At 72.1% G+C, this 57,671-nt stretch carries 46 protein-coding genes (1 of these 46 cut by a window edge); 23 read left to right on the top strand and 23 right to left on the bottom strand.

Annotated features, from left to right (window positions below):
- Nucleotides 1-320, top strand: partial view of a class I SAM-dependent methyltransferase gene (locus AB0F82_RS03965; protein ID WP_362624388.1) — the end only. It extends 466 nt beyond the left edge of the window; only the last 320 of its 786 coding nucleotides appear in the window; its start codon lies beyond the left edge, outside the window; its stop codon occupies nt 318-320.
- Nucleotides 321-344: 24 nt separating this feature from the next.
- On the opposite strand, the gene AB0F82_RS03960 is transcribed toward AB0F82_RS03965, so the two are convergent.
- On the bottom strand, nt 345-1,334 hold the full coding sequence (locus AB0F82_RS03960; RefSeq protein WP_362623693.1) for an NAD-dependent epimerase/dehydratase family protein: 990 nt from the start codon (nt 1,332-1,334) through the stop codon (nt 345-347).
- A gap of 79 nt (nt 1,335-1,413) precedes the next feature.
- Nucleotides 1,414-1,920 (bottom strand): GNAT family N-acetyltransferase, encoded by a 507-nt coding sequence (locus AB0F82_RS03955; RefSeq protein WP_362623691.1) that lies wholly within the window; start codon nt 1,918-1,920, stop codon nt 1,414-1,416.
- Between the two features lie 168 nt (nt 1,921-2,088).
- On the opposite strand from AB0F82_RS03955, the gene AB0F82_RS03950 reads away from it, so the two are divergent.
- Nucleotides 2,089-3,531, top strand: a complete 1,443-nt coding sequence (locus AB0F82_RS03950; protein ID WP_362623688.1) for a L,D-transpeptidase — start codon at nt 2,089-2,091, stop codon at nt 3,529-3,531.
- A gap of 94 nt (nt 3,532-3,625) precedes the next feature.
- Nucleotides 3,626-4,324, top strand: a complete 699-nt coding sequence (locus AB0F82_RS03945) for an HAD family hydrolase (protein WP_362623685.1) — start codon at nt 3,626-3,628, stop codon at nt 4,322-4,324.
- On the opposite strand, the gene AB0F82_RS03940 is transcribed toward AB0F82_RS03945, so the two are convergent.
- Nucleotides 4,296-4,733, bottom strand: coding sequence for a hypothetical protein (locus AB0F82_RS03940; protein WP_362623683.1), 438 nt, complete (start codon nt 4,731-4,733; stop codon nt 4,296-4,298). The two genes, AB0F82_RS03945 and AB0F82_RS03940, sit on opposite strands and share 29 nt — an antisense overlap.
- A 269-nt stretch (nt 4,734-5,002) precedes the next feature.
- Between AB0F82_RS03940 and AB0F82_RS03935 the strand changes: the two genes are divergently transcribed.
- The gene (locus AB0F82_RS03935) at nt 5,003-5,800 is read left to right on the top strand and encodes a 3-hydroxybutyrate dehydrogenase (RefSeq protein WP_362623680.1); all 798 of its coding nucleotides are present in this window, start codon (nt 5,003-5,005) and stop codon (nt 5,798-5,800) included.
- A 211-nt stretch (nt 5,801-6,011) separates the two neighbouring features.
- Nucleotides 6,012-7,346 (top strand): serine hydrolase domain-containing protein, encoded by a 1,335-nt coding sequence (locus tag AB0F82_RS03930; RefSeq protein ID WP_362623677.1) that lies wholly within the window; start codon nt 6,012-6,014, stop codon nt 7,344-7,346.
- Nucleotides 7,347-7,423: 77 nt separating this feature from the next.
- On the opposite strand, the gene AB0F82_RS03925 is transcribed toward AB0F82_RS03930, so the two are convergent.
- Complete coding sequence (locus tag AB0F82_RS03925; RefSeq protein ID WP_362623674.1) at nt 7,424-7,804, bottom strand: VOC family protein; 381 nt, start codon at nt 7,802-7,804, stop codon at nt 7,424-7,426.
- A 199-nt stretch (nt 7,805-8,003) separates the two neighbouring features.
- Nucleotides 8,004-8,177, bottom strand: a complete 174-nt coding sequence (locus tag AB0F82_RS03920; RefSeq protein WP_362623672.1) for a hypothetical protein — start codon at nt 8,175-8,177, stop codon at nt 8,004-8,006.
- Nucleotides 8,178-8,337: 160 nt separating this feature from the next.
- On the opposite strand from AB0F82_RS03920, the gene AB0F82_RS03915 reads away from it, so the two are divergent.
- The 5 genes from AB0F82_RS03915 to AB0F82_RS03895 all read left to right on the top strand — a co-directional run bounded on the left by AB0F82_RS03915 (nt 8,338) and on the right by AB0F82_RS03895 (nt 13,028).
- On the top strand, nt 8,338-9,195 hold the full coding sequence (locus AB0F82_RS03915; protein WP_362623670.1) for a 2OG-Fe(II) oxygenase: 858 nt from the start codon (nt 8,338-8,340) through the stop codon (nt 9,193-9,195).
- Nucleotides 9,196-9,254: 59 nt separating this feature from the next.
- Nucleotides 9,255-9,395 (top strand): hypothetical protein, encoded by a 141-nt coding sequence (locus tag AB0F82_RS03910; RefSeq protein ID WP_362623668.1) that lies wholly within the window; start codon nt 9,255-9,257, stop codon nt 9,393-9,395.
- Nucleotides 9,396-9,491: 96 nt separating this feature from the next.
- Complete coding sequence (locus tag AB0F82_RS03905) at nt 9,492-9,902, top strand: hypothetical protein (protein WP_362623665.1); 411 nt, start codon at nt 9,492-9,494, stop codon at nt 9,900-9,902.
- Nucleotides 9,903-10,124: 222 nt separating this feature from the next.
- Complete coding sequence (locus tag AB0F82_RS03900) at nt 10,125-10,472, top strand: hypothetical protein (protein ID WP_362623662.1); 348 nt, start codon at nt 10,125-10,127, stop codon at nt 10,470-10,472.
- Between the two features lie 123 nt (nt 10,473-10,595).
- Entirely contained in the window at nt 10,596-13,028 is a 2,433-nt protein-coding gene (locus tag AB0F82_RS03895; protein WP_436842030.1) for a SpoIIE family protein phosphatase, read from the top strand.
- A 518-nt stretch (nt 13,029-13,546) separates the two neighbouring features.
- Here the strand turns inward: AB0F82_RS03895 and AB0F82_RS03890 are convergent.
- On the bottom strand, nt 13,547-14,005 hold the full coding sequence (locus AB0F82_RS03890; protein ID WP_362624386.1) for a VOC family protein: 459 nt from the start codon (nt 14,003-14,005) through the stop codon (nt 13,547-13,549).
- 181 nt (nt 14,006-14,186) lie between these two features.
- On the opposite strand from AB0F82_RS03890, the gene AB0F82_RS03885 reads away from it, so the two are divergent.
- On the top strand, nt 14,187-14,525 hold the full coding sequence (locus AB0F82_RS03885; RefSeq protein WP_362623657.1) for a lysine transporter LysE: 339 nt from the start codon (nt 14,187-14,189) through the stop codon (nt 14,523-14,525).
- 29 nt (nt 14,526-14,554) lie between these two features.
- Here the strand turns inward: AB0F82_RS03885 and AB0F82_RS03880 are convergent, their stop codons facing one another.
- Nucleotides 14,555-15,454: an NAD-dependent protein deacetylase gene (locus AB0F82_RS03880; RefSeq protein WP_362623654.1), complete on the bottom strand. Its 900-nt coding sequence runs from the start codon at nt 15,452-15,454 to the stop codon at nt 14,555-14,557.
- A gap of 184 nt (nt 15,455-15,638) precedes the next feature.
- On the opposite strand from AB0F82_RS03880, the gene AB0F82_RS03875 reads away from it, so the two are divergent.
- A complete protein-coding gene (locus AB0F82_RS03875) occupies nt 15,639-17,252 on the top strand; it encodes a phospholipase (RefSeq protein WP_362623652.1) in 1,614 nt (537 codons plus the stop codon).
- 102 nt (nt 17,253-17,354) lie between these two features.
- On the opposite strand, the gene AB0F82_RS03870 is transcribed toward AB0F82_RS03875, so the two are convergent.
- Nucleotides 17,355-17,711, bottom strand: coding sequence for an ArsR/SmtB family transcription factor (locus AB0F82_RS03870; RefSeq protein ID WP_030817872.1), 357 nt, complete (start codon nt 17,709-17,711; stop codon nt 17,355-17,357).
- 201 nt (nt 17,712-17,912) lie between these two features.
- The gene (locus AB0F82_RS03865; RefSeq protein WP_030848047.1) at nt 17,913-18,287 is read right to left on the bottom strand and encodes a hypothetical protein; all 375 of its coding nucleotides are present in this window, start codon (nt 18,285-18,287) and stop codon (nt 17,913-17,915) included.
- A 522-nt stretch (nt 18,288-18,809) separates the two neighbouring features.
- Between AB0F82_RS03865 and AB0F82_RS03860 the strand changes: the two genes are divergently transcribed.
- Both AB0F82_RS03860 and AB0F82_RS03855 read left to right on the top strand, forming a co-directional pair.
- Nucleotides 18,810-20,672 (top strand): hypothetical protein, encoded by a 1,863-nt coding sequence (locus tag AB0F82_RS03860; RefSeq protein WP_362623648.1) that lies wholly within the window; start codon nt 18,810-18,812, stop codon nt 20,670-20,672.
- 423 nt (nt 20,673-21,095) lie between these two features.
- Nucleotides 21,096-21,305 (top strand): hypothetical protein, encoded by a 210-nt coding sequence (locus tag AB0F82_RS03855; RefSeq protein WP_362623645.1) that lies wholly within the window; start codon nt 21,096-21,098, stop codon nt 21,303-21,305.
- Between the two features lie 59 nt (nt 21,306-21,364).
- Here the strand turns inward: AB0F82_RS03855 and AB0F82_RS03850 are convergent, their stop codons facing one another.
- Nucleotides 21,365-21,772 (bottom strand): hypothetical protein, encoded by a 408-nt coding sequence (locus tag AB0F82_RS03850; RefSeq protein WP_362623642.1) that lies wholly within the window; start codon nt 21,770-21,772, stop codon nt 21,365-21,367.
- A gap of 168 nt (nt 21,773-21,940) precedes the next feature.
- Here AB0F82_RS03850 and sigJ point away from each other — a divergent pair, with 168 nt between their 5' ends.
- Nucleotides 21,941-22,885 carry an RNA polymerase sigma factor SigJ gene (sigJ, locus tag AB0F82_RS03845; RefSeq protein ID WP_362623639.1) on the top strand — a complete coding sequence of 315 codons (945 nt, stop codon included), beginning with the start codon at nt 21,941-21,943 and terminating at the stop codon, nt 22,883-22,885.
- Nucleotides 22,886-22,971: 86 nt separating this feature from the next.
- On the opposite strand, the gene AB0F82_RS03840 is transcribed toward sigJ, so the two are convergent.
- The 4 genes from AB0F82_RS03840 to AB0F82_RS03825 all read right to left on the bottom strand — a co-directional run bounded on the left by AB0F82_RS03840 (nt 22,972) and on the right by AB0F82_RS03825 (nt 25,402).
- A complete protein-coding gene (locus AB0F82_RS03840) occupies nt 22,972-23,412 on the bottom strand; it encodes an STAS domain-containing protein (protein ID WP_362623636.1) in 441 nt (146 codons plus the stop codon).
- Nucleotides 23,413-24,150: 738 nt separating this feature from the next.
- Nucleotides 24,151-24,438 carry a hypothetical protein gene (locus AB0F82_RS03835; RefSeq protein ID WP_362623633.1) on the bottom strand — a complete coding sequence of 96 codons (288 nt, stop codon included), beginning with the start codon at nt 24,436-24,438 and terminating at the stop codon, nt 24,151-24,153.
- Between the two features lie 200 nt (nt 24,439-24,638).
- Nucleotides 24,639-24,845, bottom strand: coding sequence for a hypothetical protein (locus AB0F82_RS03830; RefSeq protein WP_362623630.1), 207 nt, complete (start codon nt 24,843-24,845; stop codon nt 24,639-24,641).
- A 416-nt stretch (nt 24,846-25,261) separates the two neighbouring features.
- On the bottom strand, nt 25,262-25,402 hold the full coding sequence (locus AB0F82_RS03825) for a hypothetical protein (RefSeq protein WP_362623627.1): 141 nt from the start codon (nt 25,400-25,402) through the stop codon (nt 25,262-25,264).
- On the opposite strand from AB0F82_RS03825, the gene AB0F82_RS03820 reads away from it, so the two are divergent.
- On the top strand, nt 25,401-26,516 hold the full coding sequence (locus AB0F82_RS03820) for an AI-2E family transporter (protein WP_362623625.1): 1,116 nt from the start codon (nt 25,401-25,403) through the stop codon (nt 26,514-26,516). The two genes, AB0F82_RS03825 and AB0F82_RS03820, sit on opposite strands and share 2 nt — an antisense overlap.
- Before the next feature lie 199 nt (nt 26,517-26,715).
- Here the strand turns inward: AB0F82_RS03820 and AB0F82_RS03815 are convergent, their stop codons facing one another.
- Nucleotides 26,716-27,369, bottom strand: a complete 654-nt coding sequence (locus AB0F82_RS03815) for a lipoprotein (RefSeq protein ID WP_362623622.1) — start codon at nt 27,367-27,369, stop codon at nt 26,716-26,718.
- Nucleotides 27,370-27,541: 172 nt separating this feature from the next.
- Here AB0F82_RS03815 and AB0F82_RS03810 point away from each other — a divergent pair, with 172 nt between their 5' ends.
- Nucleotides 27,542-28,450 (top strand): endonuclease/exonuclease/phosphatase family protein, encoded by a 909-nt coding sequence (locus tag AB0F82_RS03810; RefSeq protein ID WP_362623619.1) that lies wholly within the window; start codon nt 27,542-27,544, stop codon nt 28,448-28,450.
- A gap of 69 nt (nt 28,451-28,519) precedes the next feature.
- Here AB0F82_RS03810 and AB0F82_RS03805 read toward each other — a convergent pair whose 3' ends face one another.
- Nucleotides 28,520-28,735, bottom strand: coding sequence for a DUF6243 family protein (locus tag AB0F82_RS03805; RefSeq protein ID WP_362623616.1), 216 nt, complete (start codon nt 28,733-28,735; stop codon nt 28,520-28,522).
- Between the two features lie 433 nt (nt 28,736-29,168).
- Between AB0F82_RS03805 and AB0F82_RS03800 the strand changes: the two genes are divergently transcribed.
- Nucleotides 29,169-29,861 (top strand): N-acetylmuramoyl-L-alanine amidase, encoded by a 693-nt coding sequence (locus AB0F82_RS03800; RefSeq protein ID WP_362624384.1) that lies wholly within the window; start codon nt 29,169-29,171, stop codon nt 29,859-29,861.
- Between the two features lie 16 nt (nt 29,862-29,877).
- Here AB0F82_RS03800 and AB0F82_RS03795 read toward each other — a convergent pair whose 3' ends face one another.
- The 5 genes from AB0F82_RS03795 to AB0F82_RS03775 form a co-directional block, all read right to left on the bottom strand.
- Nucleotides 29,878-31,350: a M1 family metallopeptidase gene (locus AB0F82_RS03795; protein WP_436842029.1), complete on the bottom strand. Its 1,473-nt coding sequence runs from the start codon at nt 31,348-31,350 to the stop codon at nt 29,878-29,880.
- A gap of 773 nt (nt 31,351-32,123) precedes the next feature.
- A complete protein-coding gene (locus tag AB0F82_RS03790; RefSeq protein WP_362623611.1) occupies nt 32,124-32,711 on the bottom strand; it encodes a hypothetical protein in 588 nt (195 codons plus the stop codon).
- Between the two features lie 290 nt (nt 32,712-33,001).
- Nucleotides 33,002-34,360 (bottom strand): lysine N(6)-hydroxylase/L-ornithine N(5)-oxygenase family protein, encoded by a 1,359-nt coding sequence (locus tag AB0F82_RS03785; protein WP_362623608.1) that lies wholly within the window; start codon nt 34,358-34,360, stop codon nt 33,002-33,004.
- Nucleotides 34,361-34,926: 566 nt separating this feature from the next.
- On the bottom strand, nt 34,927-41,973 hold the full coding sequence (locus tag AB0F82_RS03780) for an amino acid adenylation domain-containing protein (protein ID WP_362623606.1): 7,047 nt from the start codon (nt 41,971-41,973) through the stop codon (nt 34,927-34,929).
- Nucleotides 41,970-49,889: an amino acid adenylation domain-containing protein gene (locus AB0F82_RS03775; RefSeq protein ID WP_362623603.1), complete on the bottom strand. Its 7,920-nt coding sequence runs from the start codon at nt 49,887-49,889 to the stop codon at nt 41,970-41,972. The genes AB0F82_RS03780 and AB0F82_RS03775 overlap by 4 nt, the downstream gene beginning before the upstream one ends.
- A gap of 136 nt (nt 49,890-50,025) precedes the next feature.
- Between AB0F82_RS03775 and AB0F82_RS03770 the strand changes: the two genes are divergently transcribed.
- The 5 genes from AB0F82_RS03770 (at nt 50,026) to AB0F82_RS03750 (ending at nt 55,552) form a co-directional block, all read left to right on the top strand.
- Nucleotides 50,026-51,381 carry an MFS transporter gene (locus tag AB0F82_RS03770; RefSeq protein ID WP_362624382.1) on the top strand — a complete coding sequence of 452 codons (1,356 nt, stop codon included), beginning with the start codon at nt 50,026-50,028 and terminating at the stop codon, nt 51,379-51,381.
- Nucleotides 51,382-51,436: 55 nt separating this feature from the next.
- Entirely contained in the window at nt 51,437-52,480 is a 1,044-nt protein-coding gene (locus AB0F82_RS03765) for a FecCD family ABC transporter permease (RefSeq protein WP_362624380.1), read from the top strand.
- 2 nt (nt 52,481-52,482) lie between these two features.
- On the top strand, nt 52,483-53,571 hold the full coding sequence (locus AB0F82_RS03760; RefSeq protein ID WP_362623600.1) for a FecCD family ABC transporter permease: 1,089 nt from the start codon (nt 52,483-52,485) through the stop codon (nt 53,569-53,571).
- A gap of 1 nt (nt 53,572) precedes the next feature.
- On the top strand, nt 53,573-54,409 hold the full coding sequence (locus AB0F82_RS03755; RefSeq protein WP_362623597.1) for an ABC transporter ATP-binding protein: 837 nt from the start codon (nt 53,573-53,575) through the stop codon (nt 54,407-54,409).
- Nucleotides 54,410-54,487: 78 nt separating this feature from the next.
- Nucleotides 54,488-55,552 carry an ABC transporter substrate-binding protein gene (locus tag AB0F82_RS03750; RefSeq protein ID WP_362623595.1) on the top strand — a complete coding sequence of 355 codons (1,065 nt, stop codon included), beginning with the start codon at nt 54,488-54,490 and terminating at the stop codon, nt 55,550-55,552.
- A 78-nt stretch (nt 55,553-55,630) separates the two neighbouring features.
- Here the strand turns inward: AB0F82_RS03750 and AB0F82_RS03745 are convergent, their stop codons facing one another.
- Nucleotides 55,631-55,834 (bottom strand): MbtH family protein, encoded by a 204-nt coding sequence (locus AB0F82_RS03745; protein WP_362623592.1) that lies wholly within the window; start codon nt 55,832-55,834, stop codon nt 55,631-55,633.
- Between the two features lie 30 nt (nt 55,835-55,864).
- Nucleotides 55,865-57,511 carry a (2,3-dihydroxybenzoyl)adenylate synthase gene (locus tag AB0F82_RS03740; RefSeq protein WP_436842028.1) on the bottom strand — a complete coding sequence of 549 codons (1,647 nt, stop codon included), beginning with the start codon at nt 57,509-57,511 and terminating at the stop codon, nt 55,865-55,867.
- Between the last annotated feature and the right edge of the window lie 160 nt (nt 57,512-57,671).

Raw genomic sequence — 57,671 nt, 5'->3', positions numbered from 1 at the left:
AGGTGCGCGACCGTTTCCTCGGATCCGAGGCGCGTCCGGCGGACGTGGGGGCCGACTGGGACGATCTCGTCGAGCGTCTCGCGAAGTCGCCGCTCTCCCGCGTCGAGACCCATCGCTGGGAGCAGCCCCTGCGCCACACCGTGGACGAGGTGATCGGCCTCCAGCTCTCCCTCCCCGCCACCAGCCCGGCCGTACTGGGCGACCGCATGGCCGCCTTCGGGACACAGCTGCGCCGGGCCCTGCTCGACCACGACCCCCGGGGCACGTACGACCGGACGCTGCGCATCGGGGCCGCCGTCGCGACGAGGCCGCGGCGCTGACCGGGCCCGGCCGCGCAGGGGACTTCAGCCGCCGAGGGCGGCGAGCAGTTCGCGTTCCCGGGCGGGGCTCAGGCCGGCCCGGCGGGAGCGGTCCAGGCCCTCGGCGCGCTCCCACTCCAGCAGGTCCGCGAGCATCTCCGCACGCGGCCGGTGCCGCAGCCCGGCCGCGCGCGCCGCGGCTCCGCTGCGGGCGCAGAAGCCCTCCCAGCCCGGCTCCGGCATCCACATGGCCATCGACTCCGGGCCCATGAACGGCCCGACCCCCTGGTCCAGGACCCATGTCGGGTCCGCCGGCACCACCTCCCCGGTGTGGCCGGCCACGCGCCGCGACAGGTCGACCCACTCGTCGAACGGCACGACGGGCCCCACGGCGTCGTAGGTCCCGACGGTGCCCTCGCGCGCGAGGTCCAGCAGCCAGCCCGCGAGATCCCGTACGTCCACCACCTGCGTCGGCAGGCCGGGGGAGTGCGGTACGAGCATGGGCTGGTCCACCGGGCGGGCGGCACGGGCCACCCAGTACCCCGAGCGTCCGGAGTGGTCTCCCGGGCCGCCGATCAGGCCGGCCCGCGCGACGGCGAGACGGTCCCCGACGGCGGCGCGCACGGCCGCTTCACAGGCGACCTTGGCCTCCCCGTACTGCTCCCGCCCCACGTACTGCTCCTGCGTGGGCGCCAGGAGCGCCGCCGACTCGTCGGCGCCGACCGTGCGGTGATCGGCGTAGGCGCTGACCGACGAGACGTACGTCCAGTGCCGGGTCCGCTCCGCCAGCGCCACGAGCGCGTCGCGGACGAACGCAGGCTGCCAGGACACCTCCACCACCGAGTCCCAGTCGCGGTCGAGGAGCCCGGCGTAGGCGGCCCCGTCCTTCCGGTCCGCCGCCACCAGGCGTGCGCCGGGGGCGACTTCGCCACTCTCACCGCGCGCCAGGCACGTCACCGCGTGCCCGCGCTCCACCGCCTGCCGGGTGATCTCACGGCCCAGCCACGCGGTTCCGCCCAGTATCAGAAGATCCATCGCCCCACCCCAGCACACGGCCGACGCGAACGCGACCCCGGTTCGCGGTCGGCGAAGGGCGCGGGGATCCGCTCCGGGCTCAGAGGTCGCGCCGCATGCACACGCGCGGCCACCGGTCCAGGCCGTGGGCCGCCTCGCGGGCGCGGATCTCCCGCAGGCCTCGGGTGAGCGCGTCCTCGCCGAGCGGGCGGAAGCCGCAACGGGCGTAGTACGGGGCGTTCCACGGCACCTCGGTGAAGGTGGTGAGCGTCAGCGCGGGCACGCCCTCGCGCACGGCGACCTCCGCCAGGTGCTCCAGCAGCGACCGGCCGACACCCCGGCGCGCGTGGTCGGGATGCACGGACACCTGCTCCACGTGGAGGTTGCCCTCGACGCGCTCGGCGATCAGATAGGCGACCGGGGCGTCGGCGCCGTCCACCGCCACCCAGGCGAGCCCGGCCTCCCGATAGGGGGCGAGCTCGTCGAGCGTCAGGGGCTCGTCGGCGGCGATCTCCGGCATGCCGATGTCCCGGAAGCAGCGCCCGGCCGCCCTCTCGATGTCCTGGAGGACCGTCAGTTCGTCCGGATGCACCGCGCGTACAGGCATGACGGCATTGTCCGCCGCGGAGCCGTCCGGGGGCACGCGAGTTTCCGCGGCCCCGACCGCCGCGCTCTGTGCTCCGTCCGAGTCACTTCGGGTGCCCGTTCGGCCCCAGCCCCGAGCCGCATGATCATCATGTTGACGATCCATCGGTTTGATACGGCTATGCCACGAATGCGACGGACACGACCGACCAAGGCGTGGGGCGCCCTGGCCGCGGTGACGGGGGCCATGCTGGTCGTCGCCGCAGCACCGGGCCGGGTGCCCGACGAGACCTCCGCGGACGCGAAAGCCGCGGGGCCCCCGCGGGAAGCGGCGGTCACCCTGCTGGTGGGCAGAGTGCTGGAAGGGGCACACGGGGCGGGCGAAGGGCGGTGCGCGGCCCGGGTGTTCCGGCCCGGGCTGTGCAGCGGCTGGCAGGAGCAGCGGGTACGGGCCACCGCGGGCGGGGTGGGATCCGTACTCAAGGAGCCGGTCCTCGCCGACGCCGCTCGCGACGCCCAGGCTCAGGTACTGGCCACCGACTCCGGCGGGCCCCTGGAGATCACCCTCACCGAACCGGGCCGCATCACGGACGTGACCGTCCGCGACGGGCACGGCCGCCACCTGGCCGGTGCGCTCGGCCCGCACAGCGACCGCTGGCTGAACACCGAGTCGCTGCGCGCGGGGGAGACCTACACCGTCCAGGTCGGTGCGCAGGACGCGGCCGGCACCCCGGTCGGCGTGACCATGGCCTTTCGGACCGAGCCACCCGCGGACGGGGGCCGGCTGACCGTCGAGTTCGGGCCGGGCCCCGGCACGTACGGGGTCGGCGAGATCGTGACGGCAGCCCTCAGCAAGCCCGTTCCGGCCGACGACCCCGTGGCGCGGGCCCGGCTGGAGCAGGCGCTGGAGGTCACCTCGGAGCCGCACGTCGAGGGCGCCTGGCACTGGGTCGACGATGCGAACCTGCACTTCCGGCCCCGTACCTACTGGCCCGCGCACACGGTGGTGCGCGTCCGCAGCGGACTCGACGGGGTCGAGGTCGGCGACCACGCCTACGGAGGCCCCTCGAAGGACCTGGAGTTCACCATCGGGGACCGCATCGAGGCCGTCACCGACTCCGCCACCCACCGCATGACCGTACGCCGCAACGGACGCGTCATCAGGACGATCCCGGTCACCACCGGCAAGGAGGGCTTCAGGACCCGCAGCGGCATCAAGGTCGTGCTGCGCAAGGAGTCCAAGGTCCGCATGCGCGGCGACACCGTCGGCATCCAGCGCGGCACCAAGGAGTTCTACGACCTGCCCGTCTCCTACGCGACGCGGGTCACCTGGAGCGGCGAGTACATCCACGCGGCGCCCTGGTCGGTGGAGTCGCAGGGCGAGGAGAACGTCAGCCACGGCTGCACGGGCATGAGCACCGAGAACGCCGCCTGGTTCTTCAAGACGGTCCGCGAGGGGGACATCGTGGAGGTGGTCAACAGCGGCGGAGCGAAGATGGCACCCTTCGACAACGGCTTCGGCGACTGGAACGTGGACTGGCGGAGCTGGCTGGCCGGTAGCGCCCTGGCCGACGTGGACGCGGCGCCGCAGGGCTCACCGCTCACCCCGTCCCGCCTGCACCCGACCACCTGAGCCCGGGTATCGGGGCCCTGAGGTACGCCGGGCCGCTCCCCGGGGGTGATCCACCCGAACGCCAACCGCACACGGTCCGGCTTACGATCAGCGCATGATCACAGGAGTGATGTTCGATTTCTCCGGGACGCTGCTGCGCATCGAGTCGACCGAGGACTGGCTCGGCGCCGGCCTGGCGGCGACCGGTGTCCGGCTGTCCGACGAGGAGTTCCGCGCGACGGCGGGGCGGCTGACGGAGTACGGCGCCCTGCCGGGCGGTTGCGCACCCCGGCGGATGCCCCCGCACCTCGAAGCGCTGTGGGCGGAACGGGACGTGAGCGCCGGTCAACACCGGGCGGCCTACGGCGGCCTGGCGCTGGCGGCCGGCCTGCCGGAGCCCGAGCCGGAGCTGGCCCAGGCGCTCTACGACCGCCACATGAGCCCCGCCGCCTGGCGGCCCTACCCGGACACCGGCCCGACGCTGCGCGAACTGCGGCGGCGGGGCATCCCCGTGGCCGTCGTGAGCAACATCGGATGGGACCTGCGGCCGATCTTCCGCACGCACGGCCTGGACGAGCTGGTCGACGCCTACGTGCTCTCCTACGAACTGGGCGTCCAGAAGCCCGATCCGCGGATCTTCCGGACCGCCTGCGAACGGCTCGGCCTGCCGCCCGCCGAGGTGCTGATGGTCGGGGACGACCGCCGCGCGGACGGCGGCGCCGCAGCGCTCGGCTGCCCGGTGCACTTCGTCGACCACCTGCCGGTCGACCGGCGGCCGAACGGCCTCACCCCCCTCCTGGACCTGCTGGGATAGCCCCCGGGTCGTCGTCGACGTTCCACCGGTCCGGCAGCGGCCCGTCGCAGAACACGCACGCGACGTCCTGCTCGCGCACGATGCCGAGCTCCCGGCAGCGGGGACACCTGCGGAACACCACGCGTGCGAACCAACCCGGTTGCCCGGGCCCGGCCGCGTCCGGCGCGTCCGCGACCGCCTCCCACGAGCGGACGTCGGGGCAGTAGCCGGTCGACTGGTTGCTGACCTCGCCGACCGCCCACGCCCCGCCCGCCCGGGAGAACCCCGCCCCCCCGGCGGCCAGGACCGCCGCACCGCCCGCACACACGACGTGCTCACCGCGCCGCGGTGCGAGCCGGAGCAGGCCGGCGGTGTCGACGACGAACGTGAACGGCTCGGCGAGATCCGCGCCGGCAGCGTCGACACCCACTCCTCGAAGTCCGCCGCCGACCGGACGCCGCGGCCCCGGCTCCCGGGGGCGGACCAGTGACAGCGGTCCGGCCGGCCCCGCGTACCGGTAGGCCCCGTGGGAGCGCCCTCGTACACCCGTGGGGGACACCGTGGACGAAGTGCCCGGACGCAGGCGCTGTGCCTTCCTCGGCCCCATGGTCGGCCGGTGGCGGCCGCCACACCCCGCCGGCGGACTGTGGTGCGCCCGCACATGGGACCGGACCCGGGTCGTCGCCGATGATTCCCGCCATGACGAGCGCCTTCCCTCCCGTGTTCCACGGGCCAGCAGCCGCATCAGCCGTCGTCGACCTGGCGGGTCGTACCGCCATGGTGACCGGGGCAGGCAGCGGCATCGGACGGGCCTGCGCCACCGCGCTCGCCGCGGCCGGGGCCCACGTGCACGTCGTGGACATCGACGCCGCGGCGGCCGGTACCGTCGCCGAGGCGATCGGCGGCCGGGCCCACGTCGCCGACCTGGCGCGGGCCGCCCCGATCGGCGAACTCCCCGCCGATGTCGACATCCTGGTCAACAACGCCGGACTCCAGCACGTCGCGCCCCTGGCCGAATTCCCCCCGGACCGCTTCGAACTCATCCAGCGGGTGATGGTCCACGCCCCCTTCCTGCTGCTCCGCCGGATCCTGCCGCACATGTACACCCGGGGCTGGGGCCGCGTCGTCAACATTTCCAGCGTGCACGGGCTGCGCGCCAGCGCCTTCAAGGCCGGCTACGTGACCGCGAAGCACGCCCTCGAAGGACTGAGCAAGGTCACGGCCGTCGAAGGCGCGCCGCACGGGGTCACCAGCAACTGCGTCAACCCCGGCTACGTCCGCACGCCGCTGGTGGAGCGGCAGATCGAGGCCCAGGCGGCCGCCCACGGGATCGACGCGGACCGGGTCGTCAGCGAGGTGCTGCTCGGCCGCTCCGCCGTCAAACGGCTGATCGAACCGGAGGAGGTGGCCGCCGCCGTCCTCTGGCTCTGCGGCCCCCACACCGGCTACCTCACCGGCGCCTCGATCCCCCTGGACGGCGGCTGGACCGCGACATGAGCGGCGCGCGGCCGGCCGCGACGTGACAAATGTAATGGGCCGTCAAGGTGTCGCTCCTTCTGGAGGTTGACGCCTGGTTGGTCCTGGCGGAGGAAGTTCCGCGGCGGCCGGTCGCGAAGAATCGAGGGGTACCGATCACCGGATCACCGGATCACGGGATCACCGGATCACCGGATCACCGGCCCCAACGGGCCGCCGACGAGGAGCCGCCATGAGCCACCCCCGTCCCGTCGACCGACCCTTGCGGCGACTGCGCCGCGCGGCCTCGGCGACCGCCGCGGCCGCGGCCCTGCTGGCGGGCCTCGCTCCCGCCGCGAGCGCCGCGGGTCCGGGTGCACCGGCAGCCGAGGCACCGGCCGCCGGCCGCCGCCTCGACCGGGCCGAGCTCCAGGCCAGGCTCGACGCGGTCCGGGACGCGGGCGTGTACGGCGTCTTCGCCGCGGCCCGCCACGGCCGTGAGCGCTTCGACGCCGCCTCCGGCACCGCGGACCTCACCACCGGGCGCCCGGTCCGCTCCGACCTCCGCCACCGGGTCGGCAGCGTCACCAAGACGTTCACCGCCGTCGCCGTGCTCCAGCAGAACGCCAAGGGCCGCATCGAGCTGGACCGGCCGGTCGGCGACTACGTGCCCGACCTCCTGCCCGGCGAGCGCGGCCGCAAGGTGAGCGTGCGCATGCTCCTCAACCACACCAGCGGCATCGAGGACTACATCGCTGACGCCTTCCCCTCGCTCCGGCAGGGCACCACCACCAGCCTGGACGACCACCGCTTCCGCACGATCCGGCCCACCGAGCTGATCGGTTACGGGGTGGCCCGGCCACAGCGGTTCGAACCCGGCACCGACTGGAGCTACTCCAACACCAACTACATCCTGCTGGGCGAGATCGTGCGCAAGGTGACCGGCCGGGACCCCGAGCGGCTCATCGCCGAGGACGTCATCCGGCGGGCCGGCCTGCGGGACACCTACTTCCCCGGCACCGACCCGTACATCCGCGGTGCCCACCCCCGCATGTACGAGAGCTTCTACGGGCTCATCGACCCGCCGCGCGACTACAGCGTCTACAACATGACCTGGGGCGGCACCGCGGGAGCCCTCGTCTCCACCCCGCAGGACCTGAACACCTTCTACCGGGCCCTGCTGGCCGGCGACCTGCTGCCGCGCCGCCAGCTGGACCGGATGCGCACCACCTACGACGTCAAGGACGAAACGGGAGCGGTGGTCCTGCGCTACGGCCTCGGCATCTTCTCCCTCGAAACGCCCTGCGGCCCGGCCTGGGGCCACGACGGCGGCGTCTGGGGCGCCGGCACGATAGCCCTGTCCAGCCCGGACGGCAGCCGACAGTTCGCCCTCGGACACAACCTTACGAAATACCAGCGCGTCAACGAGGCGGGCACCGCATTCGACCCGCACCCGGCCGACGCCGCCATGCGCGACTACCGCGACCAGGCCCTGTGCGGCAGGACGGCGCCGCGGCCTCCGACCAAGGATTCCATCGAGGGCCCGGCAGCCCTGTCACCGGCCCTTCCGGCACTCCGCGCCCGCTGAACCAGGTCGTGCCGGCCAGGCCGTCTCTTGCGGTCGTGCCGGGCAGCGCGGGCCCGGCACGATCCGCAAGAGACGCCTCAGGCCCCGCCCACCTCGAGCACGGAGAGGACGTTCCCGGCCGGGTCCTTGAACCAGGCGATCGGGGGCCCGCCTTCGTCCCGGGAGATCCCCTTCTCGTTCTGCCCGAAGCCGTCGTAGCGCTCGAAGGCCACACCGCGCGCGCCGAGGTCGTCGACGGCCCGGTCGATGTCGGCCACCGGGAAGTTGAGCACGGTGAAGGTCGCCGGGGTGTGGTTGTCCTTGGGGTACACCAGCACGTCGGCGCCCCCGCCGAGGTGCAGCGACAGCATCCCGTTCTCCTCCGAGACCCGCAGGCCGAGGGTGGAGCCGTAGAAGTCCTTCGCGGCGTCGATGCTGTCGACCGAAAAACCGCTGAATGCCTTGCTGTCTCCGAGCATGGTCTCTCCCTCCGCCTGTCCCGGCCCGGCCGAACGCGGCCCGCACGCTCCATCGTCCCCCCGCAAGCCGCCCCCCGCACGGCCGCCGAGGGGCCGGCAAGATCCGGAAGGCATGCCCCAGGGAGTGTCGTCGAAGCAGCGTCGGCCGCCCGAAGGGCGGGGCAGGCCCCACCGGCCCGGCGGGACTTGACGAGACGACCTAGGGGCGGGCGGGCAGGTGGCGGCGCTTCGGGCAGGCGTGGGCCGCGCTGAGGAGGAGCTGGATCTGTTCGCCGACCTGGGACGCCTCCCGCACGGGCGCCGGAAAGGGCAGGCGGAGGTCGCGCTGGATGGAAGGGTGGTGTGACCAGCCCTCGGGACCGGTCGATGTCACGGGTGCGCCGACGAAACGCCCACGGGACCACCGCGGGACCTCGCGCGCAGGGGGCGGGCCCGCCCGCGCCCGTAGCGCATGGCGCCGGGCCGGTGTTCCACCGTGCGCCCCCCATGTGCCCCTTCGGCGGCTCCCGCCACCGCGCGTACGGTTCCTGGCCATGAGCGGATACGCGATGGAATCGGCCACCCCGGCGGAAATCGGCATCCAGTCCCTGCCTCCCTCAGATCAGTGGTCCACGGCCCCTGTGGTACCGGCGCCGGTGTGCCGCTTCGAGAACTTCCTCGGCGCCGAACGCGCCGGCACCCTGCTGTCGTACGCGATCTCCCGGGAGGCCGACTTCAACGCGGGGACGGTCCTCGACCCCCTCTCGGGCCAGGTCTCCCACAAGGGCCGCAGCTCCCTCGTCCTCCCCGTCACCAGCTCCGTGTTCAGCGCGCACCTGGCGGACTGCCTGCCCCTCGTCCAGGAGATCCTCGGCCACCGGGCGGCGCTCACGCAGACCCTGACGGTCCTGACGTCGCACGGCGAAGGAGGCCACTACGGCATCCACACCGACGCCTCACGGGTCCGCGACGTCGGTTCGGCCCTCTCCGCGGTGTACTACCTCCACCGCGAGCCGCGCGGGTTCGGCGGCGGCCAGCTCCGGCTCTACGACACCCTGCTCGTCGACGGCGGCGCCCGGCCGGCGGAGTCCTACCGCACCATCGAGCCCGAGCACGACACCATCGTCTTCTTCCCGGCCGGCGCCTTCCACGAGGTCATCCCGTCGACCTGCCCCAGCGGGCACTTCGCCGACCACCGCTTCACCCTCACCACATGGATCAGCGGCACCGGGCCCGCAGTCGCGGGGGCCGACGAGAGGTTCCGCATCTGGCCCTGGCTGGCCCACGCCGCCGAACGCACCCGCCCGCTCGCGGACGTGGAGCACGACCACGACGGCGCCAGCCCCATCGCCCTGCCGGCCGCGGACCCGGCCTCCCGCCTCACGCTCCCCGCGCCCCGCGGGACGACGTAGAGGGCGACCCGGCCGGAGCCCGCACCTTCAACATCCTCTTCGACGGCCAGTCGGGCGAGGTGGCCCAGATCAACGCCGGATACCTGGACCAGAACACCACGCTGGTGACGCTCAGCGTCGGTGGCAACGACGCACGCTTCGCCGATGTCATCGGCAAGTGCATCGACATCCCGATTCCCGCGCTGACCACCTGCCCGTAAGCCGAGCTGGACAACATCGATCCCACCAACGGGGAGAAGAGCGGCGGTAGGACGGGGAATCTGAAGGACTGGGCGCCGAAGTGGCTGCACGACTCGGTGCGGCCGCAGATCGTCAAGACGCTCAATGCCGTCCACACCAGGGCGCCGTACGCGAAGGTGGTCCTCATGGGCTGTCCGCGCCTGGTGGAGAAGGACCACGGCTGCCTTCCCGGCGCCTATGAGAACGGCGAGAATGACTGGGTCCGCACCGTGGCGGACACTCTCGCGACCGAGATGAAGGGAGCCACGCAGGACGTCGGCTCGTGGGCGGTGTTCTCCGACCCGCGGAGCACATTCGACACCAAGGCGATCTGCGGTAATCCCGAGACCGTCCACGGCATCGTGATGACGGGCCGGGAGAAGGCGGACGAGGACGCACCGAAGCCGTCGATGCAGTCCTTCCACCCCAAGCCCGCGGGAGCCCGCGTCTACGCGGACACCCTGGAGCAGACGCTTTCCGGCAAGTGACGGACCACTGATCCGGAGGCCTGAGTACGCGCACTCAGGCCCCCGGCCACCGACGACGCAAAGCTGTGGCCATGATCCCCGCGCATCCCGTGAACCCCCTCCCGCACCCGGACGACCGGCGGCCCGCCCTGCCCGGGGCGGCCGCGGCCGCCGCCACCGGCGCGGTCTCGCCTTCGCCGCCGTGCGGTTCTTCGCCTGGCTCGAGCGCCACGACGAGCAGGCGTGCGCGACGACGGACGGCCTCTGCTGGACCTGTGGGACTGGGCCGCCGTCCCCCTCACCCTCACCCTCACCCTCACCCTCACCCTCACGGCCGCCCTGATCACCCTGATGGCCGTCTACAAACGGCTGGAGATCGCGCCCCGGGTCGCGGTCGTCCTGCCGACCGTCCTGCTGGCGCCGCTGCCGCTCGCCGCCGCGGACGATGCCGCCGGCTGGTGGGCCGCCACCCTCGTGGGCGCGGCCTGGGCCGGTTCGCTCGCACTGGCCGCGTGGGACCGCCACCGGACCCCGGCCCTCGCGGCCTCGGCCGCCCTCCTCCTCGCCTCGCTCGTCGCGCTGTACCGCTGACCCGCTGGGCTCCGTACTCGCCGCCCCGTCGCCCCCCGAGTCGCCCGAAGGGTGCAGGGCGCGACAGCATGGAGGGAGACCCGGCGCTCGACGGGACGGCCTCGGGAGGAGGCGACACGGCCAGTGACCAGGCATCGCTTTGCGTTCTGCGGGGCTCAGCTCGCCGCCGTCTACGTGGCCGCCGACCAGGACAGGGAACTCCATCTGGCCGAGCTGACCGGAAACCGCGGGGTCCTCTACGGACTGCCGGCCATCCTCGCCGTGGCCGGCCACTCACCCGCCGCCAACGCCTTCCGCTCCGGCCGCCCGTTGTGGCTGACGCCGAAGGAACTCGCCGCGTTCATCGAGGAGGACCCCCACCACTTCCCCACCCGGGTCCGCAACGGCGCCCCGAGCTCCCCGGCCAGGATCTCACTGGGCGCCCTGCCCCTGGGACACGGCGACCAGGAGCTCGGATGCCTCGTCGTCGCCGGCGACGTCGGCGAGGGCTTCAGCGCCGACGACCGCAGCCTCCTGGAGCTGTACGCCGACCAGGTGGCCGCCGGACTCGAATCGGTCGCGGCCCGCTTCGCCGGACGCAGGGCCCCCCAGGCACACCTGGTCCAGTCACTCGTCCCCGACCAGGGCGGCGCCTTCATCCTGGACCTGGACACCGGCCGCATGGAGGCCCACGCGCACGTGCTGGAACTGCTCGGCCTGTCTCCCGAGCAGTTCGACGGGCAGGTGGAGAGCCTGCTCGCCTGCGCCGTCCCCGACGACATGCCGGCCCTGATGGCCGTCGTGGAGCCCGACCGGCTGGCCGCCAACGGACAGCAGCTGGCGTTCCGTATCCGCCGCCCGAACGGCGAGCTGCGCTGGCTGGGGCTGCGCTGCCGGGTGGAGGTGGACCCCGACGGCACACCGCGGCGCGTCCTCGGCGTGGTCGCCGACGCCTCTTACCTGCGGCCCAGCGCCGACGAGGTCTCCCTCGTCCAGCGCCTGTCGGCGACCCTCGCGGGAGCCGCGACCATCCGGGAGGTCAGCCGGCTGGCGGTCGCCGCCCTGCGCGAGCCGCTCGGCGCCTCCCGGGTCGCGGTCGGGGAACTGGAGCCCGAGCGCCTCATCGTCACCGCCCTCGACCCCCCGGAGCCGGACGCCTGGCCCGAGGTCTGGCGCGCGGAATGGCGCTCCGAGTGGCCCGACGTGTCCCTCGGCGACCTGCCCACCCTGCAGAGCGCGCTCCGCGCCGGTCACATGAGCCTGTGGCCGCCGGGCGCGGCACTTGAGCCCGGCCTCCTGGGCGTCGGCCCCGGCGGCCTCGCGGTGCTCCCGCTGCCCGCCGAAGGCAGGATGATCGGGGTGTGCCTCGTGGGCTGGGACGAGGAGCACCGGTTCGCACCGGAGGAGCGGTCACTGCTCACCGCGACCGCCGGACTGGTGGGGCAGGCCCTCGTACGCGCCCACGCACTGGACGCGCGCCACGAACTCGCCACCATGCTCCAGCGCAGCCTGCTGCCCCGCAAGCTCCCGGAGCTGCCGGGCGGCGTCGCCGTCGCCCGCTACCTGCCCGCGACCGCGGGGCTCGAGGTCGGCGGCGACTGGTACGACGTCATCCCGCTCGGCGACGGTCACGTGGCGTTCGTCATCGGGGACGTACAGGGGCACAGCGCCGGAGCCGCCACCATCATGGGCCAGATGCGCACGGCGGTCAGGGCCTACGCGGTGGAGGGCCACCCGCCCGACGTGGTGGTCGCCCGCGCCAACCGCCTGCTCGTCGGCATGGAGACCGACCTCTTCGCCACGTGCACGTACGTGGACCTCGACATGGAGGAGGGCATCGCCAGGGTCGTGAGGGCCGGCCACCTGCCGCCGGTGGTGCGCCACCCCGACGGGGTCACCGAGGAGATGGCGGTCGAGGGCGGGCCGCCCTTGGGCGTGCTCGCCGAAGCCGAGTTCCCGATGACCGAGACGGGGCTGCTTCCCGGAACCCTGCTCGTCCTGCTGACGGACGGCCTGGTCGAGTCCGCCCGGCTGCCCCTGGAGGAGGGCATGCGGCGGGTGTGCGAGAGCCTCGTCGAGGCCGACCCGGCCGACGCAGGAGGCGTCGCCGACGAGCTGGTCATGGGCGTGGGCCGGCGCGACGACGACGTGGCGCTCCTGCTGCTGCGCTACGACGGCACCCGAGGCCGGCCCAAGCGGAGCCACTGGACGGTGTGGCGGCTGCCCAAGGCGGTATTGCATGCGCGCCGCTTCACGGCGCGCATGCTGCGGTCCTGGGGAGTGGTGGAGGAACTCGACACGGCCTTGCTGATCGTGTCCGAACTGGTCACCAACGCCATCGCGCACACGCAGGGCGAGGTGGGAATGGACCTGACCCTGTCGACGGACCGGCTGCGCATCGCCGTGAACGACGCGTCGCCGCGCAGCCCCGTCAAACCGGTGTCGGTGAGCTGGGAGTCGACGGGCGGCCGCGGCCTGCTCATCGTCGAGGCGACGGCAATGGCCTGGGGCTCGGTCCCCCTCAGCGGCGGCAAACAGGTCTGGGCCGAAATCCCCTGGCACGCCCCGACCGGCTGACGCGGGTCACTGTGAGGGGGAGCGGTGACGAGGCGCCCGTTCAGCACCACGTCCCGCCACGTGCAGCAGCCACCGGTCCACAGCCCCAACTGCGCCGCGCACTCCGCACACGCCAGATCGGGTCCGTCGCCCCGCTCGGCCCACAGCAGTCGCGCCAGCGGGTGTCGGTCTTCGCGTCACCGCCAGGTCGGTCGGGCCGGCTGCGAGATGGCGAGCCTGGATCTCGATCGCCCCGGCGGAGGGCAGGAGCAGGGCGGCCGGCGGACCATCGGGCTGTCGGCCCTGCTCGCCCTGGGGTGCGGTACGCACGGGCTTCGATGACCTGCGTACGGCGGTCTTCGCCGCAGCCGAGCCGTGCGATCGCACGGCCCCCGTTCGGGCCGACGTCACCGTCTGAGGGGTCTGCCGCAGCTGCCACAGTGCCGGCAGGCCGCCTACGCCGGGGCGAACCGGGGTACGGCCCCCAACGGGTCGGTCATGGCGGGCCATTGTGCGGCAGCCGGCTTCGCCGGGGGCGGTCACCCGGGTCGGGGATGGCTGACGGCGACGAGTTCGACCTCGAAGCCGTCGGCGTTCACCAGGTACGCGGCGTAACTCCCCGGGCCGCCCGCGTACGGGTGGCGATCGGGGAACAGCAGACTCCAGCCGTGCTGGCGGGCCTCTGCCGCCAGGGCCTCCACCGTCTCCTGGTCCTCCACGTGGAAGGCCAGGTGGTTCAGCCCGGGCCGGCACCGGTCATGTCGGTCGGCCGTGAGCGCCGGGGACTGCTCGAACACCAGATACGTCGCTCCGAGCCGCCAGCTCCGTCCGCCGCTCCAGCTCTGGAACGGCGTGTGGCCGAGGGCCTCCAGCAGCCAGCCGAAGGAGGCGACGGCCCTGCCGAGGTCGGGCACCCAGATCTCGACATGGTGCAGCATCCCGCCGACAGGCCGAGCCGTGCCGGACGCCGGCCGCGGCTCGGGGCCGGCTGACGGCATGTCGGACATCGCCCTCCCTCCTCCCTCAGGCACCGGTGACGCAACTCCCCATGATGGCGCATGTCCCCATGACCTGGCCCGGACCTCCTCGGCACGGTGCCCGGCAACCTTCCGGGCCCTTCACGGGTCCTACGTGCCGGGGCCGCGCGCAGGGCCGCGGCAGACACACGACGGGGGAGCCGTGGGCGTCCGCAGGGTGGCGAAGGGAGTCAGCGACTTCCTGGTGGAGACGGTGGGCGAAGTGGTGGCCGAGGTGCTCCTGAGCCTGCTCGCCTGCGCCGTGCTCGGCGCGCTGGTTCTGATCGCCCACCTGAGCTGGTCCTTCAGCCCTCGCGTGACCCTCGCGGGCGCCGGACTCCTGAGCCTGGCCCTCGCCCACGGCGCCTGGACTGCCTTCCGCGCCCCGGCGAAGGGCCGCGGCCGTCGAGGGCTCGCGGCCGTGACCTCGTTCGGCTTCCTCCTGACCGCCGCGACCGCCGCCTACCTGTTGTTCTACGCCACCGGCTGCGACTGCCCGTGAACGCCGCAGAAGCGACGCGGCGCCGAACGTCAGGGTGACGTTCCGGCGTCCACCGGGATGCCCAGGCGGGCGGCCAGGGTGGTGAGGGCTGTGCCCAGGGGGAGGGTGAGGCGGGTGACGGCGTGGCGGTCGCCCCGGGTGGGGTCCCGGTTGACGATCAGTACCGGCTTGCCGGCCTGCGCCGCCTGGCGTACGAACCGCAAGCCGGACATCACCGTCAGTGAAGAGCCCAGGACCAGCAGCGAGGTCGCACCGTCGACCAGTTCGCGGCAGCGCTCGACCCGCCCCGGGGGGACCGTCTCGCCGAAGAACACCACGTCCGGCTTGAGGAAGCCCCCGCACTGCGCGCACGGCACCACGGAGAAGTCCCCGACCTGTTCGTCGGTGAGGTCGGCGTCACCGTCCGGGTTCAGGCGGGCGGCCAGCGGCTCGAAGCCGGCGTTCACCTGCTCCAGCCGTCGCGCGAGGTCACGGCGCGAGCCGGAAGCGCCGCAGGACAGGCACACGACCCGGTCCAGGCTTCCGTGGAGTTCCACCACGTCGTCGCTGCCGGCGGCCTGGTGCAGGCCGTCGACGTTCTGCGTGATCACCCCGGAGAGCAGCCCGTGCCGCCCGAACGCCGTGACGGCCCGGTGTCCGGCGTTGGGCCCGGCCCGGCCGAAGGTGCGCCATCCGAGGTGGCTGCGCGCCCAGTACCGGCGCCGGGCCTGCGCGCTTCCCGTGAACTCCTGGTAGGTCATCGGCGTGTGCCTGCGCAGGCTCCCGCCCTCACCCCGGTAGTCGGGGATGCCCGACTCCGTGGAGATGCCCGCCCCGCTGAGCACCAGCACACCGCCGGCGCCCAGTGCCTCGGCCACCGGCTCCGGATCCGTGCTGCCGGGCCGCAGGTCCTCGGTGGGCGTCCAGCTCAGGGTGGGGCGCATGCGCATGCAACCAGGGTACGGAAACCGGCCGGACACCGGCTCAGTGCCCGCTGCCGCCCCGGTGGCCGGAACTCGCCCGAGGTGGGTGGACAGGAGGCTACGGGCTGGTAACTTGCGCGAGTTGATCAAGGTCCTAGGCGCGGCCGACCCGCGCTCACGGCCCGAGCCACCCCCCAGTCAAGGAACCACATTGGCACGCACCGTCCGTACGGCGGCCCTCGTCTCCACCCCGGCCCTCGCGCTCGGCTTCTCCCTCCTCGGCGCCACCGCCACCGCCCCCGCGTACGCCGCGGAAGCGCCCACACCGCACCTGGACTCCGTCGAGCAGACCCTGCGTCAGGTCTCGCCGGGCCTGGAGGGCTCGGTCTGGGAACGCACCTCCGGCAACCGGCTCGGCTCCTCCACCCCCGGCGGCGCCGACTGGCTCCTCCAGACCCCCGGCTGCTGGGGCGACGCCGCGTGCACCGATCGGCCCGGATCGCGCCGCCTCCTGGAGAAGATGCGCCAGGACATCGCCGGCGCCTGGCAGACGGTGGACATATCGACGCTGGCGCCTTTCCCCAACGGCGGCTACCAGGACGCGATCGTCGCGGGCCTGAAGGAGTCCGCCCAGAAGGGCAACCGGCTCAAGGTCCGCATCATGGTGGGTGCCGCGCCCATCTACCACTCCACGGTGATCCCCTCGTCCTACCGCGACGAGCTGCTCGCGAAGCTCGGGCCGGCCGCCGCGGCCAACGTCACCCTCAACGTGGCCTCCATGACCACCTCGAAGACCTCCTTCTCCTGGAACCACTCCAAGCTGGTCGTGGTGGACGGCGGTTCGGTGATCACCGGGGGCATCAACAGCTGGAAGGACGACTACCTCGACACCACCCACCCGGTCAGCGACGTCGACCTCGCGCTGTCGGGGCCCGCCGCCGGCTCCGCGGGCCGCTACCTGGACTCCCTGTGGGACTGGACCTGCCGCAACAAGGGCAACTGGAGCTCGGTCTGGTTCGCCGCCTCGCCCGGCGCGGACTGCATGCCCTCCCTGCCCCGGCCCGCCGCTCCGGAGGGCGGCGGCAGCGTACCCGCGCTCGCCGTCGGCGGCCTCGGCGTCGGCATCCGCCAGAACGACCCCGCCTCGTCCTTCCGCCCCGTCCTGCCGGCGGCCGGCGACACCAGGTGCGGGATCGGGGTGCCCGACAAGACCAACGCCGACCGGGACTACGACACCGTCAACCCGGAGGAGAGCGCCCTGCGCGCCCTCGTCTCCAGTGCGGCCTCGCACATCGAGATTTCCCAGCAGGACGTGCACGCCACCTGCCCGCCCCTGCCCCGCTACGACGTACGCCTCTACGACGCCCTCGCCGCGAAGCTCGTCTCCGGCGTGAAGGTCCGCATCGTGGTGAGCGACCCGGCGAACCGCGGCACGATCGGCAGCGGCGGCTACTCGCAGATCAAGTCGCTCTCCGAGGTGAGCGACGCCCTCCGCGGCCGGGTGGCGGCCCTGACCGGTGACGGCGGCCGGGCTCGGACGGCCCTCTGCGAGAACCTTCAGCTGGCCACGTTCCGGGCCTCCGACCAGCCGACCTGGGCGGACGGCAAGCCCTACGCCCAGCACCACAAGCTGGTCTCGGTGGACGGGTCGGCCTTCTACATCGGCTCCAAGAACCTGTACCCGTCGTGGCTGCAGGACTTCGGCTACGTCGTCGAGAGCCCGACCGCGGCCGCACAGCTCAAGAGCGACCTGCTGGACCCGCAGTGGCGCTACTCCCAGACCACCGCGACGTACGACTACGCCCGCGGCCTCTGCCAGAGCTGACGCGGGCCACGGCTGACGCCTGCAACGGCCGACGCCTGCCAGAGCTGACATCCCGCGCCGCCCGGGCCCCTTCGAGGTGCCCCGGCGGTGTGTCCGGCCGGCCTACAGCGGGGGACCCGTGTGGACCGACGTGTCGGCATCGCGGAGTTCGGCGAGCAGCTCGCTCTGTCCGACCAGCAGCTCGGTGAGGATGCGCCGTGCGGCCCGCAGGAGTTCCGCCACGTCGCCGCCGGCGAGGGCGTAACTGACCGTCGAGCCGTCGCGTATGGAGATCACGATGCCGGATCGGCGCAGCACCGCGAGTTGTTGCGAGAGGTTGGACGGTTCGATCTCGATCTCGTTCAGCAGCTCGCGCACGGGTACGGGGCCGTTCTGGAGGAGTTCGAGCACACGGATGCGGACGGGGTGTCCGAGCATCCGGAAGAACTCCGCCTTGGCCTGGTACAGCGGGACCTGCATGTGGCAACGCTCCTACCCCGGGTTCTGACCAATGGACGGGGACGGCGCCCGTTTCCGCCGTGCCCGCCCCCGGTGACCATGACCAGCCATTGTCCTGTACCCCGGCCCCGCCCCACTCTTCGGTGACCACATTCGGATGTGCCGAGTTGAAGATTTCTTCAACTCGTGGGCAAAAAAAAGAGTCGGGGTACAGGAAGGCGACTAGAGTTCCAGGTCCGCTTCGATGCGCTTGAGCTGGTGCCGGGCCATCGCCAGGTTCGACTTGGCCTTGTCCAGGACGATGTACAGGAACAGGCCGTTGCCCCCGCGCCCCTTGAGCAGCCGGATGAGGTGGTACTGGCTGCCGAGGGTGATCAGTACGTCCTCGATGTCCTCCTTGATGCCCAGCATCTCCATGGTGCGGGCCTTCGCCCGGATCACATCGGTGTTCCCGGCGGCGGCGACCGTCAGGTCGAGGTCCTTGCCGCCCCCCAGGGTGCCCAGGGCCATGCCACTCGTGTAGTCGACCAGCGCGGCTCCCACGCTCCCCTCGATCGAGGTCATCGCCTCTTTGAGGGATGTCTCCACATTCACCATCGTTGCAGCCTCCTCGTTTCTTCACGGCCCTGACCGGCTTCCCATCTCCGGCCGGGGTTGGACGGGGGGACGCTACGCGCCGGACGCCGGGGACGTGGCGAACATCAGGTATTCCGGCAGGATATGGACCTCCATCCGCTAGGGTGCGAGCCCACGGTCACCCGACTGCCCGAAAATGCCGGGCAGTCGGCGCCGTACCAGGAGGCCCTCGCGAGCCGGACGCGAGGCCGCGGGAGCGGGTCCGCGCAGCTCAGCGCCGACCCGCCCGGCGACGGCGAGCTTCGGCGGCACCAACTGCCGCAACAGAAACGCTGGTAGCTGGGTTTGGCCGACATGTGCCGGTTGGCTCCATGCCCTTGCGGGGATGTCACCGCGGTCGCCCACCGCGTCGGCCACCACAGTCCGTCGCAGTGCAGCCGTGATGTCAGGCGGCAGTTCGGCACATCTCCCAGCAGGTACGCCACCGTGTTGTCAGTGGTGATCGGTACGGTCGGCACACTTGATCACCGAGGAGCGCCCACCATGAGATCTCCGGCCGAACTGGACCACGTCCGGTGGCACGACCTGACCCACGCCTACGGCCCGGCCGCGGACGTCCCCGACCTGATCAGGGCGCTCTACGCGGACGACGGCGACACGGCCGAAGAGGCGATCCACGAGCTCTACGGAAACATCCACCACCAGGGCACCGTCTACCCGGCCTCCGCACCCGCCGTCCCCTTCCTCGCCCACGCCGTGCTCCACGCCCCCGGCAGACGCGACGAGTTGCTGATGCTGCTCGCCGTCCTCGCCGACCACGACCCGGAGGACACCGAGTCGCCGCACTGGCCCGGCAGTTCGGTCGCCGCGATCTGCGCCGAGCTGGCCCGGGTGCTCCCGGACCTGCTGCCCTGCCTGGGCGACCCCGCGCGGGCGGTGCGCAGAGCGGCGCTCCGCGTGGTCGCCACCGTGGCCCGGCTGCTGCCGGCCGAGGTGCGGGCCACGGCGGAACACCGGGTCGACGAGCTGTACGCCACCGATCCCGTCGCGGTGGTACGGGCGGACGCCCTCGTCGCCCTGAGCCGGTTCGGCCGCGAGGTCGAGGCGTACGACAGCCCGTTCACCGAGGTCAGGCTGGCCGCTGCCATGCTCGCCGCCGAGCGGTCCGGGCCGCCGTACGAGAAGCGGCTGGTGGACGTCCTCGCCGAGGACGGGGCCGAACCCGATCCGGGGGGTGACGATTTCCCCTGGACGGGCACCTGGTCGTCCGACGAGCACCTCACCCGCCTGCTCACTCGCGACGTGGACGCCGGCCTCACCGCGGCCGCCCGCTGGATCGCGGCCGGGGACCTCGGTTCGCGCGGATCCTGGCTCGGCCGGGACATCCTGGAGACCTGGCGCGACCGGGAGCCCCAGGTACTGGGCCTGTTGCTCGCCGCCCTGCCGCACCAGCGGGACACCCGCGGATCCGCCCGGTGCCTCACCACCATCAGCGAGTGGGTCGAGCGCCTGCCCGAACCCGGCGCCGACCTGAGGGACACGCTGCACCACTACGCCCACACGGAGGAGGAGACCGCCGCACCCGCGCTCCTCGCCCTGGTGCGCTCGCGCGACCCCCGCGCCCTGGAACTGGTGCTGCGCAACCCCGGACCGCAGACGCTCAGAGCGGCCGCCACGTCCTTCCCCGAGGCCGCCGACCGGCTGGTTCCCCTCGTACGCCGCACGCTGGCCGACGGGGCCACCGGCAACGAGGCCATCGCACTGATCGATGCCCTGACGCGGTCCGGTACCGCCGCGCGCCAGGCACAGCCGGAGCTCCTCGACTGCCTCCGCACCCGTCGCGCGGCCGTCGTGGCCGCCCGCCGGATCGGCCGGGGCGGCGTCGCGACGCCGGAGACCACCTCCCTGCTGCACGAGGCCGCGCAGAGCACCGACCCCTCGCTCAGCGCCGCGGCGGCCCTGGCCCTCCACCAGCTGACCGGTGACGCCGATCCTGCACTGCGCGTCTTCGAGGGCCTGCTGTCGGGGCAGGGCCCGGTCCACTGGCACCTCAGCAGCCTCCAGGCGCTCGGCAGCGCCGCCGCTCCGCTGCTGCCGCTCATCGAGCCGCTGCTGACGGCCAGGTACGAGTGGACCCGGATGGCGGCCGCCGAGGCCCACCACAAGGTCACCGGCTCCCCGCAGCGTGCCGTCCCGATCCTCGCCGCACTGATCGGAGCCACCCCGGTCGGGCTGTGCGCTCTCAGGGCCCTCGCCGCGATCGGCCAGGTCCCCGAGGAACTGCGGCCCACCCTCCGCTCCTTCGCCTTCTCGCCGCTGCGCCTGCTCCCGGCGATCCCCTTCGCCGACGTCCACCCCGACGAGGAACTGCGCACCCTGGCCCGGAGCCTGCTCTCGCTCACGTGAGCCTCCCCACGCGCCACGGCCCGCGGCGGACGACGTGCGATCAGCGCGCGCTGGAGGTGGGATGGAGGTGTGCTGCGCGTCAGCCCCTCACCAGCCGGAGGCGAGTCCTGTGACCAGGTGTCCCCAAGCCGTCAGGCTGCGGACGGGAACGCCGAGTGCCCTCGGTACCGTGTGCCTCCTGCTGGCCTTCGCCCCCGCAGCCACGGCTACGGCTACGTCGAGGTCCACGGCTACGTTCACGTCCACGGCCACCGCCACCGCCCGGGGCGGCTCCGGAGACCTCGCCGCCCCCGCCCCGCCCTGTGATCCCTACGCGAAGGACGCCCGCCCTCGCATCACTTACCGTGTTTAATCATTGGGATATTGGAAACGCTGAGTAGCCACAAGGTGTAAAGGTCAAGGCGAAAGGCGGGATTCATGTCCGTGAGCATTGCAGTCATCCTCGTCGTGGTGGCGGCGGTCATCGCTGTGATCGCGCTCGTCCCGGCGGTGGCACCCGCGCAACCCGACCAGACCGCAGGCCGATCCGGTGACGAGGATCCGCGCAGGACCGGCCCGGGGCGGCCTACCGCTCGCCGGCTGCGCAACATCCCACCGCAGCAGACCCGGGAACACCGGCGCAGCTTCGGCTGATCCGTGGCCCCTTCGGCCTGCCCGGCCTGCCCGGTCCGCTCCGGCCGGGCAGGCCGCGCTCACGGGGTGGCGCGAAAGGCGTTGCGGACAGCCGGGGTTGACAGCGACTGGTGCAGTGCCAGCACGCTCAGGGCGAACATCACGACGCCCAACGGAACGTGGAGTCCCGGCATGTGCGCGATGCCGAGGACCACTTGCAGCGAGGCGAGTGCGAGGAAGCCGGACGCGTGCAGGACAGGACGCGGCGATCCGCCGCCCGGCCGCCATGCCAGTACCGCCGCGAGCACGTGCAGCATCGACGCGCCGTACATCACCCGCGCCCCGACATCGTGCAGCACCTCGCCGTAGGACGTGGACAGCAACAGCCCGGCGGTGGCCGCCTGGAAGAGCAGGGCCAAGGACTGCAAGCCGATCGCGATCTGCTGGAACGTGAACCTGCCGGGTGCTGTCGTTGTCTGCACGGCCATGATGCGGTGTCTCCTTCTGCCTTTCGGCTGTGAATCATTGGTGTCCCGACGATCCGACGACGCAGGCCCGCGAAATGTGAGGCGGTGCCCGGCCTCACCATTCGGTGACCTGTCTCGTCGGAGCGGTCGAGAGAAGCCGATGAGACCAGCGAGGGAGCAGGCGCGACCATGAGCACCCCATCAGAGCCCCGGCACGACGAGTCCACACCGGACCTGGACGTGATCGTCGGCGAACGGCGCCAACTGATCGATCTCGGCTACCGCCTGCTCGGTTCACTGGCCGAGGCCGAGGACGTCGTGCAGGAGACGTACACCCGTTGGTACGCGATGTCGCGGGAGCAGCAGGAGGCCATCGAGTCGCCCGGAGCCTGGCTGACGAAGGTGGCCGGCCGCATCTGCCTGGACGTGCTCGGTTCGGCGCGGGCGCGGCGCGAGCGCTACGTCGGCGCGTGGATACCCGAACCGCTGCCCGACCGCGGGGAGTGGCTCGCCGGCGGGGCAGCGGGCGGCGGCCGCGCGCCGGGGGACCCCGCGGACCAGGTCACCCTCGACGAGTCGGTGAACATGGCCTTCCTCGTCGTCCTGGAGGCCATGACACCGGCCGAACGCGTCGCGTTCATCCTGCACGACGTCTTCCGCTACCCCTTCGCCGACGTCGCGGAGATCGTCGGCCGTACGCCCGCGGCCTGTCGGCAACTGGCGTCATCGGCCCGGCGGCGCATCAGCGCCGGACGCACACCGGCGGCCCCGGTCGCCGGGCAGGCCGCTTTGGTACGGCATTTCAAGGAGGCGTGGGAGTCCCGGGACATCAAGGCCCTCGTCGGCCTCCTCGACCCCGACGCCGTCATGACCGCCGACGGCGGCGGCATGGTCGGTACGGTCCTGCGCCCCGTTGAGGGCGCCGAGAGCATCGCCCAGTACCTGATCCACATCGCCGACAAGGCCCGAGGGCTGGAGCTGGTGGAGCGCACAGTCAACGGCCGGCCCGGTCTCGTCGCCCAACACACCGGCGTACCGGTGACGGTGGCCGCGTTCGACATCAACGGTGGCCGCGTCATCCGCATCTGGGCGGTCCGCAACCCGGAGAAGCTCCGGGCGTGGACGGAGGGCTGAGCGCAGGATCGCCTGGCCTGTGCCTGGGCCTGCGCCCGGGTGGTGGGGCTCACGGGTTGCCGCGGACCCCACCGCCCGGCCGTCGCCTACCCCGTGGGTCCCAGGCGCGGGGGAGTCTGCTGGGCGTGGATCAAGGGCCTGTGGGGAAGCGGTGACGCAGCGGCTGCCGCGCGCAGGAGGCGCTCCACGGCGCGGGACCGATGGGTGAGCCTGAGGCGGCGTCCCTGGCGGGGCCAGCAGTCCAGGGCGGCCAGGAAACCGGAGTCGCAGAAGGTGACCCGCGAGCAGTCCAGCACCAGGCCGGTGATGCCGTTGTCGGCCGCCGAGGCCAGGAACGTCCGGAGCGGAGCGGCGCTGAAGTGGTCGATCTCGCCTGCGAGGTGGACGACCAGGGTGGCGCCGAGGGTGGTGCAGCAGCGGATCAGTATGACGCCGGGCGCGGTGTCCGCGTCCGAGTCGTGCACGATGGGCGGCGCCTCGGTCGCGAGAGGGGCGCGCAGTATCGGGGCGGTGCTTGAGGTATTCACATCCTCATCAACGCCTCCCGCAGGGTGTCGGGAAACGCGCGGCACGCCCCATTCACCCCATGTGACCAGCCCATATCCCCGGAAGGGGGAAAGGTGCCACTCGGATGAGGCAGTGGGTGGCCGGAGGGACCGGGGGAGCGGCCCGCCCGCCGGCCCGCCCGCCGCCGAAACCCTGTAAGTCAGACCCGCAAGGTCAGCCAGGGGTCCTCGCGGCAGTCCTGCTGGAAGGCGGATCGTTCGCCCCACCGGCGACCCGGGCCGCCACGCCCGGTGACGGCGTCGCGGAACCGGCGCCGGGCCGACCGGCGCCCCGCCGGGGGCCGGGGCGTGCGGCCGGGCCGGGCCTGCCCCCCGAACGGACCCGGTCCTGCCGATCGACTCCGCCGGCGCGGTACCGTCCGTCGGATCGGGGGTCTCCGCCCTCTCGGCCGCGTCCATCGGCTCCTCCCTCTCACTCCTCTCCGCCCGGGTCCCGGCTCAGTACGGGCTCGCTGCTGTCCGCACGGTCCCGCTGGGCGGTTCTCTCCTGGCGCTCGCGCGACGGATTCCTGACGGCAGGACTCCTCGCCGCCGCCCCCGCGGCCACCGCCGCCCTCCACGCCACGCGCCGCCACGCACCGCCGCGACCGGCCCGCCGGCGCGGCCCACAGCGCACCGCGGTCCGCCGCGACGCAGGCGAAGGGGCCCCGAGAGTGCATCCTCGGGCCCCCTTCGGGCGGGCGCAGCGGTGTATCCCGGCTACTTCGCCTTGAGCAGCTGGTCGACCCGCGGCACGGAGAGACCGGTCAGTTCCGCGACCTGCTTGAGGGTGCGGCCCTGCTTCAACTCGCCCACGGCGGCGCTGCGTATGAGCTTGGCCTGCTTGGCGCCGGTGAGCAGTGCGTCGGTGACCAGCCGGGCGCCGCGTTCACGGATGAGCGGGGACTCGATCTCGGCGAGGCGCGTACGGACCGCCTGCATGTACTGGTCCGTCAGGGCACGCAGGTCGTCGTACACCTGCTCGTCATTCGTGCTGGTATCGGTCATGCGGGTCAGCGTACTTGCAAGTAGTTCGTAGCCGAGCTGCTTCCAGCCCCTCTCGAAGTCCGTTGTGCGACAACCCTGTTCACGCCTCGGCGTCGCCCGCCACCTGGGTCGCAGACCGTTGGCCGACGGCCGTCACGCGCTGCGGACCCGACGCCGCATGAGCGCCCGGCCCCCGGACGAGGCGGAGGGGGACTGCCCCGTCAGGTGATCTTGTGGCTGGTTCCGTCGGGCAGGGTGCAGGATTCACCGCCGTACGGGACCGACTTGATCGTCCCGCCCGCGTCCGTGCACTCCTGCCTGGTGATGGTGGGAGACGCGGCGGCCTGAGCGCTGACGGCACCGACGGCGCCCGCTCCGGCGAGGGTTGCTGCGGCCAGGACGAGGCCCAGCGTTCTGCGGACACGCATGGCTTCCTCCTCACGGGCGCCTTGCACGGCCCTGTGGCAGGACAGCCCTCAGGCCGAAAGTGCCCTACTACTCAGCATGGGCGCTGCCCGGGAGGGCCGCGAGGCGGGCCGGACACCCGCTCGGGGGCTGATCCTCCGCGACGTCGTGCATCGGAGCGGGATATGCACGGCCTCGCGAGGCGTGGAGCCTGCGCCCAACGTGGCACGGGTACGTGGCGGGGGTGCTCTGCGCGGCTACCTGAACGGGCGGTCGCCGGGGCCGGCCATGCAATGGGTGCCGCCGTGGCGGTTCACCCCATCACGGATCAGGCTGATGGAGTTGGCGCACTGCCGGCTGTCCTCGTCCTTCACGCACTCCGGTGAACGCCCCCGTAGCCCGCGATGATGCCATCAACGGCCCCGTCGCCCTTCTTCGCCTACGCGCCGTCGAGGCCGCCGCCGTCGTCGTGCACCGTGACGAGTTGCCGCTCGGTCACCACGGCAACGTGGACGCTCCACAGGTTGACCGGGCCGCCCCCTGTCCGGATGCCGAGCGGGTGTGAATAGGGTGACGTCATGTCTGCCATTCTGAGTTCCGCGAAGGCCGCTGCCGCGCTCCGCACCTCGGCACGGGTTTCCGCCGAATTGCTGGTGGTCGCGGTCATGGCGGCGGCGACCCTGTGGGTTCTGAGCCGGATGTGGTCGGTCGTCTGGCCCCTCATAATCGCCCTGTTCCTCACCACGCTGACCTGGCCCCTGGCCGCATTCCTGCGTCGGCGGGGCTGGCCGCCCGCGCTGGCGGCCTCCGTGGTGACCGTGCTGTCCCTGCTGGCGGCCGCGGGCATCGTGGCACTGATCGCCGTCCCCGTGGCCTCCCAGTCGGGCGAACTGGTCGACGGCGTCACCGAGGGCATCCGACGACTGCGGGAGTGGGCGGCCGGGCCGCCGCTGAACATTGGCGACGACCAGATCACCGGTGCCTCCGACGCCGCGATGGACCGCCTCCAGAACAGCGTCGGCAGCGCGGTCTCCACCGTCGCCACGGGGGTGAGCACCGTCTTCAACGGCCTGATCACCGCCGTCCTGGCGCTCTTCCTGATGTTCTTCTTCCTCAAGGACGGCCCCCGCTTCCTGCCCTGGCTCACCCGTCAACTCCCGGGCCGCCTCGCCACTGACATTCCGGTCGTGGCCGCACGCAGCTGGCAGACCCTCGGTTCGTTCGTCCGGTCCCAGGCCTTCGTCGGGCTCCTCGACGCCGTGTTCATCGGTGTTGGCCTGTGGATCGTGGGCGTGCCCCTGGTGCTGCCGTTGGCCGTTCTGACGTTCGTCTCCGCGTTCGTGCCGATTGTGGGAGCTCTGTTCGCCGGCCTGGTGGCGGTGCTCATCGCGCTGGTGTCGAACGGTCTGACAGACGCGCTGATCGTCTTGGCCATCATCGTCGCGGTGCAGCAGCTCGAAGGAAACGTGTTCCAACCCATGATCCAGAGCCGCAGCCTCGGTCTCCACGCGGCAGTGGTGCTGCTGGCAGTCACCTTGGGCGGCAGCCTGGCCGGCGTCGTGGGCAGCCTGCTGGCCGTACCGGTGGCCGCACTCATCGCCGTCGTCTGGAACTACCTGCGCGACCAGCTCAGCGAACCACCGCACGAGCCGGAAGCCGGTGAAGGGCTTCCCGCGGCGCCCGCCGCTTCATAGGACCGCGTCAGGCGACCAGCTGGTAGATGCTCCGGGCCGTCAGACCGCAGATGCCGTCCCCTCGCGTTCGTCGTGACCACCGGGCAGGCCCCGGACAGGCAGGCCCCGGACAGCCCGCAGTCCTTCCCGTGCTCAAAAGGGTGCGGGTCCGTCTGCCGGTCGGCCGTCCGCACCGAGTGATCACGACATCGCACAAGCCCTAGTCGGCGGCCTTCAGGGACTGCTGCGCCAGTCGAAAGGCAGGCAGCATCTGCTCGTGCTCGTCGCTGTCCAGCCCGCCCAGTTGGATGACGACCGCCCTGCCGCCCGGAGTTACCGCGGCGAAGGCGCTCTCCTTCTTGGGCTCGTCCAAAGGAGCCGTCTCGTACGAGGCCTGGACGGCGGGCAGCGCGGCGCTGCCGGCCTTCAGGTCGGTGTAGACCGGCGCGCCCTGGACCTTCTCACCGGCCATGAACGCTTCGAGCACCTTGAGGGCGTCTCCGGGGGCGGCCGGCTTGTCGGCGACCCAGACGCGCAAGAAGCCGATGTTCCCGGTCGGCTTGGCGTCGATCTCGCAGGCGAGGGACGTCCCGCCCTGCTCGAAGAGGGCGGCGAACTGGTCGTCCTCGGCATGCGTGACGGCCTTCGGCTGCCAGCCCTTGGCCAGGTCGAAGGAGACGGGCAGGGGGCACGGGGTTCCGTCGCCGCCGACGGAACCGGCGGCCATGGCGGCGCCCGCCGTTCCCGCACTCGCGCCCGCGCTCGCCGCCGGCTTCGGATCCTGCGCACCGCCCGCGGCTGTAGCCTTCTGCTGTTCCGACGGCCCGCAAGCCGTCACTCCCACCACCAGGGCAGCCACCCCGATTGCACGCATCGCTGCTCGCGCCGGTCCGCTCCGCATAGCCCGTATCCCCCACCCGTAGCGCCTGACAGCACAAGAACGGACAACGTAGCAGGTCACGGCCCCACGGTTGCCAGTCGAGGTGCGGGCCGACGGCGAACGGCCACGGGGTAATCCGACCGCACCGCGAGGCGGTCCCTCGGCAATGGCCGGAGGGCAGCGTGTGATGATGTGCGTCCACTCCGGGGAGGCGATCGTGCTGAGCAGGGGCGCGCGGTGGGCCGCGGCCGCGATGGCAGCGGTCTGCATCGTGATGCTCCAAGGCCCCCGCGCACCGGGGGGTGGGCTCCCCCTCGCCGGACCGCTGCCGTCCGACGCTGCCGAGGCGGTCGTACCGGAGCGGGTCGGCACGTGGAACATCTGCAACCCGTGCGGGCGCGAGCACGACTTCGGTCGGGCGACGGAGATCGCCACGTACGCGCCGCAGGTCATCGCCCTGCAGGAGGCGTGCGTACGTGACGTCGAGCGGATCCGCAGGTACCTGGAGGAGGCCTACGGACTGGTCTACCGGGTCGAGTACGGGACGGTCCTGCGGAACTGGAACCGCTGCGGGGGGCTGCCGTGGCGGCCGGGCGGCTACGGCCAGGCGATCCTCTCGGCGGCGCCGATGACGGACCGGCAGAGCGTCGAATACCCCGTCGGCGGCTCCGAGGACCGCGGTTACCTGGCCGTCACCACGCTGGTGGGCGGACGGCCCGTCCGCGTCTTCAACACCCACCTCGCCGAGCGCCGGCAGGGCGAGGTGCGGGCCGGGCAGACGGAGGTGCTCGCCGCGGAAGTCGCCCGCCACGACCGGGCGATCGTCATCGGTGACTTCAACGCCGCGCCGCACGCGCCCGAACTCGCCCCGATGTGGGCCCTGGCCACGGACACGGACCCCGGATGCCGCCCGTCGACCACCGATGCCGACGCTGAGGCCTGCACGGCGACCACCGACTGGGACAGCAAGTTCGACTACGTGTTCCTGCGCGGCATCACCCCGGGCACGCACCACGTCCGCCCCAGCCCGCACTCGGACCACCACCTGCTGTACACCGACCTGAACCGGGGCTAGGTCGTCACCGGTCGGTGTGCCACGTCCCGGCCGATCGCGCGCGGAGACCGTTTCCGGCGGGGCGGGCGATCAGCTCTGCGCGGTGTCGTCGCTCGTCTGCTCGGCGTCCTCGGCCGCGCGCGCCTTCTCGCGCATCTTGCGCACCAGCTCCGCCTTCTGGTCGGCGGCGCCCTGGCGGTCGCGGTTGCGGTGCGGACCGTTGTTCTGCCGTTCGGCGCGCGACTGCCTCTTGCGCTGGCCGCCGCCCTGGCCCACCGGGTTGTTGATGTTCTTGCTGTCGGTCACGGGTTCTCCCGGTGGTGATGTGAAGTGATATGCGGATTCATCGGTGGGGGACGGGCGCGGTGGCGTCGACGGACGTCAGCGGGGGTCCGTCACGCTCTCACTCGTGAATCGGCGGCTGGAAGAACTGGAAGAACATGACAAAGACGTTACCCCGTTCCGTGAGCCCCGCGCACCAGGCCTTTCGCTACCCCGGCGTCGGCCGGGCCTTCGCGGGGCGCCCGGAGCCGGGTGCCTTCCGGTTCGGAGCAGTGCGGGCCGGCAGGGACGGGCCGGTCGGGGCGGAGGTGTGCGCCGAGTGGTGGAGGACCGGCTTGCCGGGGTGCGGGCACTGGTGAAGCATCGGATTCCGTGATGTTCCGCCTACGCATCGTGATGCCGCGGTGCGCGGTGCGTCGTCCTCTGCCCTGCCTGCTCGACTTCACGAGGAGTGGCCATGCAAGACAGCACGCTTAGCCGTCGACGGCTGTTGTGGGGTGCTGCCGGCGCGGCGGGCACGGCTCTGGCCGCTGTCGGGCTGCCGCAGCTGATGAGGCCTGAGGGGAAGGCCAAGGCTGCGCTGCCGAGCCCCGGGCGCAAGGCCCCCGCCGCCGCAGGGCCGCCTGCGGCACCGCGGAGGGACCCCTCGGTGGACTACGCCCCCGCTGTCTGGGTCGAAGCCTGCGAGTCCAACTACACGGCCTCCGACCGTCCCGAGTCGTATCCCATCGATTACGTCGTCATTCACCTGACAACGGACATCTTGCCGATCATGTTCGCCAAGTTCAAGGACGCCACCGAGCGGGTTTCCGCGCACTACATGATCAGCGCAACCGGCACGCGGATCACCCAGTGCGTGCGCGAGCGCGACGTGGCCTGGCACTCCGGCAGCGTCTGGTACAACCACCGGAGCATCGGCATCGAGCACGAAGGCTGGACCGATCAGCCCGTTTACACCGACAGGATGTACGAGACATCCGCCGTGCTCACGGCCACGATCTGCGCGAAGTACGACGTGCCGGTCGACCGGGACCACATTCTGGGCCACGTCGAGGTCCCGATGTCCACCCACGACGACCCCGGGACCGCGTGGGACTGGGACAAGTACATGAAGCTCGTCGAGACCGCCCGCCGGCGCATCAGGACCTGACGCCGCGTGGACCCCGTCACCTCGGCTTGCCGTCGCCGTAGAGCCACGAGTCCCAGACCGAGTCGAGGTTCCGGCCCGCCCTGGCCTCCACGTAGGTGGTGAAGTCGTGCGTGGAGGCGTGGCCGTGGCGGTGGCGCAGGGTCCAGCCCCGCACCAGGGCGCGGAAGCCCTCGTCGCCCACGGCCTGGCGGATCTTGTGGATCACCATCGCGCCGCGCACGTACACCGGCTGACCGGAGATGTCCGAAGCGGTCGGCGGCTCGGCAGGGGGGAAGTCCCACTCGTCGTCGTCCGCGGCCTTGGCGTGGTTGCGGTCGAAGTGGTCCTGGGCGCTGGCCCCACCGTGATCCTCGGTCCACAGCCACTCCGCATAGGTCGCGAAGCCCTCGTTGAGCCACATGTCCCGCCAGGTTCGCGGGGTGACGGAGTTGCCGAACCACTGGTGGGCCGTTTCGTGCACCACGTTGGTGGTGTGGAAGATGCCGGCCGGAACGGTCGGCCTGGTCTGGGTCTCCAGGGCGTAGGGCACATCGGCCGCCTGATCGACGATCACCCCGGCGGCGGAGAAGGGGTAGGGACCGAACCTCCCCTCGGCCCATTCCATGATCTCGGGGAACCGGCCGAGGACCGCTCCGTCCTCGTCCACGCCCGCGGTCGTGTCCATCGCCGACACGATCGGGACGCCGGATCGGGTCCGGGAGGTCTTGATGTCGTAGCTGCCGATGGCCACGGTCGCCACATGGCTGGCCATGGGCTCGGCCTGGTGCCAGTGGAAGGTGGTGCGGTCGCCGCTGGTGCGCTGGGCGCGAAGCTGCCCGTTGGAGATCGCCTGCACCCCCTTGGGGACCGTGACGGTGATGTCGTACGAGGCCTTGTCCGAGGGGTGGTGGTTGCCCGGGAACCAGGACATCGAGCCCGTCGGCTCACCGAACGCGACTGCCCCGTTGTCCGTCCTCAACCAGCCTTCGCGCCACCCGTGGTCATGGGTGATCGACTCCGGCGTGCCCGCGTAGCGCACGACGCTGCGGAAGGCGGCGCCCTTGCGGAGGTGATTGCGCGGCTGCAGGGTCAGCTCCTGCCCGTCCCGCCGGACCCGCGCCGTGCGGCCGTCGACGGTGGCGTCCAGCACCTCCATGCCGAGGAGGTCGAGATTGAAGGCGCTGAGCTCCGCCGTGGCCTTCGCGGTGATCTCGGCAGTGCCCTCGAGGCGGCCGCCGGCGGGGTCGTAGGCCAGGGTCAGGGCGTAGTGGGTGACGTCGTAGCCGCCGTTGCCGAGCTTCGGGAAGTACGGGTCGCCGGAGCCTGCGGAACCGGGGTGGCCGCCCCGGAACACGGTGCCGGGCGCCCCCGTCCGCGTGGTGTCCGCGCCCGTACGGGCACCCGCCCCGCCGCCGCGGCCGTCGGACTCCGAGCACGCGGGAAGTGCGGCGAGCAGGCCCGCGACCGCGAAGGCGGCCAGACGTCCGGAAGTCTTCACGCAGCCGATCATGACCCAGCCCGCGGGCGCCCCATCCTCGCCACGCCGTGCCCTGGCCCCTCTGGCGGGCACGGCCCCGGATGCCGCAGGCCAGGTTGCGCCGACGGAGCGCCGACCCGGCTCTCGGACGAGACCCCGCGATGGGTGGCGAGGGCGGCCGCAGCCGGCAGTGCTCCCGGCCACGCGTACCCTTGACGGTTGCGGTGCCTGTGGGCGTGCCGTTGCTGAGCACCGACCGGAGTCGCGTCGCACGGTCGGCGGACCGGTCGGGAGCGGGGCGTGGACAGGTGCGCAGGCCCGGGCGGCAGGCCGCGCTGCGCGCGGGGGAGAGCGAGGCACGGGCACGCCGCCGACCGGCGCGGGATCCGGGGGGCCAACCGCTGCGGGTGTGCGTGAGTGGCGCTCCAGGGTCGTACGGCGGCGTCCGTCCAGCCGCTCCCGCAGGGGGACGCCTGCGGATCCGCGCGCGAGCTCGCAACCCTGCGCGCACACGCCCGGCACATGGAGGTCATAGCGGGGCGGGGCGGCCGCCGGCGCGGCGTGGGGCCCCGCTCGGAGGCGGCACGTCTTCGAGCGGGGTGATTTCTCCGGTCCCGCTCCAAGGGCCGGCCCGTAAGCCCCGATGGATCAGCGCAGCTTCCGACAACGCGGCGAGGTGCCGTAGCTGTCGTCGCGCGCCCGCCGGGGATTGCGGAACAGCCCTCAGGTCGTGTCGTCGAAGTCCCGCCTGGCCGGCGGGGCCGGCCCCGCCCTTCGGGCGGCCGACGCTCCTTTGACGACACTCCCTAGTGCCGTCCTGGGTCTGCCCGCTCCGCCCGAGAATCCTCCGGGGGAGCCGCCGATGGTTCATCGCGCAGGACGAGGCGGTATCTCGTGTGGTGGTTGGCCTGTTCAGCCGGCCGCCTGCGACGTGGCACAGCCGGTGTCACCCTGCTGGGTCGGGCACTCTGTGCGGCCCGCATCAGTGCTTCGAACGGGGGCCTGCTGCGCCACAGTTCCCGGAAACCCCGGGTCGGGATGCCGGCCGCCCTCGCCGCGTCCAGCCAGCCCTCCCCTCGGCTGATCGCTGTCACCACGACCCTGATCATCGCGGGGGTGATCGGCCCGTCCGGGCGGTATCCATGGGCCGCAGCCAGTTGCGTCGCCGATGTCATGGCCTCGGCGAAGGCGCGGTCGGTCTCCAGCCAGCTCCGGAGCAGGCGCGTGGATACACCGGCCCATGTGGCGACCCCGCTCGGTGGCAGGCCGTGCGCGGCTGCCTGGAGGGCTTCCGCCATGCGCGACATGGTTTCCTGCCGCTCGTTCGGCAGCCCGGCCAGGGGCTCGCGGAAGCTCTGTTCCATCTCGCTCCGGGCATTCAGCCACTCGATCACACGGGCCGGGTCGCTGCGTTGCTCCCCTGTGACCGCGGGTCTCTCCTGTTCGTACACCACTTACCCCTGCTCAGTTGTCACCTTGCCGGCAAGGATCCGTCCGCCGGGCGGCGTTCGTGCGCAACCGGCCCGGTTCAACAGATCGAGAAGAGAGGGAAGGGCGGAGCGCCGTCCGACCCGCCTCACCAGGAGGAGGCGGGTCGGACGGCGCGTGCCCTCATGTCGCGTTGACTACGGTGAGTGGTGGCGCTGCCACGCCACCACTCCTCAGCGGGTGATGTCCGGGCGGGTCAGCTGCGGACGGTGTCGACCTCCCGGCCGCGGTCGGCACGCAGCGCCTGCGCCGTGCGGCGAAGGAGCAGCGAGTCGCACATCTCGCCGGAACGAACGGCGAGGGTGGACAGCAGGGAGGAGGTGATGCCGTGGGTGTGCTCGGTGCCGCCCTGGAGATAGATGCCCACCTCTACGTGGTCGGCCGTCAGCACTCGATGGTCGCGGTCGACGCGGAGCCGGCCGCGCTCGTCGGTGAGGCAGTCCGCGGCGAGTTCGCCGAGCAGGCCCCGCGGGTCGACGGGCCGGTAGCCGGTGGCCATGACCACGGCGTCGCAGTCGAGTACCCGTTCCTCGCCGGTGGCCAGCGAGGTCACGGTGGCCCGAGCTCCGTCGATGAGGTGTTCGACGGCGTCCACTTTCGTGGTGTTGAGGATGCGCAGACGTTCGTTGCCGGAGACCCGCTCCTGGTAGTGGGTGCGGTACAGCTGCTCGATGAGGTCGCCGTCCACGACCGAGTAGTTGGTGTTGCGGTGGTAGTCGTGCAGAGCGTCCTTCAGGCTTGCCGGTGCGGCGAAGAAGTCGTCGACGGCCGAGGGATCGAAGATCCGGTTGGCGAACGGGCTGTCGTCGGCGGGGCTGTAGCCGTAGCGCGTGAAGACCGCGTTGACCTCGGCGTCGGGGAAGGTGCGGTGCAGGAAGTCGGCCGCTTCGGCGGCGGACTGTCCGGCACCTACGACTACGAAGCGGCGGTGGCGCAGTTCCTTCAACTCCGGTGCCCGGAAGAGGAGATCCCGGGTGTGCCAGACGTGGCTGCCGGTCGTCACCCCTTCCGGCAGGCGCGGGGTGAGGCCCGTGCCGACCGCGACGTTGAGCGTACGGACGACCTCGCGTCCAGCTCCGTCCGCCACCCCTTCGGAGACCACGTCGACCGCCTCCACCCGGCCGTCGGCCGTACGCACCGGCCGGATCCCGGTGACGCGACGGCCGTAGTCCACGCTGTCGGGGAACGCCGCGGCGCACCACTCGAAGTAGTCGTGGAACTCGATCCGGGTGGGGTAGAAGGTCTTCTGGTTGATGAAATCGGCGAGCCGGTTCCGTTCCTGGAGGTACATCAGGAAGGAGAACCGGCTGCTGGGGTCGCGCATGGTGACGAGGTCCTTGAGGAAGGAGACCTGCATGGTCGCCCCGTCCAGCAGCATGCCGCGGTGCCAGCCGAAGCGTTCCTGCTGTTCGATGAATCGAGCCCGGAGCGCACGCGGGGTGTCACGCCGGTTGTGATCGGCGACTGCGATGGCCAGCGCGAGATTGGAGGGGCCGAAGCCTATGCCGACCAGGTCCTGTACGACCTGGCCGCTGTCCTCTCGGCGTCCCGACATGCTGGTCCTTCCGTTGATCCAAGAGTCTGTGCCCAAGGTGCAGGGCGCGCAGTACACCTAATTAGTAAGGTTAGGCAGCCCTAACCGTCCCCTTAGTTTCCGGCGGTGTCAAGTGGCGGAGATCGTCAGTTCTTGACACTCCCTCAGGGAAATGACGTTGCATCGGGCCGGCCGCTCGACGTGTCAACGCCGTTGCCGCGCACGGCAGTCGGGCAGTCCGAGGTGGCCCGGCGCCTTCTGGGCCCAACAGCGACCACGACGACGCGCTTCAGCTGCGCAAGAGTGATCCGGCGGCCGGCCGTGCGCACGCCACGGCGTGCATGACGACGAGTACCCCGACAGCGCGACCCGTGCCGTGGTCCGGTGCAGACGGCCCACCGCGACCACCGCCACGGCAGCCATGAGCACCGCCAGAACCCCGGCCGAGCATCGCGTCGGCGGGGGAGCGGCAATGCCGAGCGCGAGGCAACGGCGTCACGGTGCGGACGTCCCTCCCCCACCCGTGGATGCGGCACCGAGGGGGGAGGTCGCCGACCTCCGGGGCGGCGACCTCCCCCAGCAGGGCGCTACTCGCTCAGTCCGGCCCGCTCCCGCAGCACCCCGGCGATCTGCCTCAGCGCCGCGGGGTCCAGCACGCCGTCGTGGTCCTCGGCGACCGTGTGGATCTCGACGCCTCCCTCGGTGTACGGAGCCCACGCCTCGGCCGGGTAGGGAGCGTCCGAGGCCCGGAAGTGCAGCAGCTCCCCGCGATACCGGCGCGGGGTGAACCCGGCGAGCAGGCGGTCCGACTCGGCGTAGTTGGAGCGCAGCACGGCCTCCGTGCGGTCGGGAAGCCCCAGCCCCTCGACCGCGGCGGCGACCGCCTCGGCAGCCGCGTCCTGCGCTACGGGGGAATCCGGCCCCTCGAAGCCGGGGTACGCGTCCAACAGGGCCAGCAGGGAAACCTCTTCGCCGCGTTCCTGCAGGCGGCACGCCAGAGCATGGGCAACGACGCCGCCGAGGGACCAGCCGAGCAGGCGGTAGGGACCGTGCGGCTGCATCCGGGTCAGCTCCGCCAGGTACAGCTCGACGAGCTGCTCCAAGGACTCCAGAGCGGCTCCGCCCGCGAGGTTGGGTGCCTGAAGGGCGTACACCGCGCCGTCGTCCGGAAGGTGCGTGAGCAGGCCCGCGTACCGCCATCCCAGCCCGGTCGCGGGTGCCGGGCACCACAGCGGGGCGGGGGAAGCGGCAGCCCGGCCGCCTTCCGGATCCGGTACCGGTTCCGGCCGGAGGGTGAAGACGACATCGAATCCGGTGGATCCGCCCTCGCTCGAGCGGAGGTGGCCGGCCAGCGCGGCCGGCGTCGTGTGACGGAACAGGTCGGCCACCGCGATCTGCCGCCCCGTCGCCGTCTGGAGCCGGTCCCGGAGCCGCACGAGCAGCATCGAGTGGCCGCCGAGGGCGAAGAAGTCGTCGTCCGGACCGGCCTCGGCCGCCCCCAGCAGGTCGGCGTAAGCCCCGCACACCAGGGCCTCGATGAGATCCCGGGGCCCGCGGCCCGCCCGCGTCTCGGCCGCCGGCGGAGCGGGCAGGGCCCGCCGGTCGAGCTTGCCGTGGTCGGTGAGCGGCAGCGCCTCCAGCTCGACGAAGACCGCCGGCACCATGTAGTCCGGCAGCATGCTGATGAGCTGCTCGCGCAGCGCCGTCGGGTCGAAGGCGGCGCCCGCGGCCGGGACGACGTACCCCACCACGTGCTTGCCGCGGCCGGCATCCTCCCGGACATCCACCGCGGCCTGGAGGACGGACGGGTGGGAGGCGAGGGCGGCGGTGATCTCGCCGAGCTCGATGCGGAAGCCGCGGATCTTCACCTGGTCGTCGGTGCGGCCGAGGTAGTCGATCTTGCCGTCCGGCATCCAGCGCACGAGGTCGCCGGTCCGGTACATGCGGGTGCCGGCCGGGCCGAAGGGGTCGGCCACGAACCGCTCGGCGGTCAGCGACCGCCGGTCCAGGTAACCCCGGGCCAGGCCGGCGCCGGCCAGGTACAGCTCGCCGATCACCCCGGCGGGCACCGGCTGCAGGCGGCCGTCGAGGACGTAGGCCGCCGTGTTCGCGGTCGGCCGGCCCACCAGCGGGCGCTCGCCGTCCGACACCCGTGCCGCGAGGGCGTCCACGGTGCACTCGGTGGGGCCGTACAGGTTGAAGCCCGCCGTCCTGGCGAGTCCGCGCATGTCCCGCCAGAGAGGGGACGGCACGGCCTCGCCACCGACGCCGAGGGCGAGCAGCGGACTGTCGCCCTCCCGGATCAGGCCCGCGCCGGCCAGCTGCATGGCGTGCGAGGGCGTGACCTCGAGGAAGTCGATGCTGCCGTCACGGATGAAGCCGACGAGCAGGTCGGGGTCACGCAGCGTGTCCTCGGTGACGATGTGCAGGGCGTGGCCGTCCAGCATCCACAGCTGGGGCTGCCAGGAGGCGTCGAAGGCGAACGACCAGCCATGGGCCACCCGCAGGCGTCGGCCGCCCGCCGTCGCCACGGTCGGGCGGTAGAGAAGTTCGCGGTGGCTGTAGAACAGGTTGGCGATGCTGCGGTGTTCCACGACGACGCCCTTGGGCAGCCCCGTCGAGCCCGACGTGTAGATGACGTACGCCGGGTGTCCCGGTCGCGGGTGCGGGAGCGTGTCCACGGCGGGAGTGGGGGCGGTGTCGGCCAGCTGCTCCTGCACCTGCGGCGCGTCGAGAACCAGGGACTCGGTGGGGCCGGCCTCGGCGGTCAGCGCCGCCAGAGCGGCCGTGGTGATGAGCAGTCGGGGCTGGGAGTCGCTGAGGATGTGAGCGATGCGGCCGGCGGGATAGCCGGGGTCGATGGGTACGTACGCGCCACCCGCCCGCATGACGGACAGCAGCGCGACGACGGTGTCGGCCGCGCGGGGGAGGAGCAGCGCGACCATCTGCTCGGGGCCGACGCCCTTCGCCCGCAGCAGCCCGGCGAGTCGGGCGGTGCGCCGGTCGAGTTCGGCGAACGTGTAGGAGATGTCCCCGCACACCAGGGCCGTGGCCTCGGGAGTGGCGCGCACCTGCTCGGCGAACAGCTCGGTCAGGGTCCGCAGCGGGGACTCCACCCGGTCGCCGGTCCAGTCGACGAGGACCTGGCGGCGCTCCTCGGCGGACAGCAGTTCCAGTGAGCTGATGGGGACTTCGGGTGCCTCGGTGACTGCTTCGAGCACACGGAGGAAGCGCGTGGCCATGTTGGCGGCCGTCGCCGGATCGAAGAGGTCGGTGCTGTACTCCACTCCCAGCGCCATGCCGTCGCGGCCGTGCTCCTCGACGATCTCGAAGGCGAGGTCGAACTTGGCGGTGCTCATGTCCACCGGCTCCTGCGTCACCGCGATCCCGCCGAAGGAGAGGTTCAGTGCCGGGCGGGCCTGGTGGCTGAGCATGACCTGGAACAGCGGGTGCCGGGCCATGGAACGGGCCGGGTTGAGAAGTTCCACGAGGCGCTCGAACGGGACGTCCTGGTGCGCGTACGCGGCCAGGTCGCTCTCCCGGACCCTGTTCACCAGCTCCTTGAAGGAAGGGTCGCCGGAGGTGTCCGTGCGCAGCACCAAGGTGTTGGCGAAGAAGCCCACGACCTCGTCGACGGCGTCGTCGCCGCGGCCCGCGATCGGTGTGCCGACGGGGATGTCCGTGCCGGCGCCGAGCCGGGTCAGCAGTACGCCGAGCGCCGCGTGGAGGACCATGAAGACGCTGGCGTCGCTCCGCCGGGCCAGGGCGCGGAGCCTGGCGTGCACCGCGGCCGGAACCTGCGCCTCCACGGTGGCGCCGCGCAGGCTGGGTGAGGCGGGGCGCGGGCGGTCGGTGGGTAGCGGCAGTTCTTCCGGCAGGCCCTCCAGGGCCTTGCGCCAGAAGTCGACCTGCTGGTTCAGCAGGCTCTCCGGGTCGGATTCGTCTCCGAGCAGGTCACGCTGCCAGATGGCGTGGTCGGCGTAGCCGACCGGCAGGGCCGAGAACGCGGGGAGTTCACCGCGGCTCCGGGCGGTGTAGGCCTCCGCCAGGTCTTCGAGCAGGGGAAGGGCGGACCAGCCGTCGGCCGCCACGTGGTGCAGCACGAGCAGGAGGACGTGTTCCTCGGAGCCGACGGTGAAGAGCGCCGCGGCGAACGGCGCCTCCTCGTCGATCCGGAAGGGGCGTGAGGAAGCCGCCGCCAGCAGTCCGGCGAGTGCGTCCTCCCCGGCCGGTGTGACGGACATCTGCGGACGGGCGGCCTCCGGAGCGAGGATCACCTGGCGGGGCATGCCGTCGGCGTCCGTCAGCAGCGTGCGCAGCGTCTCGTGCCGGTCGGTCAGATCGCCGAGTGCCTCCCGCAGTGCGTCCACCTCGACCTCGCCGGTCAGGCGGGCGGCGAACGCCATGTTGTAGGCGGGGTGGGGGCCTTCCAGCCGGTACTGGAACCACATACGGCTCTGTGCGAAGGACAGCGGCAGGGGGTCGGGGCGCGCCCCGGCCCGCAGCAGCGGCCGGTCGCCGCCCGTGCCCAGCCGACGCGCCAGCCCGGCGACGGTGGGAGCGTCGAACACGGATCGCAGTGGCAGGTCGGTGCCGAGCGTGGCGCGGACACGGCTGGCCAGGCGGGTCGCGAGCAGGGAGTGCCCGCCCAGGTCGAAGAAGTCGTCGTCGATGCCGACCTCGGCGACTCCGAGGACCTCGCAGAACAGGGCGCAGAGGATCTCCTCGGCCGGCGTACGGGGCTGTCGGCCCGTTCCGGCCGCGGTCCCGAGGTCGGGCGCGGGCAGAGCGCGGCGGTCCAGCTTGCCGCTCGGGGTGAGGGGCAGGGCGTCCAGCACGACGAAGGCAGCCGGCACGTAGTGCTCGGGAAGGGAGGCGGCCAGAGCCGTACGCAACTCCGCCGGCACCGCCGAGGCGCCGACGACGTACGCGACGAGCACCGGATCACCGTCGGCGCCCAGGTCGCGGCGGGCGACGACGGCGGCCTCGCGGACCGTGTCGAGAGCGGTCAGAGCGGCTTCGATCTCGCCGGGCTCGATGCGGAAGCCGCGGATCTTGACCTGGTCGTCGGTGCGGCCGAGGTACTCGACGACGCCGTCGGTGCCCACCTGCGCCAGGTCACCGGTGCGGTACATGCGGCTGCCCGCAGGCCCGTACGGGTCGGCGGTGAACCGCTCCGCGGTCAGGCCGGGGCGGCCGAGGTAGCCCAGGGCCAGCTGCGGGCCCGCCAGGTACAGCTCGCCGGGCACCCCCGCCGGGACGGGTCGCAGGCCGGTGTCGAGGACGTACGCGGCGGTGTTCCACACCGGCCGGCCGATGGGCACGCTGTCGCGCTCGGCGTCGTCGGGCAGGCACGCCCGGGCGGTCACGTCGACCGCGGCCTCGGTCGGCCCGTACAGGTTGTGGAGCTCGACCGCGCCGCCGTACAGGCGGTGGAAGCCGCCGACGAGCTCGGGGGCGAGGGCCTCGCCGCTGCACAGCACCCGGGTAAGGCCCGTGCAGGCGGCCGCTTCGGGCTCGGCGAGGAACGCACGGAGCATGGACGGCACGAAGTGCGTGGTCGTGACGTGCTGGTCGCGGATCAGGCGCGCGAGGTACTGCGGGTCCAGGTGGCCCTGGGGGCGGGCCACCACGAGGGTGGCGCCCGTGATCAGCGGCCAGAAGAACTCCCAGACCGACACGTCGAAGCTGGACGGCGTCTTCTGCAGCACCCGGTCCGCCGGCGTGAGTCCGTATTCGGCCTGCGTCCACAGCAGACGGTTGACGATCGCCGAGTGCGGTACCACCACGCCCTTCGGGCGGCCTGTGGAACCGGAGGTGTAGATGACGTACGCGGGATCGGACGGGCCCGCAGGGCGGACGGCCACGGCCGACCCTTCGGCGGCCGGGTCCAGGTCCTCGGGGAGGACCACTGGTACGCCCGGGTCCTCGGGCAGCCGCGCCAGGGTGGCCGGGTCCGTGACGAGGGCCGCCGGAGCGGCGTCGCCGAGCATGAACGCGAGCCGGTCCGCCGGGTAGTCCGGGTCCAGCGGCAGGTACGCAGCGCCGGCACGCAGCACGGCGTTCAGGGCGACGACCAACTCGGTGGACCGGGGCAGGGCGACTGCCACCACACGGCCGGGTCCGGCGCCGAGCGCGGTCAGCCGGGCGGCGAGTTTCCCGGCCCGGGCTTCGAGTTCGGCATACGTCAGCGCGGAGTCCTCGAAGACGACCGCGTCGGCGTGCGGGGTACGGGCTGCCTGCTCGACGAGGAGGGCCGTGAGCGTCGTCGTCGGAACCGGGTGGGCGGCGCCGGAGCGGGTCAGCTCGGCCGTCTCGTCGGCGTCGAGCAGGTCGAGCTGCCCGACCGGCAGGTCGGCGCAGGCCGCGAAAGCCTCGAACGCGCGTCGCAGCCGGGCCGCGATCCGCCGGACGTTCTCCTCCTCCAGGGCGTCCGGGCGGTAGCCCAGTTCCAGGCGCAGCCGGTTGCCGGGCAGAGCGGTCAGAGCCAGCGGGTAGTGGACTCCTTCATCGGCTCCTGCGTCCTCCATCCGGAGCCCAGGGGTGAGTTCGGCCATCGACTCGGGGTCGAACGGGTAGTTCTCGACCACGACCATGGTGTCGAACAGGTCCCGGCCGCCGGCCGTGCGCTGGATCTCGGCGAGCCCGAGGTGCTGGTGCGGAGTCAGCCCGGACTGTTCGGACTGGAGGCGGGCCAGCGCAGCGGCCAACGGCTCCGCCGGAGGCAGCTCGACGCGTACCGGGACGGTGTTGACGAACAGGCCGATCATGGTCTCGGCACCCGGCAGATCGGCCGGGCGGCCCGAGACGACTCCGCCGAACACGACGTCGGTACGGCCCAGCGTGCGGGCCAGAGCCAGCGCCCAGGCGCCCTGGACGACCGTGCCCAGGGTGAGCCCGCGGCCGCGGGCGGCCGAGGCCACCGACGCGGTCAGGTCCCGGCCCAGTTCGACCACGACCTTGCGCGGACGCTCGCTGACCGAGTCCGAGGCACCCGGCGCGACCAGCGTGGGCGTGTCGAACCCGTCGAGTGCGCTGCGCCATGCCTCGGTCGCGGCCTGCCGGTCCTGGGCGGCGAGCCAGTCGAGATGGACCCGCGGAGGAATCGCAGGAGACAGGGCGGCGCTTCCACCGCCGGAGTAGAGCGCGAACAGCTCCTGGACCAGCAGCGGCTGGGACCAGCCGTCGAGCACCGCGTGATGGTTGGTGATCACGAGGCGGTGCAGATCCGTCGCGAGCCGGAGCAGCCGGAAGCGGATCAGGGGAGGCCGGCCCAGGTCGAAGCCCTGCTCGGTGTCGAGGAGGGTCAGCCGCTCGGTCTCGCGTTCGAGCTCGGCCGTCGGGAGGGCCGAAAGGTCATCGAACGCCCAGGGTGCTTCGGCCCGGGACGGTATGAGGGCTGCCGCCTTGCCCTGGCGGCTGCGCCGGAACGCGGCCCGCAGCCCGGGCCGGCGGTCGAGCAGGCTCTGGGCCGCGGCCCGCAGGCGGGCCGGGTCGACCGGCCCGCGCAGGTCCAGCCGCAGATGTCCCGCGTACACGTCGAGGCCGGAGCCGTCGAGTTCTGCCCGGAACAGCAGGCCCTCTTGGAGCGGGGTCAGCGGGAGAATGTCCTCCAGCTTGGCACGGGCAGTCACGAAAGCCTCCAGTCGGCTTCGAAGTCGTCGATCTCGTCCTGGGTGAGGGAGATCAGGGACAGGTCGGAGGGGGTCCAGCCCCCCGTGTCGGCCGTGGCCGTGTGGTGGGCCAGTGCCTTCAGGTACGCGATCCAGCTCGCGGCGAGCGTGCGCACCTCGGCGCCGTCAAGGGCCTTCGCCGCGTACGACCAGGTGGCGGTCAGCCGGGGGCCGTCCGGGGACGGGGCGACATGAGCGTCGATCTCCAGGGCGTGGGCCAGGGGCATGGCCGGGTCGACGCCGTGGAACAGGGCGTCGCCCCCCGGCACCGGCTGCCACGGTTCGACCTCCTGCGCCGCACCGAAGCGCCCCAGGTAGTTGAAGGCCACTTCGGGGGTGGCCAGTTCGCCGAGCGCTGCTGTTCCCTCCGGGTTGAGGTGGCGCAGAGCACCGAAGGCCAGTCCGCCGTCGGCGGCCGAACGCAGCTGCTCCTTCACGGTCTTCATCGCATGGGCGGTGGCGGGCCCGCCGGCCAGGACCTCGGACAGGTCGACCGCACCCGGGTCGATCCGTACGGGGTGGACGGAGGTGAACCACCCGACCGTGCGCGAGAGGTCCACTCCTGAGCCGACGCCGTCCTCGCGCCCGTGCCCTTCGAGCTGGACGGTCAGGGAACGGTTCGCCGCCGCGGCACCCGTACGCCGGAAGGAGGCGGAGGCCAGCGCCAGGGCTGTCAGCAGCACGTCCTCGGTGTTGGCGTGGAACGCCGCGGGGACGCTCGTCAGCAGGGCCTCGGTCTCTTCCGGGCCCACGGTCACGGTGTGCCGTCCGATGGTCGCCACCGTGTCCCGGGCCGGATCGAGCGCGGACGCCAGTCCGGGCGTCGGGGCGTCGGCCAGGTCCGTCCGCCAGCCGTCCAGCGTCGCGACGGTGGAGGCCCGCTGCGCGTAGTCGTGCAGGAGGGTGCTCCATGAACGGAGCGAAGTGCCTTCGGGCTGGAGCTGCTCCCCGCGCCACGCGGCTGCGAGGTCGTCGCACAGGATGCGCCAGGACACCCCGTCGACCACCAGGTGGTGGATCACCAGGACGAGACGTCCGGTCTGCTCCGGCGGCCGGGGCGGAGCCCACACCGCTTGGAGCATGGCCCCTGACTCCGGGTGCAGACGGTCACGGGCCGCCGCTGCCTCGTCGCCGACGGAACCTTCCGCCACCCGGATGAGTTCCTCGGCCCGGACCGCGCCGGGGGCCGGGACCTTGAGCTCCCAGCGACCGTCGTCGGAGGTGACCAGGCGTGCCCGCAGGGCGGGATGCGCGTCGAGGACGGCCTGCAGGACGGTGGTGAGAGCCGCACGGGAGAGCCCGGGCGGAGTGGCCAGGGTCATCCCCTGGCTGTAGCCGTCGACGCAGACGTCCTCCCCGCCGGAGGCCGCGAGTTCCCGCAGCCACGCGGTGATCGGCGTTTCGCGGACCCGGCCGGTCCCGTCGTCCGCCGGCCGGTCAGGCACGGTGTCCAGCGGCTTGGCCACGGCGGCCAGCGCGGCCGGCGTCTGGTGCCTGAACACCTCCCGGGGCCCGAGCGCCCAGCCGGCGGCGCGGGCCCGGCCGACCAGCTGGAGCGAGGTGATGCTGTCGCCGCCGAGTTCGAAGAAGTTGCCGTCGGCGTCGACCTGCTGCTGTCCGAGGAGTTCGGAGAACAGGTCGCAGAAGAGCTGCTCCACCGGGTTGGCCGGAGCCTGGCCGTTGCCCTGCTCGGGCAGCGAGGGCAGCGGCAGCGCCGCCCGGTCGACCTTGCGGTTGGACGACTGGGGGAGCGCGTCCATCGCGACCCACAGGGCGGGGACCATGTGCTCGGGCAGCAGCGCCGCCGCGTGGGCGCGCCAGCTGTCCTGGTCCGCTCCGTGGCCGGGCGAGGGCACCACGTAGGCGACCAGCCGCCGGGAGCCGGGCAGGTCGTCGCGGGCGATCACGGCGACCTCGGCGACGCCCTCGTGACGGCCCAGGACCGCCTCGATCTCACCCGGCTCGATACGGAAGCCGCGGATCTTGACCTGGTCGTCCGCCCGGCCCAGGCACTCCAGCTCTCCCTCACGGGTCCATCGGGCGAGGTCGCCCGTGCGGTACATGCGGGTGCCGGGTGCGCCGTAGGGGTCGGCGGTGAACCGTTCCGCGGTCAGCGCGGGACGGCCCAGGTAACCCCGGGCGAGGCCGGCGCCGGCCAGGTAGAGCTCGCCGGTGACGCCGGGCGGCACCGGCCGCAGCCGGTCGTCGAGCACGTAGGCGCCGGCTCCCCGGATCGGCCGGCCGATCCGGGGAGTGCCCTCGCCGGTGACCGGTGCGACCACGGAGTCGACGGTGCATTCCGTGGGCCCGTAGAAGTTGTACGCGGTGGTCGTCGGATGGGTACCGAGCTCGCGCCACAGCGAGTCCGGCATGGCGTCGGCGCCCGGACCCAGCAGCACCGGGCGGTGCCGGTCCTCATCGAGCAGGCCGTGCTTGATCAGCTGCTGGAGGTGGGCCGGGGTCAGGTCGAGGTAGTCGATCCGTTCCCGGTCCACGTACCCGGCGACCGCCTCCGCGTCGGGGTAGGTGAGCTCGTCCAGGACGTGCAGTTCGTGTCCGCCGACCATGAGGACCAGCGGGTCGAGGGAGGCGTCGAAGGCGAACGACGCGATGTGTCCGACGCGCAGCCGGCGCCCACCCGCTGCGGGCACCTCACGGGGGAAGAGCGTGGACGTGTGCGCGGCGTAGAGGTTGGAGAGGTTGCCGTGGGTGACGACCACTCCCTTGGGCCGGCCGGTGGAGCCGGACGTGTAGATGACGTACGCCATGTCGCCGGGCCCCACCAGGGGCACGACGTCCAGGTCCGTGGCCGGCACGTCGGCGTCCACCAGGACGACGGGCACCCCGCTCGCCACGGGTACGGAGCCGGCCAGGTCCCGGGTCGTCAGCAGGCACGCCGGACGGGCGTCCTCCAGGGTCTGCGCCAGCCGCTCGACCGGGTGGTTCGGGTCCAGGGGCAGGAAGGCCGCTCCGGCGCGCAGCACACCGAGCAGAGCGGGCACCATGTCATGGCGCGGCAGGGCCAGTGCGACGAGGCGTTCGGGCGCGGCCCCGTTCGCACGGACCAGGGCCGCTGTGCGACCGACGCGGGCATCGAGCTCGGCATAAGTGAGGCGTTCGCGCGCACCGGAGCGGTCACCGAGGACGAGGGCGACGGCGTCAGGGGTTTCCCGGGCCTGCCGGGCGAAGGCCTCGTGGAGCGGAGGAGCGGCCGGAGCCGGTTCGGGCCCGGCCAGCAGTACCTCACGCTCGGCCGGGGTCAGCACGTCGTGCCGGGACACGGGCACGTCCGGGCGGGCCACCGAGGCGGCGAGCAGCGCCAGCAGGCGCCCTGCCAGCTGCTCGACCGTGGCGGGGTCGAACAGGTCCGCGCTGAATTCGGCGAACCCGCCGACCGCACCGGGGTCCTCGTCGGGGTCGAAGCCCTCGATGAAGGTCAGGCTCAGATCGAAGGTCGAGGTGGTGGTGGCGACGACCTCGGGCCGGGTACGCAGCCCGGGAACCGGGAGCCGCGAGGCAGTACCGGCCTGGTGCACCACCATCACCTGGAACAACGGGTGCCGCGCCGTGGAACGGGGCGGGTTGAGGATCTCCACGAGTCGCTCGAACGGCAGGTCCTGGTGCTCGAACGCGGCGACCGCGGTGTCCCGCACGCGCCCGAGCAACGTCTCGAAGGACGGGTCGCCGGACGTGTCGGTGCGCAGGACCAAGGTGTTGACGAAGAAGCCGACGAGTCCGTCCAGCGCCTCCTCGGAGCGTCCCGCGACGGGCGTGCCGACGGGGATGTCGTCACCCGCCCCGAGCCGGGTCAGCAGTGCCGCCACGGCGGCCTGGTAGACCATGAACGGGGTGACGCCCAGATCGGCGGCGAGCGTGCGGACCTGCTGGGCCAGGTCCGCGTCGACGCTGAACCGGACCACGCCGCCCTTGTTGGAGGACTCTGCGGGCCGAGGGCGGTCGGTGGGCAGGTGCAGCTCGTCCGGGGCGCCGTCCAGGGCTTCCCGCCAGAAGGCCGACTGGTGGGCGGTGAGGCTGTCCGGGTCGTCGACGTCACCGAGTACCTGCCGCTGCCACACGGCGAAGTCGGCGTAGCTGACAGGAAGCGGAGCCCATTGCGGGGCGAGGCCCCCCTTGCGGGCCTGGTACGCCTCGGCGAGGTCACCGACGAGAACGGGCAGCGACTGCCCGTCGCCGGCCAGGTGGTGCAGGAGGAGCAGCAGGACGTGCTCCTCGGGACCGCACGCGAACAAGGTGACGCGCAGGGGCGGTTCCTCGGCCAGGGCGAAGACGTGGGCTGCGGCCTCGGAGAGAGCGGCCTCCACGGCGGTGGGTGCGACCGGGCGTACCTCCAGGCGCGGTCCCTCTTCGGGCTCCAGCACCACTTGGTGGGGCTGTCCGTTCTCCGCCCGGAAAACGGTGCGCAGCGTCTCGTGGCGGTTCGCGACGTCCTCGACGGCCGCCGCGAGCGCGGCCCGGTCGAGAGCTCCGTCGATGCGGAGGGCCGTCGGGATGTTGTAGGCCGGACCCGGTTCCTCGAGCTGGTGCAGGAGCCACAGGCGCTGCTGGGCGAACGACAGCGGATGAGCGGGGCCCTCGGTCGCCCTCGCGGCCAGCAGTGGCCTGGCGGCGGTGGCGGGCCCTGCGTCGTCCAGCAGCCGGGCGAGTCCGGCGGGGGTGCGGGTGTCGAACAGGGTGCGCAGTGCGGGGCGGACGCCGAACTCCGTCTCGACACGGGTCATCAGCCGCGCGGCCAGCATGGAGTGCCCGCCGAGCAGGAAGAAGTCGTCGTCCGGCCCGGCCGGGGTCTGCAGGATGTCGGAGAAGAGGGCGCAGAGCCCGGCCTCGGTCGGTGTGGCGGGCGCACGGCGGACGCTGCCGCCGTAGACCGGTGCGGGCAGGGCCCTGCGGTCCAGCTTTCCGTTGCTGGTCAGCGGCAGCCGATCCAGCACCACGACGGCCGCCGGCACCATGTGCGCCGGGAGCAGCGCTGCGAGGTCGTCGCGCAGCCGTCCGGGGTCCGGCGCGGGGAAGCCGTCGGCCGCGACCACGTAGGCGACCAGGCGCGGGTCCCCCGGAGTGTCCTCGCGGGCGATGACGGCGGCCTGCGCGATGCCGTCCGTGCGGCGCAGCAGTTGCTCGACCTCGCCGGGCTCGATGCGGAACCCGCGGATCTTGACCTGGTGGTCGACGCGGCCGAGGTATTCGAGTTCGCCGTCGGCGCTCCACCGGGCGAGGTCGCCGGTGCGGTACATACGCGTCCCCGGCGCACCGAACGGGTCGGCGACGAACCGCTCCGCGGTCAGGGCCGGCCGCCCCAGGTAGCCGCGGGCCAGGCCGTCGCCCGCCACGTACAGCTCACCGGGAGAGCCGGGCGGAACGGGGTGCAGGCGGTCGTCGAGGAGGCGTACGGACGTGTTGTGGACAGGGGCTCCGATGGGGACGACGGCGCCGGCGCGCTCGGGGCTGCAGGCCCACAGCGTCGCGTCGACGGTCGTCTCGGTGGGGCCGTACGAGTTGAACATGCGCGTCGTGGCGGACCAGCGGCGCATCAGTTCGGCCGGGCATGCCTCGCCGGCGACCATCAAAGTGGCCCCGGCGGGCAGGGCGTGCTCATCGGGCAGCGTTGCCAGCACGCCCGGCGGCAGCGTCATGTGCGTCACGCGGTGGCGGGCGCAGAAGTCGGCGAGCGGCGGTCCGAGACGCTTGTCGGCGGGCACGATGGCGAGGGCGCCGCCGGTGAGCAGGGCCATCGTCCACTCCCACACCGACGTGTCGAAGCTGAAGGAGGCGAACTGCAGCACGCGGGAGTCGCTGCCGGCCCCGAACGCGTCCCTCATGGTGGACACGAGGCTCGGGATTCCCAGGTGGGTGACGACCACGCCCTTGGGCCGACCGGTCGAACCGGAGGTGTAGATCAGATACGCGGCCTGTTCCGGCGTCGAAGGGCGCAGCTGCGCGACCCGGCCCCGACTGGGCCGGGAGTCGTCGTCGACGAGCACCAGGGGTGCCTCGCCGGCCGGGAGGCTGCCGGCCGAGGCGGTGTCGGTGACCAGCAGTCCGGGGCGGGCGTCCTCCAGCATGAGGGCGATCCGGTCCGCGGGGTACCCCGGGTCGACGGGCAGGTACGCGGCGCCGGCCTTCATCACGGCGAGCGCGGCGACCAGGAACTGGCCCGAGCGCGGCAGGGCGACGGCCACGACCTGCTCGGGGCCGGCGCCGAGGGAGGTGAGTTCCCGGGCCAGAGCGGTGGAGCGTTCATCGAGCTCGGCGTAGGTGAGGCGGTGCTCCGTCGGCTGCGGACCTTCGTCCTCCCAGATCAGCGCGGTGGCTTCCGGAGCCTTGCGGACCTGCTCCGCGAAAAGCTCGGGGATGGTGAGGGCGTCGAGCTGCCGACTGTCGCTGCCCCAGGTGTTCAGAACCCGCTCCAGCTCTCGCTCGCCGAGGAGTTGGAGGTCGCCGATGGCGGTGTCGGGAGCGGCCAGCACAGCGTCCAGCAGCCGCTCGAACCGGCTGAGCAGTTGTTCGACGGTGCGGCCCGAGTACAGGTCGCGACGGTAGGTGGTGTCGAGCGTCAGCGTGCCGGCGCTGTCCAGGACTGCGGACACGGCCAGGTCGAAGGCCGCGGCGTTGCCCGGTGCCGCTCGCTCGCTCAGGCGGATGCCGGGCAGCTCCAGCCCTTCCCACACGTCGCTGCGCAGCGAGAACATCACGTCGAAGAAGACGTGGTGGCCCTCGGTGCGCTCGGGCCCCAGCTCCTGCACCAGGGTGTCGAACGGGACCGCCTGGTGGGCGTAGGCGCCGAGGCACGTCTCCCGGACGGCGGCCAGAAGCGCGCGGAACGAAGTGTCAGGGCCGGCGGTGGTCCTGAAGACCAGCGTGTTGCCGAAGTTTCCGATGAGGTGCTCGGCGCCATTTGCTGTGCGCAGCACGGCGGGTGAGCCGACGAGGACGTCGTCGGCTCCGGACGTCCGGTGCAGCAGGGTGTTGAAGGTCGCCAGCAGGGCCATGAACGGGCTCACGCCCTCGGCGCGGCACAGCGCGTGCATCCGCTCCCGCAGGCCGGCGGGCAGCGTCCGGATCAGGCGGCCGCCCTCCTCCGCGCGTGCGGCCTTGCGGGGGAAGTCGGTCGGCAGGGGCAGCGGAGCCGGCAGGTCGGCCAGCGCCTTGCGCCAGTGTTCGAGGTCACCGTCGGACCAGGGCGCCCGCCGGCTCTCCGCCAAGGCCAAGTCGGCATATTGAACGTCGAGTTCTGCGGTGGGCCGTTGCTGGTACGCCGACGCCACGTCACGCAGGAGGACCTGCCAGCTGCCGTCGTCCCAGGCGATGTGATGGGCGACGAGGACGAGGACGTGCTCGGTTGCCGACAGTTGGAGGATCTCGATCCGGACGGGCGTGTCCTGAGCGAGGTCGAACGGCGTGCCGGCCAGCCGAGTGGCGGCGCTGTCGATCGCGGCCTCCTGGCCGTCAGGGGCGGTTCCCGTCAAGTCGGTCAGCGTGATGGGGAGGGTGGCGTCCGGAAGAACCACCTGCAGCGGGTTTCCGCGTTCATCGGCCCGGTAGACCGTGCGCAGTACCTGGTGTCGCTCGGCCGCTGTCCGAAGGGCGGCGGTGAACCGCGGTACATCCAGGTTGCCCGACAGGCGGACGGCCACGCTGATGTTGTAGGAGGTGCCCAGCGGCTCCAGCTGGTGCAGCAGCCACATGCGGCGCTGCGCGGCGGACAGGGGAGAGGGTCCGACGGCGCGGACCACCGCGGCCTTGGGGGATTCGTCCTGGCCCTTCGGCCGGGAGATCCCACGCGCGGCGAGTTGACGGCGCATCAACTCGCGGCGCCGGTCAATCGATTCGTTGCTCTGGCCGCTGTTCGCACCCGACACGAAGGTTCACGTCCCCTCAAGGCCTGACTGATGGGCCGAACCATAACTTAGGATAGCCTTATCTTGCTATCGTGGCACCGCCTCGCCGGGTGCTGCCGGTGGGGAAGAACCCCCAGGTGGAGGCCCCGAGTTGCGTGTGAAAGAGCTGGTGCTGGATGTGTCCCCGCTCAGGGCGGGAGGGCCTCTCGGCCTGGTCCTGGCAGCCCGGGTACTCGCACTTCTGTGCATCGGACTGACATCAGTCGGAGTGGTCGTACAAGTCTACGAACGGACACGTTCATCCACTCAGGTCGGCATGGTCAGTCTCGTGCTCGCCGCCGGCCTGCTGCTCGGCTTCATGGCCGGTGGGGTGCTGGCGGACCGCCGTGACCGCAAAGGCCTCATCCTGATCGGCAGTACCTGGGCCGTCATCACCTTCGCCGTGCTTGCGGCGAACGCCGCGGCGGACCGTCCCGCCCTGTGGGTGGTCTACCTCGCAGGGGCGCTGTTCGGCTTCACCGAGGGTGTCGCCGAGACCGCCATGACCGCCGTCCTGCCGTCCCTGGTCGCCGAGGAGCACATACCGGCGACCGGTGCCCTCGTGACGGTGACCACCACACTCGGTGCCATCGCCGGACCCATGCTCGGGGGTCTGCTGATCGCAGGCCCCGGCCTCGCGGTGACCTTCGGCGTCGCGGCCGCCGGTACGGCGGTCACGACGCTCCTCCTGACCCGCCTGGGGCCGATGCCGCCCGGCGCCGACGAGTCGGACGCTCTGGAATCAGCCTCCCGCGGCGGCGCCTCCGCCGAGGAGGCCGACGGTGGCGGCGCCCGGGTGGGGGCCCTCGCTTCCCTGCGCGAGGGCTTCCGGTTCGTGGGCGGCAACCGTGTCGTCTCGGCCGTCCTGGTCGTCGACCTGTGCGTCGCCGTCCTCGCCACGCCCAACGCGCTCTTCCCGGAGATGGCGGAGAAGAGGTTCTCGGGCGGCCCGGAGCTCGTCGGTCTCCTCACCACGGCCCCCATGATCGGTGCCGCGCTCGCCTCGCTCACCTCCGGCTGGACCGGCCGCACCCGCTACCACTGGCGCGTGCTGTGCGCCGCCATTGCCACGTGGGGCGTGGCCTGCCTCGGTTTCGGCCTCAGTCCCTACCTCGGGCTCGGACTCGTCTTCCTCGCGATCGGCGGTGTGGCGGACACGATCTCCGAGATCATGCGCCGCACGCTCCTGATGACCCACACACCCGATGCGTTGCAAGGGCGCGTCAGCAGCCTCTGGCTCGCCCAGGCGATGACCGCACCTGCGCTCGGCGGTGTGCTCGCCGGCCTCGCCTCCTCGGCGGTGGGGCCGGCCGCCGCGGTGGCGGGAGGCGGTGCCGCGTGCGTGCTCGCGCTGGCCTTGGTTGCCGTCGTGTACCGCCAACTATGGCTCGAAACAGACCAGTCCGAGAAGGGCGGCAACGAGAATGACGAGCTCGGAGGCCGCGATAACAGAGATGCAACGGCCCCTGCGTAGTACTTGCTGGCTCATAGTTAGGTATGGCTATCCTTCTCCCGTGCTTCCCGCCTCGATGAGCCGGACCGCGGCGCCCGTATCACCCTCCAAGGCGGCCTCGCGTCGGGTCGCTCGACACTGCACAGCCCTGTCCCTGTGCCTGATCGTCCTGGCGCTGCTGTGCATGGCTTCCATCGCACTCGGCACCAAGTCGATCGCCCCCGATCGGATCTTCGACCTCCTCCTGAACCCCGACGGTTCGGAGGAGTCGGGGATCGTCCATCAGATGCGTGTGCCGAGAACGGAGTTCGGGCTGGTCGTCGGTGCCGCTCTGGGGATGAGCGGGGCCCTGATGCAGGGCCTGACACGCAATCCGCTGGCCGACCCCGGCCTGCTCGGGGTCAGCGCCGGCGCCTCACTGGGTGTCGTGGTCGGCACCGGAGTACTGGGCATCGGCGCCGTGTTCGGCTATGTGTGGTTCGCCTTCGGCGGCGGACTCCTCGCCATGGCGGCCGTCTACGCTCTGGGCGGTGCGGGCCGCGGCGGAGCAACACCCGCGAAGCTGGCCCTGGCCGGCGCCGCGGTCACTGCTCTGCTGCAGTCCCTGGTCAACGCAGTCCTGCTGTTCGACGCGGCGGCCCTCGGAGAGTTCCGGTTCTGGGCGGTCGGTTCGCTCACGGGCCAGCCCGCAGCCGCCCTGGCCGACGTGTTGCCCTTCCTCGGGGTCGGCCTCGTGCTGGCCGTCCTGACCGCGCCCGCCCTGAACAAGCTCGCCCTGGGCGACGGCGTCGCCACCTCGCTCGGACAGAACGTCGGCCTGATCCGCATCCGCGGCATCGCCGCCGTCACTCTGCTCGCGGGAGGCGCGGTGGCACTGTGCGGACCGATCGCCTTCATCGGCCTGGTCATCCCGCACATGGCCCGCAGGATCACGGGCCCCGACCACCGCTGGATCACCGTCTACTCGGCCCTGCTCGGGCCCGTTCTGCTCCTGGCCGCCGACCTGGTCGGGCGATTGATCGCCCGCCCGGACGAACTTCACGTAGGCATCGTCGTCACGGCCGTCGGTGCCCCCTTCTTCATCATGTCGGTCCGCCGCCGCCGACTGCAGGAGCTCTGAGCATGACCACAGTTCACGCCGACCGGCCCCAGGGGACCCGCCCGCGGTCCGCCGGCGGCCTGGTCCTCCGGGTGCCCCGGACGCGGGCTTCCTGGATCGTCCGTCCCCGTTGCGTACTCGTCACCGTCCTCCTCGCCGCCGCCGTCTTCGTCGCGTTCGTGGTCGAATTGGCCTTCGGGGAGCTGGACTTCCCACTGGTCGATGTCGCCCGGGCGCTGTTCGGCAGCGGCGACTCCGCGACGCAGATGGTGGTTCACAGCCTCCGGCTGCCCAGGGCGCTCGTCGGCCTGATGTGCGGGGCGGCATTCGGGCTGGCCGGCGCGGTCTTCCAGACCCTGACCCGCAACCCGCTGGCAAGCCCGGACGTCATCGGTGTATCGGCCGGTGCGGGCACCGCGGCCACCGCCGGCCTGCTCTTCGGGGTCGGCTCCGGACTCGGGCTCCAGACCCTGGCTCTGCTCGGCGGCCTCGGAGCTTCGGCGCTCATCTACACCCTCGCGTGGAAGGGAGGGACCACCGGCTTCCGTATCGTCCTCGTCGGCATCGGCGTCGCCGCCCTCTGTACCAGCGCCACCAGCTACCTGCTCCTGAAGGCCGGCGTCTACCAGGCCCAGCAGGCCCTGATGTGGCTCACCGGAAGCCTCAACGCCCGCGACTGGAGCCACGTCGGACCGCTGGCGGTCTCCCTCGCGGTCCTGCTGCCCTGCGTCGCTCTTCTCGGCCCCTGGCTGAGCGGGCTCCAGCTCGGTGACGAGACCGCACAGGTCCTCGGGATGCCGGTGCAGACCGCCCGCATCGCCCTGCTCGTCGTGGGAGCCGCTCTCGTCTCGTTCGCGAGTGCCGCCGCCGGACCGATCGCTTTCGTCTCCCTCATCGCCCCACAGATCGCGCTGCGCCTGGTGAACACGCCGGGGCCGGCCCTGCTTCCCTCGGCGCTCGTCGGGTCCTTCGTCGTCCTCGTCGGCGATGTGGCGGGCCGCCAGCTGCTCGCAGATACCGAACTCCCCGTGGGCGTCGTGACCGGTGTCCTCGGCGCCCCCTGCCTGCTCTGGCTGCTCAGCAGGTCCAACCGCACCGGATCGGGAGGCTGAAGTGGATCAACGACCACAGGGACTGGTGGCAGAGGGCCTGACCCTCGGGTACGACGGCCGACTCATCGTGGACTCCCTCGATGTGGCGGTGCCCGCCGGGCGCGTGACTGCCGTGATCGGGGCGAACGCGTGCGGCAAGTCGACCCTGTTGAAGGGACTGGCCCGCCTCCTTGCTCCCCAGCGGGGAGCCGTCCATCTCGACGGTGAACTCATTCACTCGCTGCGGGGCAAGGAACTGGCGCGCAGGCTGGGCATGTTGCCGCAGTCGCCGGTCGCCCCCGAGGGAATCACCGTCCTCGATCTCGCCAAGCGCGGACGCAGCCCCCACCAGTCCTGGTGGCGGCAGTGGTCGCCCGAGGACGAGCAGGCCGTCTACGATGCGCTGGAGGCGACCGGACTCACCGATCAGGCCGACCGGAGCGTCGACCAGCTCTCCGGCGGCCAGCGCCAACGCGCCTGGATCGCCATGGCATTGGCCCAGGGCACCCCGACACTACTGCTCGACGAGCCCACCAACCACCTCGACCTGGCACACCAGATCGAGGTGCTGGACCTGGTCGTCGACCTCAACCGGGACCAGGGCCGGACCGTCGTCCTCGTCCTGCACGACCTCAACCACGCCTGCCGGTACGCCGATCACGTCATCGCGATGAAGGGCGGCCGGATCGTCGCCGAGGGCACCCCGGCCGAAGTGATCACGCGGGAGCTCGTCGCCGACGTGTTCGGGCTGAGCTGCACCGTCATCACCGATCCCGCGGGCGGCGGCCCGCACATCATCCCCTTCGGCCGGCACCACTCTCTCGGCCGCGAAGCGAAACCCGCGGCCGCGACCCACTGACGGGCCGCCGGCCTTTCCTCCCCCACGCACCACCCTCCTGCACAACCCAGCGGCGCCGTGCCGCCCGGAAGGATTCCGATGTCCATCTTCAGCAACTCCGCGGCTTCCCCTGCCCAGGAGCTCCGTTCCGACCGCAGGCGCTTCCTCGCCTTCACCGGCATCGTCGCCGCCGCACCGCTCCTGGCGGCCTGTGGTGGCTCCGAGGACAAGAAGGGCACCGACACCGCCGCCTCGGGCAAGCCCGCTGCGAGCGGCCCGTGGAGCTTCACCGATGACCGCGGGAAGAAGATCGAGCTTCCCAAGCGGCCCGAGCGGATCGTCGCCCAGTCCCACCCGGCAGCGGCCCTGTGGGACTTCGGCATCAAGCCGGTCGGCATCTTCGGCCCGCAGAAGACCGAGGACGGCAAGCCCAGCCCGCAGGTCGGCAACGTCGACCTGTCCAAGACCACTTCGGTCGGCACCGTCTTCGGCGAGTTCCAGATGGAGAAGCTGATCTCCCTCAAGCCGGACCTCGTCGTCACCATCGCCTACGGCCCGATGGTCTGGTACATCCCCGAGGACATCATCAAGAAGGTCGAGGAGGTCGCCCCGATCGCTGTCATCCAGCTGATGGGCGTGGCCGTCCCCGATGCCGTCAAGCGGTTCGGCGAGCTGGCCGCAGCCCTTGGCGCGGACCCGCAGAGCGCCGAGGTCAAGAAGGCGAAGGCCGACTTCGAGGCGGCTGCCGAGGGCGTGAAGAAGGCCGCCGAGGCGAAGAAGGGCCTGTCGGTGGCAGTGGTCTCGGGCACCAAGGAGACCTTCTTCGTCGCGGACCCCGAGTTCCACGGCGACGTGAAGTTCTTCCAGCAGCTCGGTCTGGACATCGTCAAGCCGGAGAAGGCCGAGGCGGGCTTCGAGTCCCTCAGTTGGGAGCAGGCCGGCCGCTACAAGGCCGACCTGCTGCTGGAGGACGCCCGCCCCGAGGGCGGTCTGACCAACCAGCAGATGACGGAGGCCTACCCGACGTGGAAGGCCGCCGCGGCCGTCCAGGCCGGTCAGATCATCGACTGGCAGACCGAGACGCCGTTCACCTACCAGCGCTTCGTCAAGGTTCTCAACGACCTTGCCACGGCCGTCTCCAACGCCCGCGTAGACGTCGTCTGATCCCGTCCCGGTACGGGAAGGCCCCCCATCCCTTGCAAGGTGGGGGGCCTTCCCGTACTCCGTTGTGCCGGGCGCGGGTCAGGAAGCCTCGGTGAGGCTCTTGGGTCGCAGGTCGGTCCAGGAAGCCTCGATGTAGGCCGCGGCGTCGGAACGCCCGCCGGGGCCGAACACCTGCTGCCAGCCGTCCGGAACAGTCTGGAAGGACGGCCACAGCGAGTGCTGGCCCTCGTCGTTGACCAGCACCAGGAACGTGCCGTTCTCGTCGTCGAAGGGGTTGGTCATGAGGCGTTGCCTTTCCTGTTCGAGTGATTCTCAGGCCTGGCCGGAGGGGCCGAGCCCGGCCCGGAGCGATCGCTTGTCGATCTTTCCGATGGCGGTGAGGGGGAGGTCGGTGGCGCTCTCGACGCGATCGGGCAGCTTGAACGAAGCAACCCCCCGCTCCAGCATGAAAGCGCGCAGTTCCTGCAGCGTCGGCGCGGTTTCGCCGCCGGGGACGACCACGACGCAGATCCGCTCGCCTTCCCCGTCCGGGTCGGGAACACCGACAGCGGCGCATCGGTGGACCTTCGGGTGGGCGGTCACGTGCGCCTCCACCTCTTCGGCGGAGACGCTTTCGCCGTTGCGGTCGATGGTGTCCTTGACCCGTCCCTCCACGACCAGGTGCCCCGAGGGGAGCCGGCGGACGAGATCGCCCGAGCAGTAGAAGCCGTCAGGGGTGAAGGCGGTGGTGTTGACCTCCGGCGCCCGGTAGTAGCCGCGCAGCGTGTACGGGCCGCGCACCAGAAGTTCGCCGGCCTCGCCGGCAGCCACCTCCCGACCGTCCGCGTCCACGATCCGCAGCTCGTCGTCCTCGCTGAGCGGGCGGCCCTGGGAGACGGCCACGATGTCGGCGTCATCGCCGGACCGGGTGTAGTTGAGGAGTCCTTCCGCCATGCCGAACACCTGCTGCACGGCGCAACCGAGGTCGTCAGGGATGGACCGGGCGAGGTCGGCGGAGAGCTTCGAGCCTCCGGCCTGGAGGACGCGCAGGCTGGAGATGTCCGCCGGATCCCATTCGGCCGCGTCGATCCACAGGGGGATCAGCGGCGGCACCAGCGCGGTGTGGGTGACGCGCTCGGCCTCGATCAGCGGGAAGGCGTCACCCGGGGCGGGAGAGGCGCACAGGACGACGGTGCCGCCGACGGAGAGGGTGCCGAGCATGCCGGGGCAGGCCAGAGGGAAGTTGTGGGCGACCGGCAGGCAGGCCAGGTACACCGTGTCCGCATTCAGCTCACAGGCCGCCGCGCTGGCACGGGCGTTGTAGCCGTAGTCGTTGTGCGTGCGGGGGATGAGCTTGGGGACGCCCGTCGTGCCTCCGGACACCAACAGCAGCGCGATGTCCGCGGGATCGGGATCGGCGAATGTCCGCGGCTCGCCGTCCACCTTCGCGAGCGCGGTGTACGGGCCCGGGTCGCCCGCCACCAGTACGTGCTGCAGGTCGGGTGCCTGCGCCTGCACCGCGGCCGCGAGCTCCCGGTAGTCGAAGGCGCCGTATTCGTCGGCGATGACGTACGCGACTGCGCCGGACAGCCTGGCCAAGTGGCCGATCTCGGTGATCCGGTGCGCGGGAAGGGTCAGGGCGGGTATCGCGCCCAGTCGGGCCAGCGCGAAGAACAGCACCGGGAACGCACCGTTGTTGGGAAGCTGTACGAGGACCCGGTCCCCTGTCCGGATGCCGAGATCGGCGAACCCGGCCGCCATCCGGTCCGCCCGCGCGTCGAGTTCCCGGTAGGTCAGCCGCTCGATACCGGCCACGATGGCCGTGCGGTCCCCGTACTGACGGGCCCAATCCCGCAAACAGGTGCCGAGGGTGCGTCCGTCCCAGTGACCTGCGGCCACGTATCGGGCCGCGGTTTCCTCCGGCCACGGGGTGAGCCCCGACGGCTGGGGCGCAGGGGGTGTAGCGGCATTCTGGGTCACGATCGCTCGACTCTCGTAGGTCGGCGGGCGCACCTCGTTCGGTTCCGCTCGTGAGGAGCGTGGACGTCGGTGCAGCTCGCAGCATCCACAAACAGGTGTGGTTAGGTTAACCTAACTCCCGTCGTTGCACACCTCTTGTCGCGAAGGGTGCCCTCAGTGG

The sequence above is a fragment of the Streptomyces virginiae genome, from assembly GCF_040638905.1.
GTDB lineage: Bacteria > Actinomycetota > Actinomycetes > Streptomycetales > Streptomycetaceae > Streptomyces > Streptomyces virginiae_B.
The sequence above is the reverse complement of the archived record's forward strand: the minus strand, read 5'-3'. Positions and strand labels throughout refer to the sequence as shown.

What these genes read in the sequence shown, in the direction of transcription:
- AB0F82_RS03960 (WP_362623693.1), bottom strand. Translation starts at nt 1,334, where the DNA reads ATGGATCTTCTGATACTGGGCGGAACCGCGTGGCTGGGCCGTGAGATC.
- AB0F82_RS03955 (WP_362623691.1), bottom strand. Translation starts at nt 1,920, where the DNA reads ATGCCTGTACGCGCGGTGCATCCGGACGAACTGACGGTCCTCCAGGAC.
- AB0F82_RS03950 (WP_362623688.1), top strand. Translation starts at nt 2,089, where the DNA reads ATGCGACGGACACGACCGACCAAGGCGTGGGGCGCCCTGGCCGCGGTG.
- AB0F82_RS03945 (WP_362623685.1), top strand. Translation starts at nt 3,626, where the DNA reads ATGATCACAGGAGTGATGTTCGATTTCTCCGGGACGCTGCTGCGCATC.
- AB0F82_RS03935 (WP_362623680.1), top strand. Translation starts at nt 5,003, where the DNA reads ATGACGAGCGCCTTCCCTCCCGTGTTCCACGGGCCAGCAGCCGCATCA.
- AB0F82_RS03930 (WP_362623677.1), top strand. Translation starts at nt 6,012, where the DNA reads ATGAGCCACCCCCGTCCCGTCGACCGACCCTTGCGGCGACTGCGCCGC.
- AB0F82_RS03925 (WP_362623674.1), bottom strand. Translation starts at nt 7,804, where the DNA reads ATGCTCGGAGACAGCAAGGCATTCAGCGGTTTTTCGGTCGACAGCATC.
- AB0F82_RS03915 (WP_362623670.1), top strand. Translation starts at nt 8,338, where the DNA reads ATGAGCGGATACGCGATGGAATCGGCCACCCCGGCGGAAATCGGCATC.
- AB0F82_RS03890 (WP_362624386.1), bottom strand. Translation starts at nt 14,005, where the DNA reads ATGCCGTCAGCCGGCCCCGAGCCGCGGCCGGCGTCCGGCACGGCTCGG.
- AB0F82_RS03880 (WP_362623654.1), bottom strand. Translation starts at nt 15,454, where the DNA reads ATGCGCATGCGCCCCACCCTGAGCTGGACGCCCACCGAGGACCTGCGG.
- AB0F82_RS03870 (WP_030817872.1), bottom strand. Translation starts at nt 17,711, where the DNA reads ATGCAGGTCCCGCTGTACCAGGCCAAGGCGGAGTTCTTCCGGATGCTC.
- AB0F82_RS03865 (WP_030848047.1), bottom strand. Translation starts at nt 18,287, where the DNA reads ATGGTGAATGTGGAGACATCCCTCAAAGAGGCGATGACCTCGATCGAG.
- AB0F82_RS03860 (WP_362623648.1), top strand. Translation starts at nt 18,810, where the DNA reads ATGAGATCTCCGGCCGAACTGGACCACGTCCGGTGGCACGACCTGACC.
- AB0F82_RS03850 (WP_362623642.1), bottom strand. Translation starts at nt 21,772, where the DNA reads ATGGCCGTGCAGACAACGACAGCACCCGGCAGGTTCACGTTCCAGCAG.
- sigJ (WP_362623639.1), top strand. Translation starts at nt 21,941, where the DNA reads ATGAGCACCCCATCAGAGCCCCGGCACGACGAGTCCACACCGGACCTG.
- AB0F82_RS03835 (WP_362623633.1), bottom strand. Translation starts at nt 24,438, where the DNA reads ATGACCGATACCAGCACGAATGACGAGCAGGTGTACGACGACCTGCGT.
- AB0F82_RS03830 (WP_362623630.1), bottom strand. Translation starts at nt 24,845, where the DNA reads ATGCGTGTCCGCAGAACGCTGGGCCTCGTCCTGGCCGCAGCAACCCTC.
- AB0F82_RS03820 (WP_362623625.1), top strand. Translation starts at nt 25,401, where the DNA reads ATGTCTGCCATTCTGAGTTCCGCGAAGGCCGCTGCCGCGCTCCGCACC.
- AB0F82_RS03825 (WP_362623627.1), bottom strand. Translation starts at nt 25,402, where the DNA reads ATGACGTCACCCTATTCACACCCGCTCGGCATCCGGACAGGGGGCGGC.
- AB0F82_RS03815 (WP_362623622.1), bottom strand. Translation starts at nt 27,369, where the DNA reads ATGCGTGCAATCGGGGTGGCTGCCCTGGTGGTGGGAGTGACGGCTTGC.
- AB0F82_RS03810 (WP_362623619.1), top strand. Translation starts at nt 27,542, where the DNA reads ATGGCCGGAGGGCAGCGTGTGATGATGTGCGTCCACTCCGGGGAGGCG.
- AB0F82_RS03800 (WP_362624384.1), top strand. Translation starts at nt 29,169, where the DNA reads ATGCAAGACAGCACGCTTAGCCGTCGACGGCTGTTGTGGGGTGCTGCC.
- AB0F82_RS03795 (WP_436842029.1), bottom strand. Translation starts at nt 31,350, where the DNA reads ATGATCGGCTGCGTGAAGACTTCCGGACGTCTGGCCGCCTTCGCGGTC.
- AB0F82_RS03785 (WP_362623608.1), bottom strand. Translation starts at nt 34,360, where the DNA reads ATGTCGGGACGCCGAGAGGACAGCGGCCAGGTCGTACAGGACCTGGTC.
- AB0F82_RS03765 (WP_362624380.1), top strand. Translation starts at nt 51,437, where the DNA reads ATGAGCCGGACCGCGGCGCCCGTATCACCCTCCAAGGCGGCCTCGCGT.
- AB0F82_RS03760 (WP_362623600.1), top strand. Translation starts at nt 52,483, where the DNA reads ATGACCACAGTTCACGCCGACCGGCCCCAGGGGACCCGCCCGCGGTCC.
- AB0F82_RS03750 (WP_362623595.1), top strand. Translation starts at nt 54,488, where the DNA reads ATGTCCATCTTCAGCAACTCCGCGGCTTCCCCTGCCCAGGAGCTCCGT.
- AB0F82_RS03745 (WP_362623592.1), bottom strand. Translation starts at nt 55,834, where the DNA reads ATGACCAACCCCTTCGACGACGAGAACGGCACGTTCCTGGTGCTGGTC.